Raw genomic sequence first — 55419 nt, 5'->3', positions numbered from 1 at the left:
GGATACCCGCAGGAAGGACTCCAGCTCTAGTTGGGCCAGAAGCTTCCGGATATCAGTGGCAGCCTTTTTTACCTCCGCGAATGGCACGTCTGGGCCCGGGTCTAAATCGAACACCACCCGGTCGGCGCGGTCGGGCTCCTCCGCGTGGCTTCCCCACGGATGGAACTCCAGGGCATTGAACTGGACCAGCTCCAGCAAGCTGGCCGCGTCGCGCACTACGAGGTAGTGGGCGTTGATGCCGCTGTCCTCCTTCAGCTTGACCGAGTCCACCAGCTCCAGCCCGGCGGTGTGGTGCTTTTGGAAGAAGCAAGGCTTGCCAGTGCCGGCGGGACAGCGAATGATCGACAAGGGCCGGTTGATCACCTCGGGCAGCAGGTGATCCATCACTGCCGAGTAGTAATCCCAAACGTCTTGCTTCGTATAGCCGTCGCCGGGGAAAAGGACCTTGCTCGGGGAGGACAGTTTGGGGGGCACGCGTTCGACTTGAGGCGTTGCGGCGGTCTTGCGGGCAGAAGACGCCGCCGATGCCCGTTTGCCACGGGCCGGTTTCGCCGGGGCGGCGCGATCCGAATCCGCCAAATCATTCACTTCCTTGTCGGCCCGCACGGCTTTCAAGGAGGCTTGGCGCAGCAGTTGCTGCCCCCCGATGCCGCGATAGAACACCTCCACCACGAAGCGCGGCTCGAACCACGTGGCAGAGCGAAGATCGGTGTCCTCGGTGGGCACGTAGGCCGTCGGCTTCTTGCCTCCCCCTTGGATCCTCTTGCTCACGTCCTTGATCAAGGCGTCGGAGAACCCGGTGCCCACCCGGCCCACGTAGAGCCAACCGTGTTTGGCGTCGGGCTTGGCCAGTAAAAGCGAGCCAAAGCCGCTGCGGCTGCCCTTGGGGGCCGTGTAACCGACCACGGCGAACTCGTCGCTGGCCAGCTGCTTGGTCTTGCGCCAGTCGTCGCTGCGGCCGGTGTGGTAGCCGCGATCGGCGCGCTTGGAAATGATGCCTTCAAAGTGCTGTTCGCCAGCCAGGCGGTAGGCCTCGTTGCCGTCGCCTTGGACGTGAGAGCTGAAGGCCAAATGGCCGGCTTGGCCTTCCAGCAGCTCCTGCAGGAGCGCCTTGCGCTCCAACAGGGGTGCTGCGGCCACGTCCACGCCATCGAGGTGCAGCAGGTCGAAGAGCGCGTAGGCCAGCGCGCCTTGCCGCTCCCCGGACAATGTCGCCTGGAGCAGGTTGAAGTCCTCCTTGGTGCCCGATCCGGCGATGAGCTCGCCATCCAAGGCAGCAGAGGTAAGGCCCAACGCCGCCACGGCGTCGCGTATCTCGGGGATCTTGTCGGTCCACTCCAACGCGTTGCGGGACCAGAGCCGGACGGCCCCATCGGCGACCGTTGCGAGGATCCGATACCCGTCCCACTTGATCTCATGGACCCATTGGTCGCCCTGCGGTGGGGCGTCCCCCAGCTTGGCCAACTGGGGCTCGAAGGGGCCGGAAGGCGGGGCCGCCTCTTTCGCTTTGGGCAGGGCCAAGGCCTTCTTGGCCCAGTTCTTCCGTCGCGCACGCTTTGCAGGGGGGGCTTTGAGCTTCTTCTTGTCGGCTTTACCGCCGCCGGCCCTCTTGATGTCTGCTGTTGGGGCCGCCGACACATCGGCGAGCAGATCGTCCGCTTCCAGATCGCTCGCATACGCATCGTCGTCCTTGAACAACAGCCACTGCGGCTGACGGGCCGGTTTGCCGGACCGGACCAGGTGCCACCCGCCTTTGAGCTTGGTGCCAAACAGCTCGAAGCGCAGGTGACCCTTGGCAAGTTGTGCCTCTGGGTCTCCTTGGGTGGCCCAGACGCCGTGATCAAACTGGGCCACGTGCCCACCACCGTATTGCCCTTTGGGGATCTCGCCTTCGAAGCTGGCGTAGTCGACGGGATGGTCTTCCACTTCCACCGCCATTCGTTTGACCTTGGGGTCGTAACTGGGGCCTTTGGGGACGGCCCAACTCTTCAGGGCGTCGCCGATTTGCAGCCGGAAGTCGTAGTGCCGGCGGCTGGCGTGGTGGAGTTGGACCACGAAAATGGCGCGCTGCCCTTGGGGCAGCGCTTTGCCAGGCTCCGGCTCCTTGGTCTGGTCAAAGCGGCGCTTGCGGCGGTATTCGACCAAGGACATGACGGCTCCTCGCTACTTGCCCAGGTGCTTGCGAACGGCCGCAGCGGTGGGGCCCACGGCTTTGACGGCGGCCCGGAGCTCGTCGGCGGACACGCCCAGCGCCTTGGTCCAATACTGGAGCTCGTAGTCTTCGTTGACGTTGATGCGGTCGCGGTCCGGGCTGCCGGTGTTCTTGTCGTCGCTCATGGGATTCTCCTTGGGTGATCAGGCGCTCTTTCGAGCCTTTTTGGCGGGGACCTTCTTTGCAGCTTTTTTGGCTGACGCCTTCTTAACGGCGGCCTTCTTGGCAGGCTTGCGGTCTTTGGTGGAGGGCTTGGAGGCGGTCTTCACCGGCGTTGCCTTCGCCGGGGTGCGCTTGTTGGTCTCCAAGCTCTTTTGGAGCAAGGCCATGAAATCCACCACGTTGGTCGCCGAGTCCTCGCGGTGCTCCGGTTCCTCAAACGTCGTCGTGGCACCGGCCTGCTTGACCCGCTTCTTGATGATGTCGGACAGGCGCTCGCGGAACTCGTCCTGGTAGCTGTCCGGCTCCCACTCAGAGGTCATGCTCTCAATCAGCTGCTTGGCCATTTCGAGCTCTTTGGGCGCAACCCGGTAGTCCGACGCCCCACCCTGCGGCAGTTTGTATTCGTCCGGAGCCACCAACTCCTGCGGGTAGCGAAGCAGGATCATGATCAACGCATCGCCTTCGGGCATCACCGCGCAAATGTATTCGCGCGTGCGGATGACCACCCTGGCGATGCCCACCTTGCCGGTTTCCTTCAGGGTCTCTCGGAGCAGGACATAGCCCTTTTCTGCCTTCTTGCCAGGCACCAAGATATAGGGTTTTTCGAAGAACCTCAGCCCGATGCTCTCGGCGTCGACAAAGGCCTCCACGTCGATGGACTCGTGCGTCTCGGGGGCGGCCGCGGCGATGTCTTCTTTCTCTATGACGACGTAGCTGCCCTTGTCGTATTCGAAGGCTTTGACGATGTCCTTCCAAGGCACTTCTTCGCCGGTTTCGGCGTTGACCCGCTCGTAGCGAATGGGCTTTTTGTTTCGTGCGTCCAACATGCGAAAGCTCAGATCCATGCGACGCTCGCCGGACATGAGGGACACCGGAACGTTGAGCAGCCCGAAGGACAACGAACCACTCCAGATGGGCCTGGGCATGCCAGCCGCCTCCAATCCTAGGGCCTTTCGTTGTAGGCCCGGCCGCGTCGGCCGGGCGTGAACCCGGCCGGCGCGGCGCAGCGGTTACTTTTTGGCTTCGACGCCCGGCGTGGCGTCGCGCACCATGAACTCTTCGGTCACCTCGGGCAGGTGGGCCGCCAGCCAGTCGGCCATCGCCTCTTCCTGCACGAGGATTTCTTCGCAGATCCGGGCCGTTTCTGCATCGCCCACCGTCTTCGCTGCGGCGATCAGGGCCGTGTAGGAGGCGATCTCGAAATGCTCGAAGACGTAACCGGCCATCGCGCCTTTGACGATCTCGTCGGAGGCCGTCATGCCGCCGACGGCCTGACCGAAGGCTGCCATCTTGCCCATCACGTCCTTGAGGGTCGACGGCGAGCCGCCCAAGCGCTTGATGCACCCTTCCAGCCGTTCGCGCTGGCCAATGGTTTCCTGAATGTGCTCTTCAATGCGCGCCTTCAGCACTGGGTAGTGCTCGATCCGCGAAGCCTGCCCCTTCAGCATGGTTTCGGCTTGCTGTTCCATCGCGTGTGCGTCGCGCAGCCAGTCCAACAGGTTCTCTTTGAGCTCTGCCATGGATGTCCTCCTCTCGTGTCGGGCGAAGCCTTACCGTATCGAGGCTGGGATGCGGATCAAGCGATCCCCGAGTGAAGGCTTGGCGAACGGCGGAGCATCTCAGACCGGCGGTGCGTGGGCCTGGAGATCGATGGCCCTCGTGGTGAACGGCGCGCATGCAACGCATTCGCAGGCCATTGACCGCTCCCGCCACATGCTGAACGCTCCTCAGCGCCAGGCCATCCTCATGACCCGTTCCGCGCTTTTGCTCGTCTTCTTGGCCCCCTCCCTCGCCTTCGCTCAGCAGGGGGACGGAACCGACGTCCAAGCCAACGTCCATACGTTCAAACCCGCCAAGGTAGATGCGACGCCCGAGCGCGTTCAGGCCCTGACGGTGCCCAGTGGCTTCCAAGTGCGTCCCCTGGCGCAAGGCCTTCAAAATCCCCGGATCATCGCCGTGGGACCAGATGGGCGGATTTATGTCTCACGTCGAGATCAAGGCGACGTGCTGTTGCTGGAGGATGCCAATGAAGACGGAGCCTTGGACGCCGAACCGAAGGTGGTCTTCTCACGTCCAGGAGCGCACGGGCTGGCCATCGCCAACGGGCAGCTGTATGTCGCCACGGCCAACGACGTGTATCGCGCCCCCATACACCCGGACGGGACGTTGGGTCCAGAGGAACGGATCATCAACGACCTGCCGGATGGCGGCCAGCACCCCAACCGCACGCTGGCCTTTGGCCCCGATGGGATGCTCTACATCAGCGTGGGCTCGTCCTGTAACGCGTGCAACGAGACTGATCCCGAGCATGCGGCGCTGCTGAGGTCCTCGCCGGATGGCAAGAGCCGTTCCATCTTCGCCAGTGGCCTGCGGAACACCATCGGCTTTGCTTGGGATCCCAAAACAGGGGAGCTGTGGGGGATGGATCACGGCATCGACTACTTGGGCAACGATGAGCAGCCCGAGGAGCTCAACCGCATTCAGAAAGGAAAGAAGTATGGTTGGCCCCACATCTGGGGCAAGGGCGGGGTGAATCCCCAGAGCACGCCGCCAGGGCAGATCAGCAAACAGCAATGGGCGGCGACGAGCGAACCCATGGTGCTCGGCTACACCGCCCACGCGGCCCCCATGCAGATGCTGTTCTACACCGGCCAGCAGTTCCCGGCAGCTTACCGGGGGGACGCCTTCGTGACGATGCGCGGTTCCTGGAACCGCAAGCCTGCGTCGGGCTACGAGGTGGTGCGGGTTCGTTTCAACGCCGGCAAGCCGGTCGGGTTTGAGCCCTTCTTGACCGGCTTCCTGGTCGACAACGGCCAGGCGCATATCGCAAGGCCCGTCGGTCTGGCGATGACGAAGGGCGGTGCACTTTTGGTCGGCGACGATGCCAACGGCGTCATCTACAGAGTGACTTACGGCCCAGGCCAAGCGTCCGCCTCCCCCGCGACCGCAATGCCTAGCGGGCCCTTGATGGCCCAAGTCAATCAAGGCTCGGGCGTGCCGTTGGCCAAGGATCGGATCGGCAAAGCCGCCACGTTCGAGTTCCGCTCCCCGGCGTTTTCCTCGGGCCAAGCATTGCCTCCCCGCTTCAGCGCGTATCACGACGATGCATCGCCCGCTCTTTCTTGGAGCCCGATGCCTGGTGCCAAGTCCTATGCGCTGATCATGGAGGATCCGGATGCAGCCAACGTCAAACCCTTCGTTCACTGGGTCGCTTACAACATCCCAGCCACCGAGCAATCGCTGCCCGAGGGCCTGCCGGTCGATCCGCGGCTTCTGAAACCGGGGGGGATGCTGCAGGGGGCGAACAGCCGAGGATCGGTGGGCTATTTCGGCCCCAAACCGCCTGTCGGTGATCCCCCGCACCATTACCACTTCCAGCTGTTGGCCTTGGACACCGTGCTTGATTTAAAGGCCGGGGCAACTCGGGACGAGGTGCTGAAGGCCGCGAAGGGCCACATCCTAGGCGTGAGCGAGACCGTGGGCACCTACCAGCAGGTCGAGGCCCCGCTGAAATAAAAAAGGGACCCGAAGGTCCCGACCGGTGCCCAAGGCCCGGAAACTCAATGAACCTCCAGTTCCTGGCAAAGGGACTGGAGGGCGGCGGCGATCTCTTTCAGGCGGAACGGCTTTTCAAGGAAGGGCGTGCCTTTGAAGCGTTCGGGCAGCCGGTTGGCCCCAAGGCCGGTCGTAAACAGGAACGGCACCCCCAACTCGACCAAGCGATCGGCCACGGGGTAAGACTCGACCCCGTTCAAGTTGACGTCCAGCACCGCCACATCGAAAGCGGCTTCCTCGGCGCATGCCAAGGCTGTGGGCAAGTCTTCCGCCGTCTTGGAGACGTCGTAGCCGACTTGGGCAATGGCCTGCTCCAAGACCATCATGAGGGTGGGTTCGTCCTCTACAAGAAGAACCCTTACTGCTTTGCCGTCCAATCCCATGACTTTCTCCCTACAAGCGCTCTGAGTGGATGTGCCACGATTGAACAGTGTGGCCCGAGGGCTCGCCCGATTTGTGAAAAGGGCGTAAAAGGATGACGGCCGTCGCTCTTCTACACTGCGCACTCTGTCGCCCTTCGGTGGCCCTGCCGAAAGGATGACCTATGAACCAACCAGCGAAAGCGAAAATCGATTTGAGGGACGAGAGCCGGCAGTTTGCCCTGCTGGTGAACTCCGTCACCGACTACGCCCTTTACATGCTCGACCCCAGCGGGGTGATCCAGACCTGGAACCCGGGTGGGCAACGAATCAAGGGCTACCAGGCTGCCGACGTGGTCGGCACCAACTTTTCCCGCTTCTACCTGCCCGAGGAGGCCCAAGCCGGCCTACCAGAGCGAAACCTGCGGACCGCGGCCTTAGAAGGGCGCTACGTCGCCGAGGGCTGGCGATTGCGGCAGGACGGGACCCGCTTTCGTGCCAGCGTCGTGATCGATCCCATCTGGGAAGACGGGGAACTGGTGGGGTTTGCCAAAATCACCCGCGACATCACCCAGCGCCACGAAGCGCAGGAGCAGCTGCTCCAAGCCCAGCGCGATCTCCTGCAGGCGCAGAAGATGGAGGCCATCGGGAAGTTCACGCTCGGCTTGGCCCATGATTTCAACAACCTGTTGACGATCGTGGCCAACTGTCTGGATCTCATCAGCCTGCGGGTGAAAGACGGAGGCGTGGCCAAGCTCATCGATACCGCGCAGCGGGCCGCCGAGCGCGGGGCCCTTCTGACTCGGCAGTTGCTGACCTTCGGCAAGGGACAAACCTTGGTGCCAGAGGCCGTCGACTTGGCCGCCTTGATGGCCGAATGCGAAGCGATGCTGCGCCGCTCCGCCGGCGACGCGATCGCATTGACCGTCGAAGTTTCCCGGGGCCTTCCGACCCTGTCGCTGGACAAGGCACAGCTGGAGGCCGCAATCCTTAACCTTGTGTGCAACAGCCGCGACGCCATGCCGAAGGGCGGAACGATCCTCATCACGGCCTCTGCGCGGCAAACCCGTGATCCTACGTTGCCCAACACCAGTGAAAGACCTTACATCTGCCTGAGCATCCGAGACGACGGTTCAGGGATTGAGGCGGACCAGCAGGCCAGGGTATTCGAACCGTTTTTCACCACCAAACCCATTGGAAGGGGCAGCGGGTTGGGCTTGAGCCAAGTGTTTGGCTTCACGGCCCAGTCCGGCGGGTTCACCGAGCTCCAGAGCGAGCTTGGGAAGGGAACCCGCGTTAGCCTTTGCTTCCCCGCACCAGAGCATTGAGATGCCGATCCACGTGTTGTTTGTTGAAGACGAAGACGATCTCCGCAGCGTCGTCGTAGAGGCTCTGACCTCTCAGGGCTTCCAAGTCACTCCCGCCAGCAACGGGGATGAGGCCCTCGTCCTCCTGCGCGGCGACGCCAGGTTCGCGGTGGTAGTGACCGACTTCAACATGCCAGACAGCGCCGACGGGCTGGAGGTCGCGGCGGAAGCCGCGGTTGCTCAACCCCAGGCCCGCGTCATGCTCGCGTCTGGCCTTCAACGCTCGCAGCTGCCCCCGCTGCCCGAGACGGTTCGATTTCTCCCGAAGCCTTACCGCTTCCGACAGCTTGTTACGGCGATCCACGAAGACTTGGGCTGCACGTAGGGGGCGGATTCCTTGCGCGGCCAGGCGGTCGCCACTGGTTCATCTTCCTACCAGTGCGCGTCTGCTCACTAGGAACAGCAGCCGGTCGATCGCCGTTGCGTTCAACGCTTCTCCATCCCCCCGCACCTTGAAACCGGCCCAGTCGCCCACTGCGACCTCGCTCAGCTCTTTGACTTCCACAGGCAACCAGCGCATAGGCCAATAAGGCAAGCGGCGATCCATGATCGTCCCGCTTTGCAGCTCGATCAGGTCGTGATGGCTCGAAGCACCGAGCACCCTTGAGAACACCACGTCCAACCCGTCCGGGGGGCCCTCCAAGTATTGGAGGAAGCGCGTCCCGTCGAACAAGAGCACCCCACTGACACCTGCGTCCCGGTTAAATCGAGTTGCGTCGTCGACCAGCTCCTGGAGCTTGCCGCTCCGGAGGCCAAGCAGATCGCCGCGCAACGCGTCGGATGCCTCGCTGACATACACCACGGCCCTGATGGGCATTGGGCGCTCCTTCTCAACTTGTCTGGCCATCCCCCCTTCCACGAACTTTAGTCCCGCCCACGCATTTAGGCAATCGCGTTGGGAGATAGCGCCTACCGGCGGCTGTTAACGTGATCCCGAGTTCCAATCGAGTAACCTTTGATTATGGCCCTTTACAACATCGCGGAACGTTTAAGCACGGCTAAAGAACTAATCAGCAGGGGCGATGACGCGTCATTGATCTACGCCGCGCTGGAACTACGATTCTGCCTGGAATCCGTGGCGTATCAGAACTTGGCTGCATATGGTGAAGACGTTTCCACCGAGCTTGCTCGCGAGTGGCGACCGGACCAGATCATCAAAATGCTGGCCGCCTTCGATCCGAACTCTGATCAAACGGCCAGCTTCTCCATCTCGGTAACGCCACCGCCCAAAGACCTCGATTTTGCCTCAAGTGACTTGAAGGCCGCTTTCAAGGACAAGGATTTCTTGCCGATCGGGGAGGCCAAGCGCATTCCTTGGGGCAAGTTTCGCAGTTACTACAACTCGTTGGGGAGCTTTCTCCATCTGCGCAAAGATCTGACGAACGCACGGCCGAAGATCGAAAGGCTCCGTGTTCTCATCGGTGAGCTGGAAGAGGTTGCGAGCTCGACGCTGATCGCTGCCGGCAAGGATCTCGCGACGGGCAAATGCGTCGACTGCGGCCATGTGCTGATTCTCGGCCCGGCAGAGCAAGCGGGGGACAAGCCCGTTTTCTGCCCGAATACCAAGTGCAACTCGAGCTATTTGGCCATCAAGGGGGACCCGGAGCGACGGGTGCAGAAGGTCGAAGCCCTGGGGCTGCGCTGCGAATGCGGGGCCATCGTTCCTATCTTGCCAGAGAGGCTCCTCAAGCCTGCGGTTTGCCCGGAATGTGGGTTGACCGTTTGCGCAGTCATTGCTGCAAAGGCAAGAGTGCTAGGGGTGCCGCCCACTCGCGAGGGAGATCTGAGCGGCTAGTTGCACCTTAACTTCGCCACTTCGTCCACGCCCAGCAGTGGAGACGGCAACACGGCTTTGCACACGTCCGACACCTCAACGGCCATCCCCGGCTCGGGGTGTTCCAGGTAGAGCGCTCCGTCGTAGCCCACCATTGCTTGTTCGTTCGGCGTAGATGCCAGGGTGCCCGGCGCGATGCTGGCCCCTGTCAGAGTGAAGGCCCGGGCGTTCTGCGTCAGCACGGGGAAGGTCACCCGCACACCGCCTTGGCGGGGGGCCACCGATTGCTTTTCGGTCTCCCCGATCTCCACGCCCACCGGCAGCTCCTTGTCCTTGAGGCTGACGGTGGTGGGCAGCAAGGAGGGAACGTCGGTGACCAGCACGCGGCCTTGCTTGTTGGTCTGGCCGACCGGTGCGCCGTTGACCCGCACCGGCACGCCCGCTTGGCCCGGCACATCCACCACGGCGAAGCTGGCGTAGGCGGGTCGCCGGAAGGCCACGCCGCGGTGGTCCAGGAACACGGCGCCGGAGAAGTTGGCCGCCACCTGGGTTTGCCCGTCGTAGCGGTCCAGCATGATCCGGGCGTCGCCGTAACGCGTCATGGCATCCGCCGTGGCCCGGGTGCTGCGCAGGTCGCCGTCGGTGTGCTCTGCAGCCAAGCGAAGGCTGCCCTCGGTGCGGTAGGTCGCCCGGGTGGTCAGGGCATCCTGGCCTGGGGCCTGGCGGGCCCGCACGCCCACGCTGGCCTTGCTGCCGAAGCGGTAGGTGAAGCTGGCGGCCACTTGAAGATCGTCGCCTTGGAGGTCTCGGAGCACGTTGGCGGACACCTGGCCCGCGGCGCCCAGGTTTGCGCTCACGCCCAAGGAAGCGAAGGCCAGACTGGAGCGCCCCGTGTCGATGGCGCTGTAGGTGCCGCGCACGGTGAAGCGGCGATCCGGGCGGTAGGAGATGCTGGCTTGGGTGCGCGAGGCGATGGGCAGCGCCGTCTCGCTCTGCAGTCGCCAGAACCCGTCGTTTTCCTCATGTTCCAGCCGCACGCCAAACGTGGGCCCTCGGTAATCGTAGGCAGCAGCCCAGCGCGTCCCGCCGTCGCTTGAGCGCCCCACCTCGCCGTCCAGCACGCCCCAGGTGCCTGGGGCCCAGGTGCTGCCCACGGTGACGTTGCCCTTGCCGTTCTCGTTTACCTGGCCACCGGCTCGGACGGTCCAGCGGTCGTTGACGCCCCTGGCCCAGGAAGCACTGACGCCGGCCGTGCCATAAAGATTTTCGTCTTCGCGGACCTGGCCGGCGGCGATTTCCCAGGCGGAGAGCCCGGGACGCAGCAGGGTCGGGGCGACATAGAGCCGTGCAGTGGAAACGGCGGTTTCCCGGCCGTAGGCGTCACGCACCACCACCGCCGTCTGGCTGGCTCCAAATGCCACGTTTCGACCGTCCACGGTGAAGGGGCCGGCCTTGACGTCTTGGCGTGTGATTTCAGCCTGGTTGGACAGGACCTTGACCTGCCCCGGGTCCAACGCGATCCCCCCTAAGGTCGGGACGGGCCACGTCGGCGTGAGCGGATCCAGCGCTGCCGGGTCCTTCGCGAGGCGAATGCCGCCCAGCGCCACCGGGCCGATGCGGGGCGTGGCGTAGACATCGCCGGCTTGCCAAGTCCGTTGGCGCGGCAGGTCGTCTTTCTGCCAAGCGGTCATGCCGCGGCGCATGCCAAACCCGTTGGGGGATTGGTTGAGCTGCCCGGTGGTGGAGACCACGCCCCAACGCCCTCCGGTGCGCGCGTCCAGTGCCAAGGACGTCGCTTGTTGCCCGCCTGCAATCTGGGTGGCGAGGTTGTAGTTGACCAAGACGCCCCCGATGCCGGGCGACACCTGAGAAACCGGAGTGCCGTGCTGGCTGAGCTGCTGCGCCGGCTTGCGGTCAGCCGGAATGGTGAGCTGGACGGTGGCGTTCTCGGGGGTGTAAGCCACGGTCACGCCCAAGGCTTGGTCGGTCAGGTCCTGGCCCTCCTCGCCCGGGCGAAGGGTCACGCCGAGCTTCTGCCAGGTCGTGGATTCGGCCACCCAGGCCCCACTTTGCTGCCAGAGCAACACGGGGTCCTTGGCGGGCAGCCCGTTGGCCCGGATTGGCGCGGCCAGCACCGGCTCCACCCCCTCTGGGATGGCCGCGTGCGCGCTGCCGATGGACAGGGCCAGCGCGAGGCCCAGGACCCTTCCCCGCCGCATGTGTCGCCCTCAGTTCACGGGGACGGCGACGGGGGACCCGTTGACCGTGATCGAGAGCGAGGCCGCTTTCAAGCCGGGCTTGAGCTCAACCAGCTTGCTCTGACCAGGGAGCACCCACCCCAGCGCCCCTTCGCGCCACGCCGGCATGCCTTGAGGACCGACGGCGGTCAGGCGCGCGGCGGTCGGACCGGTGTTGGTCAGCAGAAGACCGTTGGCGGTCAGGCGGGCCGTGAGCACCGGAGGACCGGCCTTGGCGTCTTCAAACCCCACCGGCAGGTTCTGGTGGATCAACAACTGCACCTGGCCCGCCGTGGACGGCTGGGGCAACTGGCGCAGCAGCACGCGGTAGTAGCCCGGCGTGCCGATGCCTTGGGTGCGCACCAACCGCACGGCCCGGCGGGACCCAGGCGGGATTTCGACAATGGACGGCGCCGCAAGCACCGCGGTGGCGGGGCCGGTCACGTCCTGCCCGCTGGGATCTTGGGACCAGTCCAGCACCGTCACCTGAAAGCGCTCGGGGATGTCCCCGTGGTTTTCCAAGGTCAACGCCCCTGCCTTTTCTCCAGCCGGGGCCACGATGCTTGTGGGAAACAACGACACGTTGCCCGCCCACGCAGGAGCGGCGCACAGCATAAACAATGGAACCACCAACAAACGCTTCAACATCATTCCTCCAAATCGATCACCTCCCTTGATCCAACCAAAACATTTAAAGTTGTCAACCCACCCTCAAAAGAAAACCCCCGGAGATATCCGGGGGTTTGATAGAAAACCTGCGTGGGTCAGTAAGTCAGGGTGACCGCAATGGTGTCGGAGAAGGTCCCGCCGGGCACCTTGTTCAAATCATAGAAGGCATAACCGATGCCAATCATCTGCTGCTCACCGGTTCCCACGCCCTCCCAAGCGTCGGCCCCACTGCCCCACACTTGACTGGCACCAGGATCTTTGAAGAGGCCGTAGGCGACGAAGTTTCCGGCCCCATCGGACACGGCGCGGTGATTGGGACGAGCAATCGCGGCGCCGTAGTTCAACCCATCGCCGGGCACGATGCTGAAGGCGGTGCCTTGGTTGCAGCGAACCATCAACGCACCATTGGAATAGCCCTGCGTGCCGGACGCCAAGCCGTTGTATTCACCGCCGCCCAGCTGGGTCACGAGCAGGCTGCACTCGTTGTTCACGGTCGCAGAAATCATCAGGTCTTCGGTGACGTCAGCGGCGGACGCCGAAGTGGCAGAAAACGCGGCCATCAAGGCCAGAGAAAAAGAAAGGGTCTTGCGCATGAAAAATCCTCCTCGGATATTGGGAAAAAGGGATACGGCCCGACTTGGGCTTACTTCACCAATACTCGATAAATCCATTTCCGCAAGAGGATCGGGCAACAAGAGTTGCAGGGGCCAACCCAAGCGCTTGCACCGAGGGCACGAGTGAGCTAAAAAGCAATCGCCGGTCGCAGAAGCGTCGGTGTTGTGCCCGCATAGCCAATAGGCTCCGGGTGCCCGAGGTCCACCCAATGGGGGCGCGGGAATCTTTTTTTGATTCCGGAGCCATCCATGACGACCAAGCGCCTCAAATCCATCCGCACATCCGCCTTCCATGCCCAGTCTGGCCGCTGCTTCTATTGCGGCCTTCCGATGTGGCTCGCGGCTCCTTCAGAGCTTGGGCTGAAGCCCAGCAAGGCCCGAGCCTTTCAATGCACCGCCGAGCACCTGGTCGCCCAGCAGGACGGGGGCCGAGACGTATCCGGGAACGTGGTGGCCGCGCATGCCCGGTGCAACCAGTGCAGGCACAAGCGAAGCGGGCCAGCTCCTTCCCCTGAAACGTTCCGGGCGCTGGTTCAGAAGCGGCTGGCAGTGGGAAGATGGTGGTCCAGACTGCCGCCAGGGATTGCACGTGCTCCTGTATGACCTCATCAAGCTATACGAACCTTCGTTTGATCCGGCTCGCACCAAGGTTCACTTGGCCCGGAACAACAAGATCGACGATCCGATCGATGTCTGGCTGGACGGCCGGTTTGACGATTGGCAATGCTGGCAGCGGCAGCGAAACTTTGACCGGGACCTGGTCTTGTCCCTCGTCCAGGTCCCCAACACTTACCGTTGGATGTTCGCCGGCCTCTTCCGATCCGTGGGAAGCAAACCCGATGTAGATGCCGACGGAACACCCCACGTTGACTACAACTTGAAACGCATCGACAGCACACTTGCGTTAGAAGGACGCCTCTTCGTGACGGGGAAATACGTCAGCCGCACCTCCTACCTCAGGGGCGAGACCCTCTCGGGGGACATGGTGGTGCACGAACTTCTGGCAGAAAAGCTGGGAGACGGAGAGTTCCCAGGGTTCGGTCAAGTGGACATCGACAAAGATACCCTGGACCGCATCGTTGCCAGCGGCAACAACTCTTGGCGTGCAGCTCTTTCCAGTGTCAAAGGCATCTACCTTTTAACGGACAGCAAGACCGGCCTGCTCTACGTCGGAAAAGCGGACGGCGACGCCGGCATCTGGGGTCGCTGGTGCCAGTATTCGAGCACCGGGCACGGCTGGAACAAGGCGTTGGTCCAAGAGTTCGGCATCAAGGCCACCGAGCGCCAGCGCGATCTCCGCTTCTCGATCCTCGAAGTCATGGACCGGCGCTCCCAAGAGAGCCAGATCGACAAGAGGGAGTCGCATTGGAAGCGAATCTTGATGTCCCGCAACGGCTACAACCGCAACTAGCAATGTTCAGCTGAGCCGCAGCGAACCGTCATCTTGTGATCGTAAGCGGCATGCCCGAGGCACGCCGTTTTGGGCACAGGACGCTCTTTCAGACAGGCAGGCGCTCGGCGATCCAATCCATCCATCCGGATTGTGCAGCCGTCGCATTGGCACTCAAGGCTCCACGCCCGGGGGCTGCCCCACGGCCGCGGCTCGCACCTCTTGAAGGCGCAGGGACAGCTTACTGGCAGAGACCTTCCCTCCGCGACTGCCGCGCGCCTCGCGGACAATCGCCAGGGCCATGACCACGGCTTGGAGGAGATCCGATTTCGTCCGCCCCTGCTCGCTCCACTCGCCCGGAAGGGCGGTCAATGCAGCGACCGCGTCCTTCCCTGACAAGTATTGGACGCACGTCAAGGCGGACCAATGAAGCCCAAACTCGGTGCGCAGTCGCGTTCCAGCCTCCTCTTGCAAGAGCGTCCCGTCCGCCATGACGAGCAACACGTGTGCAGCGGCCAACGCCTTGGCACGGGCATTCGCAGGGCCTTTGTCCACGGGATTAAGCAGCCGGCTTCGGCTTGGCCTTCTTGGCAGGTTTCCGAATCGGCTTTGCCTTCCCTGCCTTCTTGGCGACTTTCCCCACCCTCGCAGCTCCCTTAGCCGCGGCCTTCTTCACCTTGCCAGCGGCGGGCGGGAACTTGGCCCCAGGGTTGGCCTGCGCCCACGCCTTGCCTTCGGCCGACTTGGCCCATGCCGTGAAAGCCTTGGGTGCCAGCCCTCGGCCTGCCCAGGTCTCTCCCGTCGGGAGTCGATACTTGGGGGCGACTTTGCCGAGCTTTCGGCCTTTCAGCGGCCCCGCAGAAGGTTTCGGGGAACGCGCCGGCGTGACGTCGATGGCCTCGCCAATGAGCTTGGCAACCTGACGACGCTGGGCGGGACTGAGAACCTTCGCATACTTCTGAAGCACCGCGATGGCCTTGGGCACCTCACCGTCGCGTTTCTCCACCAACCGTTTTTGGGCTTCGAGTTGTTTGATTTCCGCGTTGATCGACTGAAGGGTGGTCAAGGCCAAGGGAAACACTCCGTTGAGGGCAAGCAACGGTTATAGCCCATTAGTGGGATGAGGGCCAAATCACAGACTCATACTAGGCACGACAGAAAACGTTGACTTGATGACTCCGCGAGGCGGCATCTTCAGCAAGATGCACTTCAGACAACGAGTCGCCGAAAGATGGCTTTGTTAAGTGTCCCCACACCCCACTTCAAGGGGGAGGACTTTCTGTTGCTGACGCAACCCAGGACATCCAACCGTCTCTCAGACGTTAGCAGCCCGGCTTATCACGCGGACAAGCCGGGCCTCGGCATCATTTCTTGAGCATGTCCCTCATGGCGTTCTTAAACCGAGTGCCGATCTCTTCGCCCGTTGGGGACGCATCCGGATCATCGGTGAAAATGGCAACCATGGCGGCCAGATACGCCTCTCCGAGTGCGGATGTCAGCGCAACAGCGGTCGTCCCTGAAATAGCCGCGCCTGCTGCGGTGCCTACACCTGGGATGAACTTGATCAAGTTACTCACCAAGGTGCGCCCAAGAAAGCTTGCACCTGCAACACCCACAGCCGAACTGACAAGCGAAGTGAGCATCGAGTTGGTCAGGTTGACGCCAAAGATCGACGTAATCTTTGCAATCATCCCAATCTGAACAGGAGCGATGATCATCGCGTCTGAAAAGGGAATCGGACTGACTCCAGCAGCACCAGACGCAGTGGCTGCGGCCATAATGATCTTCCGAGCCTCAGACTTTTTTGTGTTCAGATCCGCCTTTTGAGCAGAAGCGAAAGCACGCTTTGCACCTTCAGGGATCGCACCGATAGTGACCTCAACCAGGGTCGAAAGGCCCTTGGGCTGCAATACAACGTCGTCATCAAGCTCCTCTTTGATTGCGCGCACCTGGACCACATTCCTGCACTCTGGCAGAAGGCCCTCCACTTCCTTCTTGAAGCCTTGGTCGGAGCGATGCTTCGTGATCACGCCGATGACAGGAACAACTTTGGAAAGAGCAGCATGCAGTTCCACTTCCGCGGGTTCCACGCGGCGGCCGTCCTCCATCACACAAATCCAAGCAACATGGATGTGCTTCGTGGGGTCAACCTCGTTTTTACGAGCTTGGATGAAATCCGTGAGCGCACCAATGGTGCTCTTATAGTCAGCCATCTCCAAGCCACGGGTATCGAAGATCGATACCGGCATCCCTTCCTTGGTGATCTCCTTGGTCTCCTTCGTAACAGGCCGCCCCTGCCCCGTTTCAGCCAAATCCTCATGGAAAATGGCATTGACCAGCGTGCTCTTCCCGACTCCAGACCGACCAGCGATCAGGATGTTCACATGGCCCATCTGCTTGGCCGCATCTGCGACCGCGTCTGCGATTGTTGAAGCGAAGTTTCCGTCCATATTCCCCTGTATCCTTTTTCTTACCCAGTCAACCAACAATAACCCGCAGCTAAGCCACCGCGTGTAGCTCTATTTGTAAGGCCCGAGGAACCGCTCACCGTTGAAGTGCATCAGGTGCGTGGGGGCATCAGCGGCCCAAGCCTCGGTTTCCCAAGCAATATCGGCCAGATACTTGCGCATCGTGGCGCGGTCAGGGAACGCCGACACATAGACCAGGCCAGCTTTGCTGTCCTTGAAGAGTTTCTCAAGCTCTTGGTGCCGCTTTCCATCTACCGGTCCATGTGAGGTCACCGCTTCACAGAGCAGCAGCCATTCCCGCTTGCGGTCATACAACACCACGTCCGGCATCTTCCCGTGACTGTCCACCGTCACACCCAGCTGCGAGAGTGCCTTTCTATCGAAGACACCAACCTTCTGCCCGGTGTCGCCAGCGTAGATGAGTTCAGAGCCTGGGGCGAAATGCGGGGCGAACACCTCGATGATCTGCTTGATGAGCTGGCTATGCTCACCTGGGCTCAAGATCACTTCACCGCCGCCCGGGATCACGACTGGCACCTGCTTCAACTCTCTGGCTCGCGCGTATTGATCAGCAAGTGACTGCCTGCTCTCACGGAACACAGCAAGAGACGCTTCCCACTCCGCCGTGTTGTAGGTTTTGATGAGCGCCAGCATCTCGGGGGTGAGCTGATAGACCGCCTTGGGGCTGTTGACCGGTCGTTCCGGATTGTCCGGGTTGTAAAGCGCGATGCCGCCATCCACGAACTGGTGCATCGTCTGCCGCCGGAACGTTTCCCGGGTGTTGGGCGCATACAACTTGCCATACTGCTCGCGCACCCAATCCATGATCGGCGTGATGCCAATCAACGGCGCGGAAGCTCTCGCCCATTTCTTATCCGGCGTCAGATCGGCAAGCGCCAGCAGCGAGAGCGCCGAGCGCTCGTTCAACTGCGCACGGGGCATCCCCACTGCGGCCAAGATTGCCTCGGCGGCATCAATCCTTTTCTGCGTCATGCCAGCACTTGCTCCATTTCCTTGTCGATAGATTTCTGACCGAGGTCGGCGGCCTTCTTGGCCCAACGCCCCATCTTTTCCAGGGTTTCACGCGTGGGGTAAGGCATGTTCCGCAGGTCAGTTGCATTGACCTGCGTGTGCCCAGAGAACCGCCGCAGGTGGTCATCCAAGGCGGTGCTATTGAGGTAAACAAATAGGCCCCAAGCCACATCTTCTTCAAGACCCTGTTTGTTGAAGTGGAAAACATTCGAGTGGTTTTCGAATGCTAGACGCTCCTGCCCCTTGAGGTCCTGCGGCTGCACGAGGTAGGCGACCACGCGGCGCTTTTCTTCCTTTGACGAGAACCGCCGCACGACAACGTAGTAGCCGGTCGGCCATATCGAGCGTTCGGTGCGCGCGTCTCGAACCAGTGCGTTCGCTTTTTTGGCCCCCTCAATGGGCCAGGTCGTCTTGGTCCCATCGATGTGGAAGGCGTAAATCAACGGCACCGTGCCCTCTTCCGGCATTGCACGCAGATGCTCGCGCGTCCGGAAGTCCACGATGGGGCCGGTCGAGACCGATACCCCCACGTCTGCAAGCGATGCGCCCACGAGAGGGGAGGCTTCAATGAGATCAGCCTCGTCTGTCGGGACGTGGATAAAGCTTTCCTTGTCTTGAGGCTTCACGATGGCCGAAAACGGAAACTCTTGTGTGCGCAGATCAGAGAACGAATCGTCGGTTGACGATGTGATGGTCACGTTCCCCTGTTCCCCCCCGCGCTCCAGCAAAAGAATGACGTTCTCTTGCAATACTTCGTCGTCGCGAAATGCCTTCGTTCGGCTGTCGAACAGGTGAATGTGCTTGAGAGAGGCTCGATCCAGGATGAAGCGCCGGAAGGGCTTGTAATAGGGCCCGTTGGCGAAGCTGCGGGGGATAATCGCGACCAGCTGCCCGCCATTGGCCATCTGCGCCAGCGCAGCCCCAACAAACGCCGAGTAGAGGTTCACGGTCTCCAGTCCGATGCGCCTCGCTTGGACGCGTGCATTCGAACTGGCAGCAATCTTTCTGTAGGGAGGGTTCATCACGCAAAGCGTGAAAGGTGCCCTGCTCTTCTCCAAGTCATCGGCTGCGGCGGCCAAGTAATCGCCCTCTCGGACCGTCACCCTCACCCCGTCTGATTCATACCCCACCAGCGTCGCTTCGAGGTGTTCCCGCAGCCGGCCATCCAGCTCGTGGGCCTCAACCGACATCGAGCCGCTGCCGAGCTTCCCGCTCTTCCAAGAATCCAGCACCGCACAGCTGAGGGCCCCCAAACCCGCTCCAGGATCCAGCAGCACGTGCGGCCCCGCTTTGGGCTCCAGCAGACCAGCCATGAAAGCGGCCACGTCGGCGTTGGTCATGAACTGCCCCATGGCACTCTTGTGAAGTCGGGGGGTGAGGCCGGCGACTTCCCGGCGTTGCAGTTCGGCTCTTTGGAGCATGGGTGTTCACATTAGGACCATTGGGGGCCATTTTATCGCACCCGAGCGTCTCAAGGGCTGATACAAACCCCTCGGTATGCAACCACTTGGAACAGCTCCGCATCGCAGGCTTGAGCAAGGTGGGCGCCACCGAATCCCAAGGGTCTAGGCCGTTTCCAAGCCAGAACGAAGCAGTCGAAAGCCCATACGATTGGCAGGTCAAGCACCCTGTTGAAGCAGCCGTTAAGGGCACTCAGGGTGAAGGGCTGGCTTGGTGACGCCGTCGCAAGATGGAACGAGGCCCGCCTTCCTGCAGTAACCATAGACGGCCGAAGTGCTCACCCCAAGCTCCCGCGCTAACTGAGCCCGGCTGACCACCTTCAAGCGATCCCGAACTTGGTCCAGGCCCAGCCCTCGCAAGCTGCGCTGCTCCGGCCCTTTCAGGACACGCCCCAAGCGAAGGGCTCGGCGGTCCAGGCCGATGGTGGCCGGCGACAAGCCCAAGCGCTGGGCCACCTCGGCCGAGGTCAGCCCGGCTCGGACCAGCCGCTGCACCTGCTGGCGACGCTCAGCGAGCTCGCGGGCTTGGCGGTCCCGGAACGCCTGCCGTCCGGAGCCCGCCAGGCGGTGCCGCCGGACAAAGCGGTTCACGGCTTGGTGGGTGACGCCCAGGCGTTGGGCCAAGGCGCGCTGAGTCACCCCTTCGTCCAGCAAGGATTGGATTTCAGTCGGGGAGCGGCCGCCGAGAAAGCCTTTGCGTGGAATCATGATGGAGTGGCCTGACGACGTCGCCCATCGCGCGGCGCTTTGAGACCTGCTCTTTTCATGTAAACAGATATAGACGACGCGCTGACCCCCAGATGCAGAGCCACAGCGTTGGCCGTCTGGAATCGGGCGAGCAGGATCTCGACCTCTGCTCGACTCAAGCCCGAGAGGGTCATTTTCTCCGCCGGTTTACGCATGCCCGGAAGCTTCAGCGGTTTGCGGTCGGTCGATGGTGTAGTGGCCTGGCGGCATCGCCCGTCCCGTGGCGCTTTGAGGCCGGCTCTCTTCATGTAAGAGGACACATGCGCCCCACTGGTTCCGAGATGCAACGCCACTGCCTTGATGGTCTGGAATCGAGCAAGAAGGGCCTCGATCTCTGCTCGACTCAAGCCCAAGAGGGTCATTTTCTCTGCCGGCAGACGCACACGCGGCAGCTTCAGCGCTTGGCGGTCGGCCGTTATGCACGCGTATGGCACGGCCAACTGTTGCGCCATTTCAGACACCGATAGGCCGGCCTCGCTCAACCGGCGCACCTCTTTGCGCCGAGCCAGAACAACCGCCTTCTTTCCGTTTTGCGGCATGTCCAGTTCGTATTTCTTGCAAAACAGGCTAACCGCTTGCTGCGTGACGCCGATCCGAGCCGCCACACGGGTGCGGGTGCCCAGTTCGTGGAGCAGGCTCAGCACTTCCTCAACCGAGTGCCCTGCAATGCTCCTCGGTTGTCGTTGGCAGACCGGCAACCGCAGTCCAAGGGCTTGAGCATCTTTCTGCAAGGTGTAAACAGCCACCCCGAGGAACCTTGCGATGTCCTTTCGTGCCATGCCGGCCTGAATGCAGGCGCGGACCGCATAGCGGCGTTGGCTCACATAAGCCCGGTAGCGCTCCGAGGGCATGGCATCCGCAGGATCCACACGCTGAGCGTGCTCGATTTGCTCCGCTTCGCCGTGTGCGTTGCGGTGCGCGGCCAGGGCGTCGTCCACGTCCATGCTGAAAGGCGTGTTGCGTTGGGCAGCGTCGTAGATGGCTTGGATCTCCGCAGGCATGGGGAGCAGCTCGATGCCGTCAGGCCCGGGAAGAACGCCTGGGGCAAACAAGGTGGAAGGCTCGCGGTTCATCGGCCCACCCAGTAGCCCAGCCCCGCGCTAAGCAAGGTGGCCGCGTATAGAGCGGCGTCCTCAGCGCTGGAAATGTTGAGGGCCATGACCACCGCCCCGAATGCGAGCGTGAGGACGCAACCCGCGAAGATCCCCCCAAAAATCGCGAAATCCACGTAGAGCGATGCGTCGCGCTTCCCGGCGCAGAATAGGGCCAGCGATTGCTTTACGGTCGGGTAAGTCAACGCGATCATAAAAGAGAGAAACGCCGCCGAGCAGAGAAACACAGCAAGGACCAGCATGGAAAGGACCAGCATCGTCAACGCACTCATCCGCGCGACCTCCCCTTGCCCCAGAAAAAGGCCAGCAGACAGAGCACCGCGACCGTGCCGAGGACAAACAGGCCTCCCCCGGTGGCGAGCTGGTGCCAGACGCTGAAGGTGGCTTGGGCCAAGAACGCGGCGATGACCACCATCCCAACTCCAAACAGCCCGCCATGAATCACGAAGCGGCCGTGCGTGCGAGCGTCTCGCTCACCGCCTTTCACCCGTTGCCAAGCTGCCTTGGCGTCGGCAAAGCGCTTGAACGTCCAGAGCGGAATCAGGACCATGAGGCCGAGCAGCGTCAGCAACAGAATCGCGCTCACCATGGGCGGCCTCCCGCGCGACTCCTCAGCGGGCGCGCCTGGAAAGTGAGAGGTTGGCCCCACTGGCTGGGCTTGAGATTCCATGCCATTGGCAGGTGGTGTAGCTCGTGAGGTTGCGCAGGGGAGCAGTCCATGCCATCTAGGAAGAGCTGCGAGTATCGCTTGCAGTCTTCATAGGCCAAAAAGCGAGCGGCGCGCTTACGAGAAAGTGCGTTCCACTTCATCAGCGCTGCCCTCCAACGGCTACATTTTCTCTGCCCGCACCGATGGCTACGGATACGGAAGCTGCCTCAAGCTCTGTAATCACTGGCTGCTCGGTCCCTTCGGAGCGGAGAAAAACTTGATCCCCCACCTCAAAAGCCCCCTGCTCGTCGCCCTGCATGTAGAACGGCAGAATGCGGCCATCGATGCGCAGCGCACATACGCTGTCATCCACACCGTTGTTTCGCGTGTCGCGGCATGGGACGCGCTCATACGTCACTCGGAGCGTGTAGTAACGCTGCGCCTCGTCAATCACCCACAGCGTGACGCTTTCGCGTGTTGCGGGGCTCTTTTTCAAGATTGAGTTGTAAGCCGCGTGTGGGCCACGGCCCGGCGCTTCCATGGGTTCGAAGGACTGAACCCCGGTGGCGCTTTCCGTGGGGGACGCCTCCCAGGCGTGTGTGACCCTTACTGCGATGGTGTGCGGCGTGATCACGGTGGCATTCACCCCGACGGCAACGGCGACCGAATCACTACGGAGCTCGGCGGCGCTGGCGGCAAGGGGGAGCAGGCATGCTAGGGCGAGGAGAGAGAGGTTCATCCGAGCATCATCCCAAGCGCTAGAGCCGCGGCTCCAACAAACATTCCCAACACCAACCCCTTATTGAAGCGATCAGTCAGATCGGCCTGGTGCTTCACATGAAGCTTCCGAATCTCCATCAGGATGCCCTCTTGGCTCCGGATGACCTCTTGGCGCTGCTCTTCAGAAAAAACTTCTTGCGATGCGGTATCCATCAGCGCTGCCCCTCAATCGGCACAACGCGGGTCTTGCTGCCCTTCCCGGTCAGGAACACCTTGTCCCCGGCGCGGATCGGCAGGTCATCGGCCTGAACAATGGCAATGACTTTTCCGCTCTCCAGATCCCGGACATACACCTCCACGCCCCGGCGCTTGCGAAAACCGTTTTGAACGGCCGTGCCGGCGACGCCCCCAATCACCCCACCCGCCACCTTGGCGGCGCTGCGGTAATCGCCTTTAACCTCGCGAGCGGCCCCATAACCCACGGCCGCGCCGATGGCGCTGCCGGCGTTAACCTTCTTGTCCGATTGGAGGACGACCTCGCGGACCATGAGCACCTCGCCCAGGCGGGCGTTCTGAACACTCAAGGTTTCACTGGTGCCGTAACGACGGGCGGAACTGTTGTCCGCAGCGGAGGCCGTCAAGGGGAGCAGGCCGGCAAGGACCAGAGAAAGAACCAAAACGCGCATGAGGCCTCCTTTTGTTATGGGTTGCACTACCCATAACAAAAGGTTTGGTTTGCGCAAGGGGATCGGGAAAAGAAAAAGGCGGCTTTCGCCGCCTTTGTCGTTACTTACAGGGATGCGCTTGCGAAATATCCGACGCGACGGCATCCCACCCAACACCGCGAACACAAATGGCCGGCGATGAAAGCCGTGGCTGGTCGCCAGCCCGCACGATCAACCGGGTGGTTCGGCCGAGAACGTCAGCGGTCACGGCCAACGAACGGCCGTCGCTCCAAGGACGGTCGAAGGAGCCTTCGAGCTGAACCTTTCTTTCTTGAACCTTCTCCCAAGGGATGCCCCCGGCATTGAGAAGGCTGGGGAAATCGTCCAGGGTCGCCCCCTTGGGCAGGTCTACCTCGCCCAACAGAATCACCGCAGTGGGCGCAGCTTCTCTTTCAAGTGCAGCGGCGCTGGGTTGACTGGAACACCCCGCAGAGAGCAACAACGCACCGGCGATGGCCGACAAACAAAGATTACGCATACATCTTCCTTTTTTGTGTAGGTAGAAATACCCATAACAAAGAAAAGGAGATGCGCAAGGGGATATGGAAAAGAAAAAGGCGGCTTTCGCCGCCCTTTCCCTTGGCCTTAGAAGCGCGCTCGCAAGCGAGGGGCTTCCTGGGCTTGGCCGTCCTGCCCGTGGGCCTTCATGGCCGCACCGACCTGGCGCTGGGCGTCGGCCGCAAACCCGCCTTCCGGTGGCTTCCAAGCATTGGCAGCGGGAAGAAGCTCGTCCAAGAGCTTGGATCGGTTGTGGGCTCGCAGCTCGTTCTCAGCGTTGTTCAAGAACGACTTGGTCTCTCGGTTGCTCGCAAAATCGATGGGCTTCATGCCAGGCTCGTTTCGAAAGCCGTTGACATGGTTGTCAAAGCCTTGCTCGCCGACGAGCTTACACCCCTTGTCCCAGTCCGCCCCTGCGAACACCAGTTCTCGGCAGAGTTCCGTCTTTCCCTGCTTCGCCGCTTCATGGAGGACGCTGTAGCCGGCATAGTTGTTGTAGGCCCAGCCCTCGTCTCCGTCGATGTTGAACGTTCGGTTCCGACTGACCAGTTCTTCGTTGGGATCCACCTGCTCCAGCAGACGTTTGGCGTCGCCGGCCTCAACGAGGGCCACAATGTTGAGCACGCGGTCCTGCTCCTCCTTCGTCTCCTCCGCCTTTTCCGCGGCCTGCTCTTCCGCTTCGGCATCCCAATACCGATCCTCGTGGTAGTAATCCCGGGTCGCATAAGGGGTTTCCCCCCTGTCGTTCTCCACATGGTGTTGCGAAACGCCTCGCCCCACCCCATCGACCAACTCTTCCATCGCGCGCTCGTCCGCGGTATGGGCAGGAATGTTTCCCTCCATGTCTTTTGCGTCAACCTGGGCCCCGGCCAACACCAACGCCTGCACCATCTCCCCCGTTTTGACGTAATGAAGCGCGGTTCGGCCCAGCGCATCGGTGTCCCTCACACTACCGCCCTGCCCCAACGCAGCGACAAGCTCGCTGGGCGTTTCGGCCAGGAAAATCGGGTCGGTCGCCGCATCGACGCGCTCACGCGGCGAAAAATCGTCTCGGTGGTTCCGAGCGTTTTCTCGATAAAGCACCGGATCATGTTTGAGCGCTGGCTCGCCATTCGAGTTCAGCAGGGAGGGATCGGCCTTGGCATCCAGCAAGCGCAGCACAACGCTTGGGTCGCTGGCCAGGTGGAGCGGGGTGTCTCCCCCGTCCGTCCGCAGATTCACGTCGGCGCCGGCATCGATAAGCATGTGGCAATCGCCTTCAAGCCCTCGCTTCGCAGCAACATGCAGAGCGGATTGCCCTTGGCTTAGGGCATTGACATCCGCTCCGGCCTTCGCCAACAGCGCCAAACCTTCCGCAGTAGGTTTTTCGGACCAAGCGGGTTCCCTTTGGTATGTGCTCAACAGGCGATCAAAAGGCGAACGCCCTTGTTTGTCCAACGCGTGAACATCCGCCCCAGCCGAGATAAGCAGTTCCATCTGCCACGGCTCCTGACATTTATGCAAGGCGGAATCGCCGCGCGCGTCGCGATACCCTTTCACATCGGCGCCGTCTTCGATGGCCTGCCTTACCTCGTCCTCGAAGCGACCCTTCGTCTTCAGACCAGAGAAGGCCAAAGTGTTCCCCAACCGATCCGTTGCCTCATCGTTGAACGATGGGGGCACACTTTGAGGGCCCTCAACGGGCGAAAGGGTTGCCGGCTCCGCTGAAGCCACTGGCCGCTGGCTTGAATCATCCAAGCGCTCCCGGACCGGGGGTTCAGGCGGCTCAGAAGAAGCCACGCCTGGTAGTTCCGTGTCCTTTTGACGGATGAAGGGTCGAAGTAGATTTGAAAAGACGTTGCCAGCCATGGTTCCTCCGCTTGGTGAGTGATACTCATGTCTTAACAAAGAAAGGGGGATGCGCAAGGGGCTGCAAAGAGAAAAGGGGCGGCTTTCGCCACCCCTCTCAACCCAGCGTAAGAAGCTCAAGAAAAAACATGGCGCCTAGTTAGTGATTTCTCAGGTCGGTTAACTAAGCATTCTTTCCACCCCGGCGACAGCAACCACCGGAAACCACCAATACAGCAAGGATAACCACCCAATCACCTCCTAACTGCTCACCCTGCAAAAGTTATCACTTAGAAGGATAGGAATCGAAGCACGGCCAGGACTTCCCCCGACACATTTATTTCTAACTCAAAACCTCAAAAGGTCAATCCCCCACCTGCGTCAAGCAACTTGGCGCTCCTTGCGTCGCGATGGGGACCTTCGGCCGGCTTCCGCCTTTCGCCCCTGCTCCATGTCCTGCTCCTTCTTGACCTGGGGCAGCGGCTCGCGTTCAAACGCCGGGATGTCCAAAAAGGTCATGACCTTCTCCGCTTGGCTGGCTGCACGGAACAGGGTCCTGGGGTCATCGGCGAGGGCCTTCATCCAACTCTGCAAGTATGCTGCGTGCTGTTTTTCGTGTTCTTTCCCCAGCCCGATCCCGAGGCGCTCTAAAATGAACAAACTTGAGATTTCTGCACAAAGCTCTTCCTTGGCATACCCCTCCGTCCCGAATCGCCCGGTTAGATCGCGGCCGAGCCTGTGCTTGGCCCCGGTCCAATGGGCCAGTTCGTGGAGCAGCGTGGCCTGGTAGCTCACGTCATCGCTGAAAGTGTGGTGCTTCGGCAGGTGAATCGAATCCGCGGCGATGGAGTAGAAAGCCCGGTTGCCGCCATCGTGATGAAGTTTTGGTTGGTGCTTGTCCAACAACTCCCGCACACGCAAGTTGCGGATCGACTCGGGCATGACGAAGGGCGGCGGGGGCTCGGGCATGCCGTCCATTTGGCTGGCATTGAACACCGTGGCGACGAACACCGATGGCCCTTGGTATCCGTTCTTCTCTTCGCCCTCGGTCAACGGCTCGGCCCCGTCTTTGGCCTTGCCCGTCTTGCTGAAATCCCAGTAAGCGATCTGCTGGCCCTTCTCGCCGCGCCTGACTTGGGCCCCAATGCTTTCTGCCTGCCGGTAGGTCAGCCAGCGATTGTCGTTGTAGCCATGGGCCATCTGCGCCCCGAGAAGGATCAGTGTGTTCGAGCCCCTATAGGACTTGCCCGAGGTTGGATTCCACGGCCCGTTGATCGAGCCGTTCTGCGGGGCGTCGGGGTCGTTCCAGGGCCGGCGCCAGGGGATGGTGCCTTGCTGCATGAGTTGGAGCATTCGCTCGGCGGTGGTTTGGATGAGATCCGAATACTTGGACATGGGTGGTTGCCTCAGATCTTTTTCAACCTCCTGCGCCTCTCAACAGGTGGTTGTGGGTGGATGGGGTCAGAACTCGATATGAAGGGTCAGACTCTTGCGGTGATACAACGCTCGCCGCACCAGCTCGGCGATTTCGTCCTCGCTGCGCAATCCCTGGTCGCCGTCTTTGCCAAGACGGACGTGGAGACCAAACCCGCTCTGCACGAGCAAGTATTGCGGGTCCGCTTCCGGCGTCTCTGGACTCTCCAGATCGGCCGGGCCGATGGCCGATTCGGGGAACGCGTCGTCGGGGATGTGGTTGGGCAATGGCATGGGGGCTCCGTTTTGGTTTGGATACCCCTTTGCAATAGCGCAACGTCGCCGGTTGTAAAGGCCTACGCGGCTTCAGCCATCGGTGCGCCCGACAGGAGGGCGATGGCTTCCATGGCCTCTTTGCTCAGAGGGTCACCCAACGGAACCTCCTCGTCCGGGATGGCCTGGGGAGGCCCGCCCTCCAGGCGCGGCTTCAATCCCCCCACGCGCAGGTTGACCCAGCGCTCGGCCTTCGAGCCCTTCGTCGCCTTCTTTTGCTTCTGCTGGAGCCCCGGCATCCGTTCGCGCACGCGCTTCCAAAGCTCTTCTGCGCCCACCGGCTTGCGCCCCAGCTCTTCCAGCACGTAATCGCGGTAGTCGGCATAGATGTCGTTCTTGTCGGTCCACGTGCCTTCTTCTTCGATGACCATGCGCTCGGCGAAATAAGATGCCGTGGTGTCCGTCTCTTGCCGGGTCTGCTCGGCCAGCGCTTTGACGGCCTCGGGCATTTCCTCGGGCAGGCCGCCACGCTCAATGAGGCGCATGGCCCCCTCCAGCAGCCAGTCGATGATCACGGCCATTTCCGCCGGGTCCTCGGTCAGCTTCTTGTGGAAGTCCGGATCGCGGTCCTTGTCGTTCTCGGCCAGGCGCACATTGAACGGGATCATGCAAATCTTTCGCCAGAAGCCGTGTTCGTGACTCGTCACCGAGAACATGGCGTTCAGTGCCAGGAAGAGCGTGCCGCGCGGCACCGTGGTGTAGGCATCTTTGCCCTTGTTCTCCGCTGACATGGGATCGCGCGAGATAAGCGCCTTCAAGACCTGCTGGATGGGATCGGAGAGGACCTTGGGCGCCTCTGTCGCCAGATAAAGAGTCTTGGAAGCGAGAGGTGCCATGGCGAACTGCCCATCCAGCTTGTCGATGCGGACCGCAGTGTTCTTGGGGTGGATGGCTCGCAGGACGTGAAGCAAGGTGCTCTTGCCGTTGCTGCCGCTTCCCAGCAACAGGAAGGCTTTTTCCAGGCACATCGGCATGACCGACGACGCCATGGCTTCTTGAAGCAACCCTCGCACGGCCATGTCAGGCATGAAGCGATCCAGATATTTGGCCCACCGCGACTTGGGGTCCAACGGCTTGGGGGTGTAGCGGCCGGACCTCACCTGGTCGAGGTTGAGCTTCGCTGGGACCAAGGAAGTGATCCCGTGTTTGGGGTCGGCCGGCAGGTATTCGATGTAGGCCTTCTTGTTGGCGTCCTTGAGGATCTCCAGGTAACCGCCCTTCAGCGGCACGATGGCCCGATGCTGGCTTTCAGGCAACTTCATGCCTGGCAAGCGGATCATTTCGAGAATGGCCGTCTTGACGCAGCTGGTCGCGCTGCTCTGCTTGGCGTCCTCCGGGGCGTGCTTGCGCATCCAGTCCAACGCGTGGGCTTCTACTTCCCGGGTGGCTTGCAGGGCCCAGATGCCTTCGGACTCATCCCACTGATACAGCGAAAAATCGATCTCGCCGTTGTCCATCTTGCCGCCAATGCGGAAACAGTTGGCGCGGCGCATATCGTCGGCATAAGCCAGCTCAAACGAGAGGTCTTCCCCAATAACGCCCAGGTCATCCGTGGCGTCGTTGGGATTGGCATCGGCCCCAAAGGCCTTGCCCTTTTTCTTAGGAGCCTGATCAACGGCGTCGCCATTGGCCTCCCCGCCCTTGACAGGGCCAGTCTTCGACTTACTCTTCATGTTGTAATCCCTAGTAGTAAACGCCCCGGTTCGCACCCGGGGTTTTTTATGCCGCTTGACTGGGGCGATGCACCCACTCTTGAAGCGCCTGACGCATGGCCTCGGAAGGGGTTTGCCCACGGGCCACCGCCGTCTCCTCCACCAACGCCTTAAAACTTTTGCTGACCCGGGCCTTCAACAACTCATCCCGTGCGGTCTTTTCGCGTTTCGTCTTCACTGCCTGCTCCGTTTCTTGATTTGTGGTCCTGTTGTGGCCACAAATCCATCTAAGCAGGCTTTACGGAACTGGCAAGGGCTCGCGCCAACGGATGTTCGTTTCTGCTTTCGATGCTCCAGAAACACTTGAAAGTGTGAAATACCTCAAGCATCAGCCTGGGAGGTAGCAAGTGCTTGTTACCCACTTGTTACCCTTCAAACCCTTATGTTTACTGGGGGTAACAGGTGGTAACAAGGTAACAAGTGGTTTAAGAGATCCACGCAAGAAAAATCCACTCACCGCTCACAACATCCATGCATACACCCATCGGGAGCTCGCGATCCACCCGTTACCCTGTTACCCCTTGTTACCTCCTTATGGGACAAGGCTTTCACGGGTAACAAGGGGGTAACAGGTGCTTGTTACCTGTTAGGAAAAACAAGAGCAAAAGCGGCTTGAAGCAAGAGCCGGCGGCTGCTCGCCGCCGAGTCTTGAAGAGGGAAAGGCGGGCCTCCGGCCTCTACTCGTAGAGGTGGAAGCGGGACCAAAACCCGGGGCGCCTGGGACCGATCAGTTCGTTCCCCACCGTGACTTTGACCGCCCCAAGCGGCAAGAAATGAAACGTTTGATTCGCGTGGATCTGCAAAGCCGTCATCGCTGCGCACAACGGATCGATGTCCCCCGCCAGCACCAGGATTTTTTCGCTTGGAAGGTGTTTCTGTTGACTCCTGATCGCGGCAAGGGCAAGCGAACCCGCGCCGCAACAGCTGTCGTAGACCTTGGCTCCGCTCCCACCAGGCCGATGCCTGGTGGCAAGGGTTTGAACCAGATCGAGAAGATCGCCGGGAGTGAAAGACTGACCCAGCCCTTCCCCACCCTTCCTGGCCAGCAGCTCGGCATGGACCCGTCCCAGGACATCGTCAAACGGCCTGCTTGCGAAGACCGCTTTGATGTAAGCGTTGATGGCTGCTACCACTTCAGGCGCTTCTTCGACATTTTTTTTCAAGGGTCCAAAAGCAAGGACTTTGGTGTCGAGGTGACCCTTGGTGTCTGCGTGGATATGTGCCATTGACATCAGTGCGTGCTGAACGAACGTTTCGAATGCAACCCGCGGATTCCACGGCTTGCCAGGAGTGGAAGGGATGGCGCGGATGGCCTTCACAAGGTTGGCGACCTCATTCATCGTTGGCCGCCCCCATGTCAGCGCCCGTCACCCGGTTGGCCTTCTCGAGCCGGATCTCCTCATCCATGGCGATGAACCGATCTCGCGTGAGAGACCAAAACACCACCCGCGTTTCCAGGTATTGAGTGATGATGTCTTTGCACTCGACCACCACGCGCCCGATGGGCATCCGCCAGATCAACTGGTTTGACAGCAACTGAAGTGCGGTCATCGCAGCACACAACGGATCGCGGTCGTTCGCTTTCACGGTAAGCCCCCGAAGGGCCTTCGAATCCTTCCCGGCCAGTTCGTGAAGCTTCACAAGCAACAGCGTGCCGGCTCCGCAGGTGGGGTCACCCATGGGCCACTCGTCTTTTTGAGGCGCTTGAGCAAAGGCGTTCATCGCCCTCGCCAAGCCCCAAGGGGTGAAATGTTGAGCGTCGTTCTTTTTCCCTGACCACACCAACTCATTAAACAATCGGCCCAGGATGCATTCGAACGGCTCGAAGGTTTCCACTGCGCCGCCGTAGGCCTGGCCCGCTTCGTGGCACCAATCCTCGCTTCCTTGCACGTCAGTCCCAAGCAGCGTCAAGTCACACCAGGCGACCAAGGGCCCAAATCCCCGGGTGAACAACTCCTCGGCCTGATTGATCACGCAAACCTTCAGCGCAAACGCGGTGAACTTGCGCATCTTTTCCCTGGGCGATTCCCCGGGGATGGCTTGGATAGCCTTCAACAACCGCTGGTAAGCATTGTTGCGGGGATCGGTCGGCTTTGCCTTCTTCGAAGTGCCCTTACTCATCGTTGGCCGCCCCCACGTCAGCGCCCACCCCAGAACTCACCCGGGCAAAGTCCAGCTCCAGGAAACATCCGCGGATCTGCCCCTCCCTGACCGCCCGCTTCAAGCGACGGGCGCCCTCCTCGCCGTAGGCAATCCACGCAGGGCCAGCAGGGGGCGCGTCACCTACGTCTCCGTTGGCCCGGTGGAACTTCAAGCGGCCCTCCTGGAAGACCACCGCGCTGACATCGGGGTGGTTCAGCACGAAACTTTGGAACCAGCGGGTCTCGGTTCGCGCAAACACCAGGGCGATGCCGCCCCCCGGGTGGTTGGCCATCTTCTCCATCCAGGCCTCTTGCCCCCGGCCGAACGGCGGGTTCATGAAAACGAAGGCATCCGCCGGCCATTCCGACGCCAGGCCGTCATCGCTGGGCTTGAGCATCCGAGCCGCGGTGGGCCACGGCATCCCGTTCTCGGGCGTTGCCGGATCCAGGTCGAAGGGCCCCAGGCCCGTGAAGCCTTCCCTCGGGCTGCCCCAAATATGCTCCGGAGGGGTGAGCCAAGTGGTGGTTGTCTCGAACTGCGGCAAGCGGTCGAAACCAACTGTGGCTGCGGCGAGCTTTTTAGTCCGGGGGATGGAGGTGGTTTTGCGCTCCTTCGGCATGAAGAGGTTGTTCGGGTCAGACGAAGCGGAGAGGATGTTCAATGTGCACACCTTATGGTTGATAGGGAGTTGTTGTTAGTTCGAGGGATTCAGACCTGCGTAGCGGGTCCGAGGTACAGCAAGGGCATCTACGGCAGCTGCACGTCCAGGTGCATGGCAATGTCTTCCAGCGCGTCTTCGTCGGCTTCACCGCCCTCGACCAATGCCCCCACGACAAGGCTGACGTCCACGTCCAGATCAATTCCCCAAATGCTCCACGTCGGCGCATTGAGCTCCTCGGTGCTGAGCCCGTGAAACTGACTCAATGCGTCTTCCCATGACTCGGCTTCGAAGGTGTAGCGGCGGCTGGCGAGCCCCGTCGCCGTCAGCAAGAGGCGTTGCGGCAACGCGGGCGCGACGGGATCGGCGACACCATCGTGGTCGTCCTCCTCGTCCGATCCGAACTCCATCTCACCGGCTCGGTTGAACACGTAGTCCGGGATCGCCTCGTACACCGCGTCCCCCACGCCTCCGCATACCTCGTGTTCGATTCTTTCCAGAGAGTAGGCCGATGACTCAATCAGCCACTGTGCGGCGATTTCAGGATCAAGCGATTCAAGATGGTTGATCGCATCGGACACACACGTGACATCCATGGCGACGCTGTAGTCGACCCACACCGGGCCGGTGACGCTGATGGTGTATCGCTGTTTCATTGGCTGTTCCTTGATGATTTGGCAAAGCTCCGCCCTCACGGCCAAAGGGCCGCGTTGAACGTTTGCTTTATGGGGTTGGGTTACTGCGCGCCAGCAGAGAGGCAAGCGATGCCCGCACTGCCTTAGGCAAGCCCGGAAAGGCGATCGCTGCCCGGGTTGGGGTTACGACTCGGACTGCAAGCCGGGCAGCGGCGCCGTGCGCAGGAGGGGCTGGAAGCTGCCGAGCCACGAGGGAGGCTGCAAATCGCCGGGTGCATGCTGATCGTATGTATCCAGAACAAAGCCGGGCTTGGATGAATGGCCTTTCGTAGCGGCGCGGCACCCCACGGACTCGACCACAAACTGCGTGTCGAAATGGGTCACGACTGCTCGGTAAGAACCGTAAACTTGAATGCAGGACGTGACTTCCTCCGACGTCAGCAAGTCCGGGAGCGTCATTTCAAAGAGTTCCCTTTCAATGCTATCCATCCCCTCAATGAGGGAAGCCGCACTGGTCGTCAAATAGATCTGCGGAACGATCGCTCCATGAGATCGAGAGGAACGATTCGACTTCCGATTACGGCGGGATTTGCTGCTGGGCTTCTTGCTCACGATGGACTCCGAAGGTTGATGGATGCGGAAGGTTGGGTAGCGGTACGAGAGGACAGAGATCACCACCACGAGTCGTAGAAGACATTCCAACCCTGATCGATGAGGCGGCACGCTCCATCGATGAAGATCAGGTCGAAGTGCTGTTCTTCGGGAAGAGACTCGCCAAAGAAGTGCCCCTCCGTTTTCGGAAGCTGTCCGGAAAGCACGGCCTGCCGGAGGTCCTCCAGGTCCTGCCTAGACAGAAACAGGGGCTTCTTGTTGAACTTCATCGGGTCTTTGCAGCCGCTCCGGCTGGCATACAGCGCCTGCATGTAGCCATGCAGATCCGGGTGCTTGCGCCATTCCATGATCGGCACGGCGGTGTTGTCCACCACGTCTTTACGGGTTTTTCCTGCAAACATATCGAGTCCCACGGGAGCATCTCCTTGGTTTTTGGGTAAAGCTTCGCCGTCGCGGCAGATCTGCCGCGCGGAAGAAGTGATCGAAGTAGTGAGCCGCTTGGCCTGACCTACGCCCTTACTCGGAAGCGGTCACGCCCGGACTACAGGTTTCCTTAGGCACCGACCCAAAGTGCGTGCTGAGAGCAGTGCCACTGGGCGGGCCTGGTAGGCGGGGGAAGTGTTCAAGGGCGTCTCCGTTTCTTGTGCGCCCATCCTACCCACTCGCTGGCGACCTCCCATGAAGGGCTAAATCACTGAAAGTGATCGTTTTTCAAGGGCTTGCAAGCAATCATTTTCACGACAAAGTGCGCGAGGACCCGGCATTCGGGCATCCCATTTCGCGGTAAGCCTTTGCCTCAGCCGAGGCTTGCCTCACGCGCCCTGTTCAGCGCTTGGCGGACATCGCTCAGGATCGAGTCGACAGCGTCCATCAGCACGTCGTGCAGACGCCGCTCGACCCAGGGCATCTGGAGCGCCTCCAGGGTCGTGTGAGGCTTTGCGAGGTGGGCAGGGTAGGCCGCGGCAGAGCCAAGCACCCGCCCTCGATCATCCACCGCCCAAGGCAGCACGCGTTCAAGCGCCTTAATGCCAAGCCGCTTGAGTGCCTTTGTCAGGGATTCAATCTCGGCATCGGCCTCAGCGCGCCTGATCTTGGCTACAGCCAATGCTGCCGACAGCGCACTTGCCTCATCCTCTTCGATACGTTGGCGGCCGGCCGATATCCATCGCCCGTTCACCTCCGCCTCGCTGCAATCCAGGACGGATCTCCAGTTGTAACGGGTGCCACCTTTGTTGCTCTTCGCCCTCGTGAAATCAGGAAAGAGCCCCTTCCCCGCCCGGCGTCGACTGTTCAATGAGTCTAGGCTGATGCCCATCGTGTAAGCGGCGACGGCGCCGCTCACATCAGGCTCCAAGCCTTTTCTTGCTCGCGATAGCTCGTCCTGATGTTGCTCGCTCAATGTAACGAGCGGTGACGTCGGATCTTTTCGAGGCCGGCCACGACGCTTGCCCCCCATAATCCCTGGGTCTCGACCTTTAGCTGTTGGCTGGCGTTCTCTCACTGGGCGGCCTCAGAAGCGGAATCGACCGCCACCGACATCTTTTGCGGGTCGGGCAGGCTCAGGCAGAGAGTCGTCCAATGCGTCTTGGCGGGCAGAAGAACGCGCCACCCGCAAGACCTTTTCCACCTCGTCCAACGCAGCGCTCATGGCGGCGTCGTAGGGTTCTCTTGCGTCGACGCTGACCCAAGCCTCCAGCAGAGCCTCGGACAGCGATGCATCCCACACGTTGCCTTCGTCCAGGGCCCGGTCCAGCAGATCTTCCGAGACCGAGAGAACGTGACCGGCGATACAGCCGTCGCTCATTACCCACCCATGGCTGATCGACACGCAGTCTCGCAACGACAGGAAGGACACGCCCTTGCCGACCGCCTTCTTGAGCTTCTCCAACTCCGTCCGGCCCGTCTTTACCGCGAGCTCCCGCTCGAGCTCGCGGATCTGCTGGCGCAGAGCGTCTTCCTCTGCCACCAGCCGGCGCTCCTTGGCTGAGCGACCCAATCGAGCGCGCTGCCACTCGACGAGATCCTCGTACAGATAGCGGACGTGCTGATTGGCCCCGCCGTGAAGGCTGCCCGCGCCTTTTTGAAAGGGCGGCCCCAGCGGGGGCGACCGGCGGCGCCACTCGCCCAGCGTGTCGAAATGCACCCCGAGAAACTGGGCTGCGGCCTTGGTTGAAACGGTGGGCGTCAGGCCGGCTGCAGCGCGCGACAGCTCTTGGTCCAGCGCGCGTTGAAGCTTGGCGCGGTAGTCCTCGTCACTGCGAACCGTTTCAATCGTCTGCATGGCTCAGCGCCAACTTCCTGTTCCTTGGAGCGAACAGTTTAACCGGCTCCTCGCCGGCCTCGTCGAGGCGGGGCTTGTCCAGCCCCTTGAGCCGGTTCCAGACCCGGGGACTGCGGGCCACCATCATCTCCTCAACCTCACCAAATGCCTCGCGAAGGCGTGCCCACTCCTGCTGCGTGTAGCGTTCGGAGACCGGAGACATGCCATCGCCACCGGCCGTGCGGACGTGGTGGTGGAGCATCTGCGAGACAATGCGGCTCTCGCCAAACTTCAGGGCCGCATAACGCCCAAGGGTCCGCCGCAAATCATGCGTGGTCAGGCCCTGGTCGACGTCATCCCGAATGTCCCCCGTATCTCCCTGCTGCCCAACCAAGCCCGCGTCGCGACGCACATTGGCGAGGATCGATTTGCTATCGAGGTAATGGCCCGACTTGCTGCGGCTAGAGCGGGCGGGGAACACGAAGCGTGTCCGGTCCACCTTGCGCAACGCTTCCTGGACGCCTGCCTCCAGTGCAGCAAGGACCGTTCGTGCCGCCCCCTTGGCCTTGGCTGACTTCAGCAACGACTCTGCTGCAGCCAGTTCGCGCAGGGCACCGTCGTCGTCCAGCCGGGTTTCAAAGCGCAGTCGCAGCACCCTCTCCGCGAAGTAGCTGATCGGCAGGAAGCGCTCTTCGCCCGATTTGGTGTCGAACATGAAGACCTGCGGGCCCTCCCGCTTCGTATAGCGGTTGATCTCCCCGGGCTGGCCCAGCCAGACCCATGACACTTCTTCTTGGATCAACTCGCTGTGGGAACAGCGATCCATCCAGCGCAGTTGCGCGGCTTCGCTTCGACGCGTGCCCCAAAGCAAGGTCAGCAGCAGATAATCGGACGCGCCGGCGTTGTGGCCACCCTGCTCATCCCGGCGCCCCACAATCGACTGCAACACCTTTGGGAGCGTGTTGTCGGTCAGCGGATTGCGGACCGCCGCCTTCTCATAATGCTTGCGGAGGTTCCGGGCGCCTCTCAGCAAGTGCCTATCAAAGATGGCCTGCAGGGGGTTGTGCCTCAGCCTAGACTCTCGCCCTTCCCGTCCCGCCAGGACGCTCTCACGTTTCAGCACCATGGCCACCGCGCGATGGGCATCCGTGAAGCTGTGTTCGGTGGCGGCCAGGCCACTGGCCCGGACGCGCTGGACATACTTTCCCGTGATCCCCAGGCTTTCCAGTGTCCGCGTATCCAGCTCCGCCCAGTCCTCGTAGCCCGCCAAAGCTTCTCGCATCGGGGTCGGAATGCGGTTGGATCGGACCATCGCGCTCTTGCGCAACGCGTCGAACGCGGCTTCCACGTCGTCGTCGGTCACATCGGCCACGGCCCGCTGAGCGAACCCCACTTCCGGACGTGACAATCGAGCAAGGCTGTCCTCCAACGCCGTCAGGCTGGACTGCTTCACCAGTCGCTTGGTCACCCGGTCCTTCATGTCGGCGATGTAGACGTCGAAACAGTCGGCCACGGTGAGCCGAGCCAGTCGACCGTCCTCTTGCTGCTGCTGGCTAGCCCGCGCTGCCCGAGTCTTCGGGTTCTCGCCTGACGCCTTGAGCTCCTGAATCAGCTCCCGGGCCACGGAGTAGGCCTCTTCCAGCCCCATGTCCGTGACGTTGCCCAACGCAAAGCGGCGGACCCCCTGCGTTCCGCGCCGAACCACTTCATAGGTCGTCCGGGTCTTGCCCACGTAGAAGCCAAACCCTACCGGCGCCCCTTGGTTTCCATCCAGCACGCGATAGGCCTTATCGCCCTGCTCCGCCGGCCGCTCCACCAGCTTGGCGCGCTTGCCCAAGCCTCCCGACGCAGGGATGCGCCGAACTGAAAGCTCCATCACCTGTTGGTGGGTCAGACTAAACTTGGTGGCCTGGCGCCGGGTGGCGCGGTCCGTCGCAACATTTTTTGGCATGATCGTCCGTGTCCCGATTGGCGTCGCAACACGATCTTTGCCCAAGCAACCGGCCGTCGCAACACCATCGCAACAAAAAACCCCGTTACTTGCCGTTTCTGACGGCAACCCGCCTTCACTCACCGAGACGGACTCCATTGCAAGCCACTGATTCAAAAACAAAACGGAACGAATCCAAGGGGAGTCAAGAGCACACCCCCCTGATGAAGCAGTTCTTCGCCGCCAAGTCCGACTACCCGGACCTGCTGCTGTTCTTCCGCATGGGCGATTTCTACGAGCTGTTCTATGACGATGCGCGCAAAGCAGCGCGCCTGCTCGACATCACCCTGACCCAGCGCGGCAGCTCCGGCGGCGCGCCGATCCCGATGGCGGGCGTGCCGGTGCATGCCTACGAGGGCTATCTGGCGCGGCTGGTAGCGCTGGGCGAGTCGGTGGCGATCTGTGAGCAGATCGGCGACCCGGCGTTGGCCAAGGGCCTGGTCGAGCGCAAGGTGGTGCGCATCGTCACCCCTGGCACGGTCACCGATGAGGCGTTGCTGGACGAACGCCGCGACACCCTGCTGATGACGCTCTCGCGAACCAAGCAGGGCTACGGCCTGGCCTGGGCCGACCTGGCCGGTGGCCGCTTCCTGGTCAACGAAGTCGAGACCGACGACGCGCTGGAAGCCGAACTGGCACGGCTGGAACCGGCCGAGCTTCTGGTGCCCGACGAAGAGAACTGGCCGGAGTTCCTGCGCCAGCGCACCGGCGTACGCCACCGCGCGCCGTGGCTGTTCGATGCAGACAGCGGCCGCCGCCAGCTGCTGAATTTCTTCAAGCTGCATGACCTGAGCGGCTTCGGCATCGACGACAAACCGCGTGCCACTGCCGCGGCCGGTGCTCTGCTCGGCTATGTCGAGGAAACCCAGAAGCAGCGCCTGCCGCACCTGACCTCGATCGCGATGGAAACCGCCGGTGAGGCGATCGCGATGAACGCCGCCACCCGCCGTCATCTGGAACTGGACACGCGTGTGGATGGCGATACCCGCAACACGCTGTTGGGCGTGCTCGACAGCACGGTGACGCCGATGGGCGGCCGCCTGCTGCGGCGCTGGCTGCATCGCCCGCTGCGCCTGCGCGAGGTGCTGGTGCAGCGCCACCATGCGGTGGAAACACTGATCGACCGCGGCAGCGACGCCGACATCCGCGAGCAGTTCCGTCGTCTGGGCGATCTCGAACGCATTCTTACCCGCGTTGCGCTGCGCTCGGCACGTCCACGCGATTTCTCCACCCTGCGCGACGGCCTGGGCCTGCTGCCGGCGGTACGCGAGGTGCTGGCGCCGCTGGATTCGCCGCGCCTGCAGGCGCTGCATGCCGCACTCGGTGAGCACGACGACTGCGCACAGCTGCTGGCCAGTGCCATCGCCGAGATGCCGCCGCTGAAACTGAGCGATGGCGGCGTGCTGGCCGACGGCTTCGACGAGGAACTGGACGAGCTGCGCCGCCTGTCCACCCACGCCGACCAGTTCCTGGTCGACCTGGAACAGCGCGAGCGCGAGAGCAGTGGCATCCCCACCCTGAAGGTGGGCTACAACCGCGTGCACGGCTACTACATCGAAATCAGCAAGGGCCAGTCCGAGCGCGCACCGGTGCACTACACCCGCCGCCAGACACTGACCAATGCCGAGCGCTACATCACCGAAGAACTGAAGGCATTCGAGGACAAGGTGCTGTCGGCGCGCGACCGCTCGCTGTCGCGTGAGAAGTACCTGTACGAGCAGCTGCTGGATACGCTCGGCGGCCAGCTGGAACCCTTGAAGCAATGCGCCGCTGCACTGAGCGAACTGGATGTGCTGGCCGCCTTCGCCGAACGCGCGCAGGCGCTGGACTGGGCGCGTCCGGAGCTACAGGCCGAACCGTGCCTGAAGATTGAACGTGGCCGCCACCCGGTGGTCGAGGCGGTGCGCGAGCAACCGTTCGAACCGAACGACCTGGACCTGCATCCGGACCGCCGCATGCTGGTCATCACCGGCCCGAACATGGGCGGTAAATCGACCTACATGCGGCAGAACGCGCTGATCGTGCTGCTGGCCCACATCGGCAGCTTCGTGCCGGCCAGCCGTGCGCTGATCGGCCCGATCGACCGCATCCTGACCCGCATCGGCGCAGGCGACGACCTCGCCCGCGGGCAGTCGACCTTCATGGTCGAGATGGCCGAGACCAGCTACATCCTGCACCACGCCACCGCGCACTCGCTGGTGCTGATGGACGAGATCGGCCGCGGCACCTCCACCTACGATGGCCTGGCCCTGGCCGATGCGGTGGCCCGCCACCTCGCCTACCAGAACCGCTGCTACACGTTGTTCGCCACCCACTACTTCGAGCTGACCGCGCTGGCCGACGAGCAGCACGAGGGCGGCCGCAGCGGTATCGCCAACGTGCACCTCGATGCCGTCGAGCACGGCGAAGCCCTGGTATTCATGCATGCGGTGAAGGACGGCCCGGCCAACCGCAGCTTCGGCCTGCAGGTGGCGGCGCTGGCCGGGCTGCCGCGCACGACCGTGGCGCAGGCCCGTCGCCGCCTGGCGGAGCTGGAGCAGCGTGGTGGCGAAAGCCATGCCGCCGAACTGGCGCCGCAGGCGCTGGATGCACCGCAGCAGTTCGGCCTGTTCGCCGCACCGGCCAGCAAGTCGCAGGAAGCGCTGGCCGCGATCGATCCGGACGAGCTGACCCCGAAGCAGGCGCTGGAAGCGCTCTACCGGTTGAAGGCGCTGCTGTAAGTGGGCCTGGCCAGGGGGCGTCACGCCCCCTGGATGCCGCCGCGAAGAATCCTGCATACTCGGCCACGCAGGTCGCCACAGGGGAGCTGGGGCGCCGTTCTGCACAATCACTGAAACTGCGATCCCAGCAGCGTGGAATGGGGCCAGGCAGCATGCAGCCGCACCGAAGCCATGGGATTCGATCACGAGGGAACGATCATGCGGCGTGCGGTTCTAGCGTTGTTGCTGGTAGGGGGTGTGGCCAATGCACAGGAATACGTAAGCAGCGAACGCACCTATGACGAACGCCTGCGGGGTGCGCGGGTCGCGGCGCTCAGCGACGATCTGTTCGGTGACTCGCTCAGCAAGAAGGATGGCTCACTGCAGTTCTCGCAGACCGACGTCGTCGTGCCGACCAGCAGCGGAATGCGCGTCGCGTTCACCCGCACCACGCCGAGGCAGAAGCAGGGACTCGACCGAGGCGCCGCTCCGCTGGGGGCATCCTGGGAAATCGATGCTCCCTACATGATGGGTTCCTACGATCAACGCAGGGGCTGGAATGCGGTCGGTGGTGGCCGCTGCAGCGGCAACAACGTATCGCCCACGGAGTCGGTTGGCCCGTCACCCGACTTCAACACCCGGGTCATTCCGAAGCACACCTATTGGAGCGGCATTTTCATCAACCTGCCGGCGGTGGGCTATGAACCGCTGTTGATGAAGGAAGCAGGGGCCAGCCTGCCCCAGGATGGCGCAGCCTACATCGGCACCTCGGCCAGCCAGTGGCGGGTCAGCTGCCTGCCCGCCATCAAGAATGGCACCGGCGAAGGCTTCGTTGTGCGGACCACCGATGGCACCCGCTACTTCTTCGACTGGATGGCGGTGCGTGACCAGCACGACGTGCTGGCCAACGAGTATTACCGCGACGGCAATGGCAACGGCACCTCCCAACCGTACCTGCTGGTTCCAGTGGTCGATGTCTTCCTCTATGCGACGCGGGTCGAGGACCGCCACGGCAATTGGGTCAGCTACAGCTACGACGCTGCCAACCCGACGCGCCTGCTGGCGATCAGTTCCAATGACGGCGCCCGGATCGACATCGACTACGACGCGCAGGGCAAGATCGGTGCCGTCCGCGCCGGAGACCGCACCTGGCGCTACAACTACGTCGACAGCTACTGGGGACGCACGCTCAATGAAGTCGTCCTTCCTGACCAGTCGCGCTGGACCTTCTCCACCGACCGCCATGCCGGTGCCATGCCGTGGACGATGGTGCCCCCCGTCATGAATCCGGGCTTCTACATGAACGCCTGTGCGCAGGACCCAGGGACATTCCGCTCGGAAGTTGCTGGTGACCCGGCCTACAACGACGTGATCACGATGCGCCATCCGAGCGGCGCGCAAGGGGTGTTTTCACTTCGCCAGTTGATCCACGGATCAGACAACACGCCGGGCAGCTGCGGCATCATCGGCACCAGTACCTCCAGCTTCGGGTTTGGCTCGTTCGGCACTCCCAGCGCCTACATGGCCAAGTCGCTGGTGTCCAAGACGCTGTCCGGGCCCGGCATCCAGACCGCCTCCTGGACGTACACGTACTCACCGCACTGGTCATTCACCGGTGGCTGCACCTCCAACTGTGTTTCAACAACCTGGGAAAACCGGCCTGACGGCGTACAGGCCGAGTATGTCTTCGGCAACGACTACACCACCAACATCGGCGACCTGCAGATCGAGCGCCTCCGCCGCGCCGGCGTAGTGGTGCAGGAGACCCGCTACGTGAAGGCAGGCGCGTCGGCCGCCTACCCCGCACGCTATGGAACCCAGCTGGCGCCACGCGGGAATCCGCTGACCACCCAGATCCGCCCGATGCAGGACACCCAGCTGCGCCGGGACGGGATGCTCCATCGTCGTTATGTGGATGCTTTCGACGGCCTGGCACGCCCCGTGCGCGTCATCGAATCGAGCGCCGCGGGCCCATGACCCGAGCGGGTCGCGGCGTGACCCGCAGGACGCCTGGCTTTAGGCTCCAGCAATGGACTTCCCACTCTCGATAGACAGAAACTATAGAAATGAATGATTCATTCGATTATTCATTTCATCTGGCCCTAGCTACAGTCGAGTGAAGATGTTTCCCACGTCTTCACCGCCACCAGGAGCCAGCCGATGAGCCAGTCCGACAACAACAACGCCAAGTGCCCGTACCATACCGCCCCGTCGCCGGAGCAGGGCGCAGAGCAGCAGCGCGAGCTGAGCACCACGCCCAAGCAGAAGCACGGCGATGACCCGGTCACGCCGATGACCACGGCCTTCGGCGCACCGGTGGTGGACAACCAGAACAGCAAGACCGCCGGCCCGCGGGGCCCGCTGCTGATGGAAGACGTGTGGCTGCTGGAGAAGCTGGCCAACCTCAACCGCGAGATCATTCCCGAGCGCCGCATGCACGCCAAGGGCTCAGGCGCGTTCGGTACTTTCACCGTCACCCACGACATCAGCAAGTACACCCGCGCCAGACTGTTCGAGAAGGTCGGCAAGCAGACCGAGATGTTCGCCCGCTTCACCACCGTGGCCGGCGAGCGTGGCGCCGCCGACGCCGAGCGTGACATCCGCGGCTTCGCGCTGAAGTTCTACACCGAAGAAGGCAACTGGGACCTGGTCGGCAACAACACCCCGGTGTTCTTCCTGCGCGACCCGCGCAAGTTCGCCGACCTCAACAAGGCCGTGAAGCGCGACCCGCACACCAACCTGCGCAGCGCGCGCAACAACTGGGACTTCTGGACGCTGCTGCCCGAAGCCCTGCTGCAGGTGACCGTGGTGATGAGCGACCGCGGCATTCCGCGCAGCTTCCGACACATGCACGGTTTCGGCTCGCACACCTACAGCTTCACCAACGCCGACAGCGAGCGCTTCTGGGTCAAGTTCCACTTCGTCAGCCAGCAGGGCATCGAATCGCTGACCGACGCGCAGGCGCAGATCCTGGTCGGCCATGACCGCGAAAGCCACGGCCGCGACCTGTTCGCCGCGATCGAGAAGGGCGACTTCCCGAAGTGGAAGCTGTTCATCCAGGTCATGCCGGAACTGGACGCGGAAACCTACCGCGTGCACCCGTTCGACCTGACCAAAGTGTGGCCGAAGAGCGACTACCCGCTGATCGAAGTGGGCCAGTTCGAACTGAACCGCAACCCGGTCAACTGGTACCAGGACGTGGAGCAGTCGGCATTCGCACCGAGCAACCTGGTGCCGGGCATCGGTCCGTCGCCGGACAAGATGCTGCAGGCGCGCCTGTTCGCCTACTCCGATGCGCAGCGCTACCGCCTGGGCGTCAACCACCACCAGATCCCGGTGAACGCCGCGCGCTGCCCGGTGCACAGCAACCACCGCGACGGTGCGATGCGCGTGGACGGCAACTATGGTGGCCTGCCGCACTACGAGCCGAACAGCTACGGCCAGTGGCAGGAGCAGCCGGAGTACCGCGAGCCGCCGATGAAGATCCGCGGCGACGCCGACTTCTGGAACTTCCGCGAGGACGACGCCGACTACTTCAGCCAGCCCGGTGCGCTGTTCCGCAGCTACAGCCAGGCGCAGAAGGACCGCCTGTTCGCCAACACGGCCCGCGCTCTGGGCGATGCGCCGGACTTCATCAAGCAGCGCCACATCGACAACTGCAGCAAGGCCGACCCGGCCTACGGTGCCGGCGTCGCGGCAGCCCTGAAGGCGCTGGCCAGCCAGCCGTCCGACCCGTTCAAGCCGGCCCAGCCGGAAACCGACTTCCCGGCCGCTACCCCGGGCGCGGAAGACATCGAGCTCTGATCGCCCTCCCCCGCGTACACGGCACGCCGCCTCCCTGTGAGGCGGCGTCGCCGTTTTAACAGCCGGCGCCGTACCGTGTGCAGCGCCAACCCCAACCGAGGATTCCCCTGATGAGCCTGACCGATGAACTTCTCGCCAAACTGCAGGGCGCCCCGCTGCAGCAGGTCTCCCAGCAGCTCGGCATCAGCGACACCCAGGCCTCCGGCGCAATCGGCGCTGCGCTGCCGGTGCTGATGGGCGCGTTGGGCAACAACGCCGCGCAGCCGCAGGGGGCGCAGGCCCTGCTTGGCGCGCTGCAGAACAACCACAGCGGCCTGGACCTGGGCAGCGTGCTCGGCTCAGTGCTGGGCGGCGGTGGCGGCGGTGCCGCCAGCGATGGCGCCGGCATCCTCGGCCACATCTTCGGCGGCAGCCAGCAGAAGGTGGAAACCGGCCTGGCCCAGGCCACCCAGCTCGACAGCGGCCGCACCAGCCAGCTGCTGCAGATCCTCGCGCCGATCGTGATGGCCTTCCTCGCCCAGCGGCTGGGCGGCGGCCAGGCCGATGCCGGCTCGCTCAGCCAGGCGCTCGGCCAGGAAAAGCAGCAGGTGCAGCAGCAGGGCGGCATTGCCGGCGGCCTGCTCGGCAGCGTGCTGGACCAGGACGGCGACGGCCAGTTCGGCATGAGCGACCTGCTGAAGCTGGGCGGCAACCTGCTCGGCGGCAAGCGCTGACCGACGCTGTGGCCGGGGATGGCCCGGCCATGATCGGCCTTGTTACCGATGACGCCGGGCCCTGCCCGGCGTCTCAGCGGTTTCCAGCCTTCAGCCGCTGCAGGATCGGCGCGAACAACGGCGCCTGCATCGAGCGCGGCGGCGCCACCGGCGTTCCCTGCTCCTGTGCCTGCCAGTACGACCACGGCAGCGCCTTGTCGCCCAGTTCGTAGTCCATGCCATCCCAGCCATCCTCGCGGAAGGCGTAGAAGGCCCAGTGCACCTTGTCCTGTTCCAGCACCTGCAGCACGTCCTGCAGGTAGCGGCTGCAGTCGGGCCAGCGGCGCATGCAGCCGAATTCACCGACCACCATGCGGTTGGCCCCCACCCCGTGCGTCTTCGCCCACTCCATCGGCTGCTGCAGGTAGCTGCGTACGCGGTACTTGTCCCAGCGTTCGCTGCCCGCGCCGAATGGCACCTCTGCCGGGTAGCGGTACGGCGTGGCCCGCTTCTGGTTGGGCGCGCTGGTAGCGGCGTACGGCTCGTACATGTGCACGCTGTACAGCAGCTTCGCGTCGTCCAGCGGTGCCGGCCAGTAATCAAACGCGTCCGCCGCCGCGTACCAACCGGCATCGAGCATCAGCGGCATGTCTGCATCCACCGCACGCACGCTGGCAATGAGCCCTCGGTAGAGCACGCGCAGATCGCGCGGGCCGCCCTGCACACCGGCATACCACTTCCGCATCGCCTCAGGCGGGGCGTGTTCGGCCAGCGCGGTGCCATATTCTGGTGCAGGTTCGTTGATCAGGTTGTAGGCGGCCAGCGCGGGATGCCCTTTCAGTGCGGTGGCCAGATCACGCCAGAAGCGCTGCGCGGGCAGGTGGTTGTCCATCGACTGCCACAGGCGCTGATCGACCTTGTCGCCGTTCTTCTGCTTCCAGCGCAGCAGGGGCAGCGACAACGGCACCAGCACCACCTTCAGGCCCGAGGCATTGGCGTCATCCAGCGCATGCCGCAGGGTGGCCACGTCGGCCTGCACCAAGCCTTGGTAATGGTCGGCATCGCCGATGAAGTCGCGGCCGCCGGCGCTTTTCCACTTGTCCGGGCTGAGCCGTACCCAGGTCGCGCCGGTGTCACGCAGCGCCTGGAAGTAGGCGCGGTCCGGCGGATTCTCGTTGAAGCTGTTGCCGCCGCGCTGCGGCGAATCCCAGAAGGTGATGTCAGCGGCGAACGCCGGCGCGGCGGTAGCGAGGGCCAGGCACAGCAGGCTGTGGCGCAGGAACATGAGGGTCTTCCATGAGAAGGAAGATCCAACGTGCGGGGCACACACCGAACGCAGGCTGAGTGCCGACCGGTTCGCCGGGCATCGCCCGGCGCTACCCGCTCGCTCGGGTGGGTGCGAACCGTTGGTTCGCACGCTCTCCGCTGGACCAGACCCGGCGGGCAACCCTCAAAGCGCGTCGATATCGCCCAATGCCCGGATCAGCCGCCGCGCGCGCTTGTCCGGCTTGTGCTCCGGCGGCTGGAAGCCATCGCGGGCGGCGATGCGCAGTGCGCGTTGTTCGGCGCGGCGCGCCTTCGAGGCCTCACTCTCCGCATACAGCTGTTGCGCCAACGGTGCCGGCCCGCGCTGATCGCTCAGGCCCAGCACCTGGATCTCGAAATGCTCTTCGCCACGATCCACCTGCAACTGCTCGCCCACGCGCACCGCGCGCGAGGATTTCGGGCGTTGGCCGGCCACGCTGACCTTTCCGGTTTCGATGGCCTGCTTGGCCAGGCTGCGGGTCTTGAAGAAACGGGCCGCCCACAGCCAGATATCCAGGCGGACACTGGGCGACAGCGGGGAAAGCTCATGCATCGGTGCGCACTACTCCGGTGGCTTGTTCAGGGGACGCGGGTTGTCGGGGTCGGTACGGCAACCGCTGCCCCCGATCAGGGTGGGCACGCCAGCGGACAGATCCTGGCGCTGGCTGCCGACCAGGCACTCGGGACGGTCGGTCGGCCGCACCTGGGTATCGCCCAGCCGGTCACCTGTCGAACATGCGGCCAGTGCGGCGCCGATCAAGGCCAGCGCCAAAGCCCGCGTCACCTGCAGTGGTTGATGCATTGCCACATCCCGCAAACCGGCTTGGTGCTAGTGTGCGCCTCCCGGGATTCGATCACCACTCCATGGCCAAAGCGCCGCTTGACCTGACCACCGGCCCGATCGGCCGCAATCTGCTGCTGTTTTCCCTGCCGATCCTGGCCGGCAACATCGCGCAGTCGCTGAACGGCTCGGTGAATGCGGTGTGGGTGGGCCGCTTCCTCGGCGAGGCGGCGCTGACCGCCACCGCGAACGCCAACAACATCATGTTCTTCCTGATCGGCTCGGTGTTCGGCTTCGGCATGGCCTCGACCATCCTGATCGGCCAGGCCATCGGCGCGCGCGACATCGCCCAGGCGCGGCGCGTGGTCGGTACCAGCGCCACCTTCTTCATCGGCCTGTCGGTGATCATCGCGATCGCCGGCTGGTTCATGGCGCATCCGCTGCTGGCGGCGATGGGCACGCCGGCCGCCTCGCTGCCGCTGGCCGAGGCCTACCTGCAGATCATCTTCCTGGCGATGCCGACGCTGTACGCGTTCGCCTTCCTCACCGCCGCGCTGCGCGGTGCCGGCGATTCACGCACGCCGTTCCGCTTCCTGCTGGTGTCGGTGGCGCTGGACATCGTTCTGAACCCGGTGCTGATCTTTGGGATGGGGCCATTCCCCGCGCTGGGCATCGCCGGCTCGGCGTGGGCCACGCTGGTCGCGCAGACGCTGTCGCTGGCCGGCCTGCTGCTGTACATGCGCCACAAGCGCCACACGCTGTGGCTGGGGCGTGCCGACATGCGCCTGTTCAAGCTCGACCTGACCATCCTCAAGGCCCTGGTGCTCAAGGGCGTGCCGATGGGCCTGCAGATGGTGCTGATTTCGCTGTCGGTGATCCTGCTGATGACCATGGTCAACCAGTACGGCACCGCTACCGGCGCGGGTTATGGCGCCTCGCTGCAGCTGTGGAACTACCTGCAGATGCCGGCGATGGCGATCGGTGCGGCCTGCTCGTCGATGGCCGCGCAGAACGTGGGCGCGCAGCGCTGGGACCGCGTGCGTGGCACCGCACGCCAGGGCGTGCTGTTCAACTTCCTGCTGACCGGCGCGTTGATCCTGCCGCTGGTGGTGTTCGATCGCCAGCTGCTGGCCCTGTTCCTGCCGCCGGCCAGCCAGGCGCTGGACATCGCCCGCCACCTCAACCACGTGGTGATCGGCTCGTTCCTGTTCTTCGGCGTCAGCTTCGTGATCTCCGGCGTGGTGCGTTCGACCGGCGCGGTGATTCCGCCGCTGCTGATCCTGGCCGGCTCGCTGTGGGGCGTGCGCGTGCCGTTCGCCGAACTGCTTCAGCCGTACTGGGGCGCCGATGCGATCTGGTGGAGTTTCCCGGTCAGCTCGTTCGTGTCGATGCTGCTGTCGCTGGCGTATTACCGCTGGGGTGGCTGGCGCAAGGCGAAGATGATCGGCAAGCCCTCGCACGCCGAGGAACTGGCCACGCCCTCGGAAATCCCGGCCTGCCCACCGTCACCGGTGGCCGACCCGGACGTCGCATTGGAATCCACGCCGCCACGGTAGTGCCGGCCGCTGGCCGGCAACTTCATGGATCGATCAATGCACGGTAGTGCCGGCCGCTGGCCGGCAACCTCATGGATCGGTCAAACCACGGTAGTGCCGGCCGCTGGCCGGCAGCTTCATGCCGCTCCGGAAGCATCGTGCAACAGCCGGCCAGCGGCCGGCTCTACCGCTTCTTCTTTTTCGCCGCGTTGAACGTCGCCGCCTCGCGCAGCAGCGCCTTGAACGCGGCGGCATTGGGCATCGCGCCTTCATGGATGTCGATCGCGCGCCGCGCGTTGCCGTCCAGGCTGGCATTGAACAGCCCCTTCGGATCCGCCAATGCCGCACCGTTGGCGAAGGTCAGTTTCACTGCCTTCTTGTAGGTCTCGCCGGTGCACAGGATGCCGTTGTGTTCCCACACCGGCGTGCCCCGCCACTTCCAGGTCTCCTGTACCTCCGGCAGCGCTTCATGGATCAGCGCGCGCACGCGTGCCAGCGTTTCGCCACGCCAGTCACCCAGTTCGGCGATGCGTGCATCGATCAGTTCGGCAACCGTCTTTCCGGCATCGGCAGGATTGGGTGCATGCGTGGCCATCGAGAGTTCTCGTCAGGAAGGGATTCACAACACCGCACTTGTATACGCTCGGCGGGCGCGGCGCGCCATCGGCTCAGTCCGCCTGCCCGGCCCGGAACTGCTTCCAGTCCGGCAGCTTGCGGTGGCGGCGCAGTGACTGCATCAGCGCCGCCATCACTACGCCGAACACAGCGCCGGCCAACAGGCCGGCGGCCAGCAACAATGCCAGCGGGCGCTCGCTGCCCTGCCACAACATCAGCCACATCAGGCCGGTCCAGAACAGCCCGAACAGCAGGCCCTGCACCAACGCATTGATGCCGAAGCTGGCCAGGATCGGCGGCGGCACGGCAATGCCGCTGCGCCACAGCAGGCGATGCAGCAACGGCGCGGACTGTACGCGCGCCAGTCCCTTGCCGTCGAGAAAACGCAGCGCGGCCTGGATCACGGCGGGATAGCGTGGGTTGATATCGTTCATCACCTGATCGTGGCCGATGCGATGCCGCAAACGCAAACGCAAACGGCCGCCCGAAGGCGGCCGTCGCGGCAACAACCGAAGTTGTTTATCAGGCCTTTTCGGCCAGACGGGCAGCCTTGGCGGCAGCAGCGGCAGCCAGGTCTTCCTTGATGCGGGCAGCCTTGCCTTCCAGGCCACGCAGGTAGTACAGCTTGCCGGCGCGGACCTTACCACGACGCTTCACTTCGACCGAGTCGATGATGGCGCTGTGGGTCTGGAAGACGCGCTCGACGCCGTAGCCGTGCGAGATCTTGCGGACGGTGAACGAGGAGTTCAGGCCGGCATTCTTGGTGGCGATGACAACGCCTTCGTAGGCCTGCACGCGCTCGCGGCTGCCTTCCTTCACCTTCACGTTGACGACAACGGTGTCGCCCTGGCTGAACTTCGGCAGTTCGCGGGTGATCTGGGCGGATTCGAATTCCGCGACGATGGACTTGTTCAGCTTGCTCATGGGTTACACCGATTCTTGTTCGGGTGGGCGTGTCGATTCGACAACGTAGGCTGATGCAGTCACTGGACTGTGCTGCACGTTTGTTGTGGGTACTGCGCGCGCCGGCCGGGGCTGGCGGTAATTGGCCATGATAGCCGATAAAGCCAGCCCTGCGCTAGGGGCCGGCCTTGTGCTTCTGGGCCTGGCGGGCCTGGTCCAGCAGTTTGCGGTCGGCCTTGCCCAGCGCCTGTTCATCCAGCAGATCCGGGCGCCGCTGGGCGGTGCGGACCAGCGACTGCTGGCGGCGCCAGGCGGCGATGGCCGCGTGGTTGCCCGAACGCAGCACGTCCGGCACGTCTCCCAGCGGATGCTGGGCCGGCTGGCTGTAATGCGGGCAGTCGAGCAGGCCGAGGTCACCCTCGAAGCTGTCCTGCGCCGCCGATTCGGCGTCGTTCAGGGCGCCGTCCTGCAGGCGGGCCACGGCGTCGATGATCACCGCCGCGCCCAGCTCGCCCCCGGACAGCACGTAATCGCCGAGGGAAATCTCCTCGTCGACATTGGCTTCCAGGAAACGCTCGTCGATGCCTTCGTAGCGGCCGCAGAGCAGGACCATGCGCGGCAATGCCGCCAGTTCCCGCACCTTGGCCTGGGTCAGCGGTGCGCCCTGCGGGCTCAGGTAGATTACCCGTGCCGGGGTTGGATCGGCGTCGCGGATCGCCTGCAGGCAGGCCTGCAACGGCTCGATCAGCATCACCATGCCCGGGCCACCGCCGAACGGACGGTCGTCCACCCGGCGGTAGTTGCCTTCGGCGTAATCACGGGGATTCCAGCCATGCAGGCTGAACAGCCCCTTCTCCTGCGCACGCCCGACCACGCCCAACCCAGCGGACTGGGCGAGGAACTCGGGGAACAGGGTGATGACGTCGAAACGCATGCTCACACTCAGAACTCGGGATCCCAATCGACCACGACCAGGTTGGCCTCGAAGTCGACCGATTTGACGAAGTCCGGCTGCACGAACGGAATCATCCGCTCGCGGTCACCACGGACCACCACCACGTCGTTGGCGCCGGTGCTGAACAGGTGCGAGACCTGGCCCAGGGCGACGCCCTCGGTGGTCTTCACGTCCAAGCCTTCCAGGTCCACCCAGTAGTACTCGTCCGGCTTCGGCGGCGGCAGCGCACTGCGGGCCACGTAGACCTCGGTGCCATGCATCGCCTCGACCGTGTCGCGATCTTCGACGCCCGGGAAGCGGGCCACCAGATGCTTGCCGCTGTCGCGGCCACGAGCGCCCTCAAACGTCGATTCCTGCCCGTTGGGGCTGCGCAGGATCCACGGCTGGTAACGGAAAATGGCGGAACGCGGCTCGGTCCAGGACTCGAGCTTTATTTCGCCGCGCACACCAAAAGCGCCGACAATCCTGCCCAGCAGGATGCGGCGCCCGTTATCTTTCATCTGCGTTCGATCAGATGGGCCGCACCAGGGTGCGGCCCTTCAGGCTCAGGCCGCAGCGGCCTGGGACTTGCTCGCTTCCTTGATCAGGTTGCGAACCTTTTCGGTCGGCTGGGCGCCGTTCTTGACCCAATGGTCAACGCGGGCCAGGTCCAGCTCGATGCGCTTCTCGCCACCCTGTGCAACCGGGTTGTAGAAGCCAACGCGCTCGATGTTGCGGCCGTCGCGCGCGCTGCGCACGTCGGTCACGATGATGTGGTAGAACGGACGCTTCTTGGCGCCGCCGCGGGTCAGTCGAATCTTGACCATGGTGGTTTTTTCCTATTGCCCAGTCGCCAGGATGGCGCGGTAAGCGGGCGATTATAGCGGCAGAACCCGGCCGAGCCAACCCCAGCGCTTCACCCGGGTCAGATCCCTTCTGCGGCGTAAAAAGGATCTGACCCCAATTCCTGCCAAGCCACGCCGGCCAGCACCGCCCTGCCCTGTTCAGCCAGCGCCTGCGAACCCGGCAGGAGATGCCCGTCGATCGCATCCAGTGCCCATAGGCCGCTGGCATTGCAGGCGAAGGCCGCCTTCACACTGGCCAGTGCCGCCCGCGGGACGGGGCGGGTAACCTGCGGGCCGGGCCAGTGCTGCTTCAGCAGACTCTCGGCGGTGCCGCGCAGGGCAGGCGCGCGCGGCCAGAGCAGCTGGTGGCCGTCATGGACGGCCAGGTTCCAGGTCGTGCCCTCGCTGACGTGGTCATCGCTGCCAACCAGCAGGGCATCGTCAAAGCCCTCCGCCATCGCCGCACGCCGCTCGGAAAACAAGCCGAAGGTGCCCACATGCTTGATCTGCGGCAGCTCGCGCTGCCAGACCACGCTGCGCACGCGCTTGGGCGCGGTCAGCGTCACCGGCGCGGATACCGCCACCAGCACGTCCACCGGCACGGTTGCCAGCGGGCTGCGGAAATCGAAGTGGCGCGAGTACACCGTCACCCGCAGCGAGGCATCGGCGCGCGCCGCCTGATGCAGGGCCTGCGCCATCCAGCTCTGCACCTGCGCCGTATCCAGTTCGCTGCCAAACAGTTCGCGCGTGGCCTGCAACAGCCGCGCCAGATGCAGGTCGAGCCCCTGCACGGCACCGCCGCGCACCTGCAGCGAGGTGAAGTGGCCGTAGTTGACCAGTGCCGGCAACAGATCCTCGACCTGCGCCGGCTGGCCGTTGCAGGTCACCGTCATCGCAGCAGCGCCTGCGCCTGTTGCCACATGCCACGCAGCACGTCGGCGGCCGGCTGTGCCGGCGCCATCCATGCCGACTGCCCTGCCCAGGCCTGCATCGCCGCCAAGCGGTTTTCCTGCACCGCCTGCTTGCGCATCGGTGCGGTCAGCCCGCGCTGGACCGGGTACGGGCGCGGTGCAGGTGCGCCGTCCGCGGCGGCGGCGCGCACATAAGGGGTAGCCAGGCCACGACCGAGGCGGCCACTGAAGGCGCGGGTCGGCCAGGCGTCTTCGGGTTCACTGGCAGCCAGCCCGTCGGCCCACGCCGAGGCGATCGCCGCTTCCGGCGTACGCAGGAAGGCGGTGCCGATCTGCACGGCGCTTGCGCCGAGGGTAAGCGCGGCGGCGATGCCACGGCCATCGGCGATGCCACCGGCAGCGATGACCGGAATCCGCAGGTGATCGGCCAGGCGCGGCAGCAGCGCGAACAGCCCGACCAGTTGACGCTCGGCCATTGCCGGATCAAACGACCCGCGATGCCCCCCCGCTTCCACACCCTGCGCTACCACCGCCTCAGCGCCGGCGTCCTGTGCCGCGCGCGCTTCGGACAACGTGGTCGCACAGGCGATCCAGGCGATGCCCGCATCCTTCAGCTGCTGCACGTGGCGTGGCTGCAGCACACCCATGATGGTCGAGGCCACTGCCGGGCGCGCCGCCAGCAAGGCGGCAAACTGTTCTTCGAAGTCGGCAGGCGTGGCGTCTGCAGCGCTGGCCGGCACGTCCGGCCCCCACTGTGCAAGGAACGTGCGGCTGGCAGCCTCGGCGGCAACATCACGAGTTGGCGCCGGGTCCGGCACCCACAGGTTCACCTGTGCCGGGCCAGTGGAAGCGGCGCGGAAGTCGTCCATCCAGCGGCCGATATCGGCCGATGACGACAGCACCGCGCCCATCGCGCCCATGCTGCCGGCATTGGCCAGCGCGGCCGACAACGGCACCGGGCAGGCGCCGGCCATCGGTGCCAGCAGGATCGGGGCGGAAACGTCAAAGCGCCGGCAGAACGCCTCGACGCGGGAAGTTACAGCGGAACTCTGCATGACGGCCCATCGTTTCGGACAGGCCCCCATGGTGCGCGCAGGACGGGGGTAGAGTCGAGCTTGCTCGACTGCTCCACGCCCTACGTAGAGTCGAGCTTGCTCGACTGTTGCCGGCGCCTCAGTCGAGCAAGCTCGACTCTACCCATGCAGGGCCCCAGCAGCGCATCGACATACCAATGCAGGGCCCCGGCAATGCGTCGGCACACCAACGCAATCACCCGACACCCCATCCATCAACGGAACGGCATGCCGCGGCCGCCCATGGCCCCCATCATGCCCTTCATGCTGCGCATCATGCCCTTCATGCCGCCGCCGGCCATCTTGCTCATCATCTTTTCCATCTGCATGTACTGCTTCATCAGCTTGTTGACGTCGGCCGGGGTCACGCCGGAGCCCTTGGCGATGCGCGCGCGGCGTGAGCCATTGAGCAGGTTCGGGTTGCGCCGCTCCTTCTTGGTCATCGAGCTGATGATGGCGATCATGCGCGGCACTTCCTTGCCCTGGCTGACCTGCTGCTTCAGATGGTCGGGGATGTTGCCCAGGCCCGGCAGCTTGTCCATCAGGCCGCCGATGCCGCCCATGTTCTGCATCTGCTCCAGCTGGTCGCGCATGTCGTTCAGGTCGAACTTCTTGCCCTTGGCGACCTTCTCGGCCAGCTTGGCGGCCTTTTCCTTGTCGACCTGCTGCTCGACCTGCTCGACCAGCGACAGCACGTCGCCCATGTCCAGGATGCGGCTGGCGATGCGGTCCGGGTGGAACACGTCCAGGCCTTCCGGCTTCTCGCTGACACCGACGAACTTGATCGGCTTGCCGGTGATGTAGCGCACGCTCAGCGCGGCACCGCCACGGGCGTCACCGTCGGTCTTGGTCAGCACCACGCCGGTCAGCGGCAGCGCGTCACCGAAGGCCTTGGCGGTGTTGGCCGCGTCCTGGCCGGTCATGGCATCGACCACAAACAGGGTTTCGGCCGGGTTCACGGCAGCGTGCAGGGCCTTGATCTCGGCCATCATCGCTTCGTCGATGGCCAGGCGGCCGGCGGTATCGACCAGCAGCACGTCGACGAACGACTTGCGCGCATCATCGATGGCGGCGCGGACGATGGCTTCCGGCTTCTGGTCGGCGCTGGACGGGAAGAACAGCACCCCGACCTGCTCGGCCAGGGTCTTCAGCTGCTCGATCGCGGCCGGACGGTAGACGTCGGCCGACACCACCATCACCTTCTTCTTGCGCTTTTCCTTCAGGTGCTTGGCCAGCTTGCCCACGGTGGTGGTCTTGCCGGCGCCCTGCAGGCCGGCCATCAGGATGATGGCCGGGGCCGGAACGTTGAGGTTCAGGTCGCTGGCTTCAGCGCCCATCACCGCGGTCAGCTCGTCGCGCACGACCTTGATCAGGGCCTGGCCCGGGGTCAGCGACTTCAGCACTTCCTGGCCGACCGCGCGCACCTTGATGCGCTCGATCAGGGCCTGCACCACCGGCAGCGCGACGTCGGCTTCGAGCAGCGCGATGCGGACCTCACGGGTCGCCTCGCGGATGTTCTCCTCGGTCAGGCGGCCGCGGCCACGCAGGCGCTCGATGGTGCCGGAAAGGCGCTGGGTCAGGGACTCGAACATGCGGTACGACCTGTCTGAAAACGGGGGACAATAAGGCAGACAGTATAACGGGTCCGCCCTGCCTGCCGGACTGCGACGCCGCGGCCGTCGCCACCACCGCAGGGGTATGCGAAACTGCAACGATGACAATCGTTCTCATCGCCGTCCTGCTCTACCTGGCTGCCAGTGCCCTGCTGGTGCGCGCGCTCGGCCGCGATGAAACCACCGGCTCCCCCATCTGGCTGTGGCCGGCCCTGCCGGCGATGCTGCTGCATGGCGGCTACCACGTGATGGTGGCGATGCGCACCAATGGCGGGCCGGACATGCACTTCTTCGCCGCGCTGTCGCTGGTCGGGCTGGGCATGGCCTGGCTGACCTCGCTGGTCGGCGCGCGCGGTCGGATGTCGGCACTGGGCGTG

56 protein-coding genes and 1 pseudogene (2 of these 57 cut by a window edge) are annotated in these 55419 nt (G+C 63.3%); 12 read left to right on the top strand and 45 right to left on the bottom strand.

Features of this window, described 5'->3' with window-relative positions; all coding sequences use genetic code 11:
* From ligD to ACMZPQ_RS04225, 4 genes are all read right to left on the bottom strand, one after another.
* Positions 1 to 2151, bottom strand: the 5' portion of a protein-coding gene (ligD, locus tag ACMZPQ_RS04240) for a DNA ligase D (protein WP_197570721.1). 396 nt of this gene lie to the left of the window's left edge; only the first 2151 of its 2547 coding nucleotides appear in the window; it begins with the start codon at positions 2149 to 2151; its stop codon lies off the left edge, out of view.
* A 12-nt stretch (positions 2152 to 2163) separates the two neighbouring features.
* Positions 2164 to 2337, bottom strand: a complete 174-nt coding sequence (locus tag ACMZPQ_RS04235; RefSeq protein ID WP_174842282.1) for a DUF3606 domain-containing protein — start codon at positions 2335 to 2337, stop codon at positions 2164 to 2166.
* Between the two features lie 18 nt (positions 2338 to 2355).
* Positions 2356 to 3300, bottom strand: a complete 945-nt coding sequence (gene ku / locus ACMZPQ_RS04230; protein ID WP_180882309.1) for a non-homologous end joining protein Ku — start codon at positions 3298 to 3300, stop codon at positions 2356 to 2358.
* A gap of 84 nt (positions 3301 to 3384) precedes the next feature.
* Positions 3385 to 3894, bottom strand: coding sequence for a ferritin-like domain-containing protein (locus ACMZPQ_RS04225; RefSeq protein ID WP_024957537.1), 510 nt, complete (start codon positions 3892 to 3894; stop codon positions 3385 to 3387).
* A 130-nt stretch (positions 3895 to 4024) separates the two neighbouring features.
* Here ACMZPQ_RS04225 and ACMZPQ_RS04220 point away from each other — a divergent pair, with 130 nt between their 5' ends.
* Positions 4025 to 5890 carry a YbhB/YbcL family Raf kinase inhibitor-like protein gene (locus tag ACMZPQ_RS04220; protein WP_197570720.1) on the top strand — a complete coding sequence of 622 codons (1866 nt, stop codon included), beginning with the start codon at positions 4025 to 4027 and terminating at the stop codon, positions 5888 to 5890.
* 44 nt (positions 5891 to 5934) lie between these two features.
* Here the strand turns inward: ACMZPQ_RS04220 and ACMZPQ_RS04215 are convergent, their stop codons facing one another.
* The gene (locus ACMZPQ_RS04215; protein WP_180864876.1) at positions 5935 to 6312 is read right to left on the bottom strand and encodes a response regulator; all 378 of its coding nucleotides are present in this window, start codon (positions 6310 to 6312) and stop codon (positions 5935 to 5937) included.
* Between the two features lie 161 nt (positions 6313 to 6473).
* Between ACMZPQ_RS04215 and ACMZPQ_RS04210 the strand changes: the two genes are divergently transcribed.
* Entirely contained in the window at positions 6474 to 7616 is a 1143-nt protein-coding gene (locus ACMZPQ_RS04210) for a two-component system sensor histidine kinase NtrB (RefSeq protein WP_099596004.1), read from the top strand.
* 1 nt (position 7617) lies between these two features.
* A complete protein-coding gene (locus ACMZPQ_RS04205; protein ID WP_024957534.1) occupies positions 7618 to 7980 on the top strand; it encodes a response regulator in 363 nt (120 codons plus the stop codon).
* 39 nt (positions 7981 to 8019) lie between these two features.
* Here ACMZPQ_RS04205 and ACMZPQ_RS04200 read toward each other — a convergent pair whose 3' ends face one another.
* Positions 8020 to 8472 (bottom strand): BLUF domain-containing protein, encoded by a 453-nt coding sequence (locus tag ACMZPQ_RS04200; protein WP_049422543.1) that lies wholly within the window; start codon positions 8470 to 8472, stop codon positions 8020 to 8022.
* Between the two features lie 144 nt (positions 8473 to 8616).
* On the opposite strand from ACMZPQ_RS04200, the gene ACMZPQ_RS04195 reads away from it, so the two are divergent.
* Positions 8617 to 9450, top strand: coding sequence for a hypothetical protein (locus ACMZPQ_RS04195; RefSeq protein ID WP_197570719.1), 834 nt, complete (start codon positions 8617 to 8619; stop codon positions 9448 to 9450).
* On the opposite strand, the gene ACMZPQ_RS04190 is transcribed toward ACMZPQ_RS04195, so the two are convergent.
* The 3 genes from ACMZPQ_RS04190 to ACMZPQ_RS04180 form a co-directional block, all read right to left on the bottom strand.
* Positions 9447 to 11648 carry a fimbria/pilus outer membrane usher protein gene (locus tag ACMZPQ_RS04190; protein WP_197570718.1) on the bottom strand — a complete coding sequence of 734 codons (2202 nt, stop codon included), beginning with the start codon at positions 11646 to 11648 and terminating at the stop codon, positions 9447 to 9449. The two genes, ACMZPQ_RS04195 and ACMZPQ_RS04190, sit on opposite strands and share 4 nt — an antisense overlap.
* Before the next feature lie 9 nt (positions 11649 to 11657).
* Positions 11658 to 12314 carry a fimbrial biogenesis chaperone gene (locus ACMZPQ_RS04185; protein ID WP_197570717.1) on the bottom strand — a complete coding sequence of 219 codons (657 nt, stop codon included), beginning with the start codon at positions 12312 to 12314 and terminating at the stop codon, positions 11658 to 11660.
* 116 nt (positions 12315 to 12430) lie between these two features.
* Positions 12431 to 12928 (bottom strand): Csu type fimbrial protein, encoded by a 498-nt coding sequence (locus ACMZPQ_RS04180; protein ID WP_008266871.1) that lies wholly within the window; start codon positions 12926 to 12928, stop codon positions 12431 to 12433.
* A gap of 270 nt (positions 12929 to 13198) precedes the next feature.
* Here ACMZPQ_RS04180 and ACMZPQ_RS04175 point away from each other — a divergent pair.
* Positions 13199 to 13393 (top strand): annotated as a pseudogene (locus ACMZPQ_RS04175) (HNH endonuclease); the annotation flags it as partial.
* A gap of 16 nt (positions 13394 to 13409) precedes the next feature.
* On the top strand, positions 13410 to 14360 hold the full coding sequence (locus ACMZPQ_RS04170) for a GIY-YIG nuclease family protein (RefSeq protein WP_197570716.1): 951 nt from the start codon (positions 13410 to 13412) through the stop codon (positions 14358 to 14360).
* 538 nt (positions 14361 to 14898) lie between these two features.
* On the opposite strand, the gene ACMZPQ_RS04165 is transcribed toward ACMZPQ_RS04170, so the two are convergent.
* The 24 genes from ACMZPQ_RS04165 to ACMZPQ_RS04050 form a co-directional block, all read right to left on the bottom strand.
* Positions 14899 to 15411, bottom strand: coding sequence for an H-NS family nucleoid-associated regulatory protein (locus ACMZPQ_RS04165; protein WP_197570715.1), 513 nt, complete (start codon positions 15409 to 15411; stop codon positions 14899 to 14901).
* 292 nt (positions 15412 to 15703) lie between these two features.
* Positions 15704 to 16789, bottom strand: coding sequence for a YcjF family protein (locus ACMZPQ_RS04160; protein WP_100468031.1), 1086 nt, complete (start codon positions 16787 to 16789; stop codon positions 15704 to 15706).
* A gap of 69 nt (positions 16790 to 16858) precedes the next feature.
* Positions 16859 to 17800: a BsuBI/PstI family type II restriction endonuclease gene (locus ACMZPQ_RS04155; RefSeq protein ID WP_100468030.1), complete on the bottom strand. Its 942-nt coding sequence runs from the start codon at positions 17798 to 17800 to the stop codon at positions 16859 to 16861.
* Complete coding sequence (locus tag ACMZPQ_RS04150) at positions 17797 to 19179, bottom strand: Eco57I restriction-modification methylase domain-containing protein (RefSeq protein WP_238380092.1); 1383 nt, start codon at positions 19177 to 19179, stop codon at positions 17797 to 17799. Before ACMZPQ_RS04150 ends, ACMZPQ_RS04155 begins: the two co-directional genes overlap by 4 nt.
* 824 nt (positions 19180 to 20003) lie before the next feature.
* On the bottom strand, positions 20004 to 21047 hold the full coding sequence (locus ACMZPQ_RS04145; RefSeq protein WP_157806597.1) for a hypothetical protein: 1044 nt from the start codon (positions 21045 to 21047) through the stop codon (positions 20004 to 20006).
* Between the two features lie 68 nt (positions 21048 to 21115).
* Positions 21116 to 21430, bottom strand: a complete 315-nt coding sequence (locus ACMZPQ_RS04140; protein WP_024957519.1) for a hypothetical protein — start codon at positions 21428 to 21430, stop codon at positions 21116 to 21118.
* Complete coding sequence (locus ACMZPQ_RS04135; protein ID WP_049441806.1) at positions 21427 to 21747, bottom strand: hypothetical protein; 321 nt, start codon at positions 21745 to 21747, stop codon at positions 21427 to 21429. The genes ACMZPQ_RS04140 and ACMZPQ_RS04135 overlap by 4 nt, the downstream gene beginning before the upstream one ends.
* A 220-nt stretch (positions 21748 to 21967) precedes the next feature.
* Positions 21968 to 22546: a hypothetical protein gene (locus tag ACMZPQ_RS04130; RefSeq protein ID WP_049441808.1), complete on the bottom strand. Its 579-nt coding sequence runs from the start codon at positions 22544 to 22546 to the stop codon at positions 21968 to 21970.
* Positions 22543 to 22740, bottom strand: a complete 198-nt coding sequence (locus ACMZPQ_RS04125; protein WP_049441810.1) for a hypothetical protein — start codon at positions 22738 to 22740, stop codon at positions 22543 to 22545. The genes ACMZPQ_RS04130 and ACMZPQ_RS04125 overlap by 4 nt, the downstream gene beginning before the upstream one ends.
* Positions 22740 to 23213, bottom strand: a complete 474-nt coding sequence (locus tag ACMZPQ_RS04120) for an outer membrane lipoprotein (RefSeq protein WP_049441812.1) — start codon at positions 23211 to 23213, stop codon at positions 22740 to 22742. The genes ACMZPQ_RS04125 and ACMZPQ_RS04120 overlap by 1 nt, the downstream gene beginning before the upstream one ends.
* A 624-nt stretch (positions 23214 to 23837) precedes the next feature.
* Positions 23838 to 25598, bottom strand: coding sequence for an ankyrin repeat domain-containing protein (locus ACMZPQ_RS04115; RefSeq protein ID WP_197580583.1), 1761 nt, complete (start codon positions 25596 to 25598; stop codon positions 23838 to 23840).
* Between the two features lie 360 nt (positions 25599 to 25958).
* Positions 25959 to 26972, bottom strand: coding sequence for an ArdC family protein (locus ACMZPQ_RS04110; RefSeq protein ID WP_100442698.1), 1014 nt, complete (start codon positions 26970 to 26972; stop codon positions 25959 to 25961).
* A gap of 66 nt (positions 26973 to 27038) precedes the next feature.
* Complete coding sequence (locus ACMZPQ_RS04105; protein ID WP_100468025.1) at positions 27039 to 27284, bottom strand: hypothetical protein; 246 nt, start codon at positions 27282 to 27284, stop codon at positions 27039 to 27041.
* Positions 27285 to 27346: 62 nt separating this feature from the next.
* Entirely contained in the window at positions 27347 to 28996 is a 1650-nt protein-coding gene (locus ACMZPQ_RS04100) for a DNA primase family protein (protein WP_100468024.1), read from the bottom strand.
* A 46-nt stretch (positions 28997 to 29042) separates the two neighbouring features.
* On the bottom strand, positions 29043 to 29213 hold the full coding sequence (locus tag ACMZPQ_RS04095) for a ribbon-helix-helix protein, CopG family (protein WP_140222693.1): 171 nt from the start codon (positions 29211 to 29213) through the stop codon (positions 29043 to 29045).
* 499 nt (positions 29214 to 29712) lie between these two features.
* On the bottom strand, positions 29713 to 30375 hold the full coding sequence (locus ACMZPQ_RS04090) for an N-6 DNA methylase (RefSeq protein ID WP_049451765.1): 663 nt from the start codon (positions 30373 to 30375) through the stop codon (positions 29713 to 29715).
* On the bottom strand, positions 30368 to 31156 hold the full coding sequence (locus ACMZPQ_RS04085; RefSeq protein ID WP_146256385.1) for a DNA methyltransferase family protein: 789 nt from the start codon (positions 31154 to 31156) through the stop codon (positions 30368 to 30370). The genes ACMZPQ_RS04090 and ACMZPQ_RS04085 overlap by 8 nt, the downstream gene beginning before the upstream one ends.
* Positions 31149 to 31838, bottom strand: coding sequence for a DNA N-6-adenine-methyltransferase (locus tag ACMZPQ_RS04080; RefSeq protein ID WP_229298517.1), 690 nt, complete (start codon positions 31836 to 31838; stop codon positions 31149 to 31151). Before ACMZPQ_RS04080 ends, ACMZPQ_RS04085 begins: the two co-directional genes overlap by 8 nt.
* A gap of 86 nt (positions 31839 to 31924) precedes the next feature.
* Entirely contained in the window at positions 31925 to 32491 is a 567-nt protein-coding gene (locus tag ACMZPQ_RS04075) for a hypothetical protein (protein ID WP_008267292.1), read from the bottom strand.
* A 162-nt stretch (positions 32492 to 32653) separates the two neighbouring features.
* Positions 32654 to 33082 carry a hypothetical protein gene (locus ACMZPQ_RS04070; protein WP_146256386.1) on the bottom strand — a complete coding sequence of 143 codons (429 nt, stop codon included), beginning with the start codon at positions 33080 to 33082 and terminating at the stop codon, positions 32654 to 32656.
* A gap of 59 nt (positions 33083 to 33141) precedes the next feature.
* The gene (locus tag ACMZPQ_RS04065) at positions 33142 to 33495 is read right to left on the bottom strand and encodes a hypothetical protein (protein WP_040008476.1); all 354 of its coding nucleotides are present in this window, start codon (positions 33493 to 33495) and stop codon (positions 33142 to 33144) included.
* A 383-nt stretch (positions 33496 to 33878) separates the two neighbouring features.
* Complete coding sequence (locus tag ACMZPQ_RS04060; RefSeq protein WP_049446852.1) at positions 33879 to 34424, bottom strand: hypothetical protein; 546 nt, start codon at positions 34422 to 34424, stop codon at positions 33879 to 33881.
* 168 nt (positions 34425 to 34592) lie between these two features.
* Positions 34593 to 35363: a nucleotide-binding protein gene (locus ACMZPQ_RS04055; protein WP_008266608.1), complete on the bottom strand. Its 771-nt coding sequence runs from the start codon at positions 35361 to 35363 to the stop codon at positions 34593 to 34595.
* Positions 35350 to 37293 carry a site-specific integrase gene (locus tag ACMZPQ_RS04050; protein ID WP_040008484.1) on the bottom strand — a complete coding sequence of 648 codons (1944 nt, stop codon included), beginning with the start codon at positions 37291 to 37293 and terminating at the stop codon, positions 35350 to 35352. Before ACMZPQ_RS04050 ends, ACMZPQ_RS04055 begins: the two co-directional genes overlap by 14 nt.
* Positions 37294 to 37430: 137 nt before the next feature.
* Here ACMZPQ_RS04050 and mutS point away from each other — a divergent pair, with 137 nt between their 5' ends.
* The 4 genes from mutS to ACMZPQ_RS04030 all read left to right on the top strand — a co-directional run bounded on the left by mutS (position 37431) and on the right by ACMZPQ_RS04030 (position 44548).
* A complete protein-coding gene (gene mutS, locus ACMZPQ_RS04045) occupies positions 37431 to 40052 on the top strand; it encodes a DNA mismatch repair protein MutS (RefSeq protein ID WP_414486070.1) in 2622 nt (873 codons plus the stop codon).
* A gap of 198 nt (positions 40053 to 40250) precedes the next feature.
* On the top strand, positions 40251 to 42008 hold the full coding sequence (locus tag ACMZPQ_RS04040) for a wall associated protein (RefSeq protein ID WP_197580581.1): 1758 nt from the start codon (positions 40251 to 40253) through the stop codon (positions 42006 to 42008).
* Positions 42009 to 42191: 183 nt separating this feature from the next.
* Entirely contained in the window at positions 42192 to 43835 is a 1644-nt protein-coding gene (locus ACMZPQ_RS04035; RefSeq protein ID WP_495495823.1) for a catalase, read from the top strand.
* 110 nt (positions 43836 to 43945) lie between these two features.
* Entirely contained in the window at positions 43946 to 44548 is a 603-nt protein-coding gene (locus tag ACMZPQ_RS04030) for a DUF937 domain-containing protein (protein ID WP_197580580.1), read from the top strand.
* 73 nt (positions 44549 to 44621) lie between these two features.
* Here ACMZPQ_RS04030 and ACMZPQ_RS04025 read toward each other — a convergent pair whose 3' ends face one another.
* From ACMZPQ_RS04025 to ACMZPQ_RS04015, 3 genes are all read right to left on the bottom strand, one after another.
* On the bottom strand, positions 44622 to 45812 hold the full coding sequence (locus tag ACMZPQ_RS04025; protein ID WP_414486071.1) for a glycoside hydrolase family 5 protein: 1191 nt from the start codon (positions 45810 to 45812) through the stop codon (positions 44622 to 44624).
* Positions 45813 to 45977: 165 nt separating this feature from the next.
* A complete protein-coding gene (locus tag ACMZPQ_RS04020) occupies positions 45978 to 46385 on the bottom strand; it encodes an RNA-binding S4 domain-containing protein (RefSeq protein WP_197580579.1) in 408 nt (135 codons plus the stop codon).
* A gap of 9 nt (positions 46386 to 46394) precedes the next feature.
* Entirely contained in the window at positions 46395 to 46634 is a 240-nt protein-coding gene (locus tag ACMZPQ_RS04015) for a hypothetical protein (RefSeq protein WP_197580578.1), read from the bottom strand.
* Between the two features lie 62 nt (positions 46635 to 46696).
* On the opposite strand from ACMZPQ_RS04015, the gene ACMZPQ_RS04010 reads away from it, so the two are divergent.
* Positions 46697 to 48169, top strand: a complete 1473-nt coding sequence (locus tag ACMZPQ_RS04010) for an MATE family efflux transporter (protein ID WP_197580577.1) — start codon at positions 46697 to 46699, stop codon at positions 48167 to 48169.
* Between the two features lie 163 nt (positions 48170 to 48332).
* Here ACMZPQ_RS04010 and ACMZPQ_RS04005 read toward each other — a convergent pair whose 3' ends face one another.
* From ACMZPQ_RS04005 to ffh, 9 genes are all read right to left on the bottom strand, one after another.
* Positions 48333 to 48743: a DUF1801 domain-containing protein gene (locus ACMZPQ_RS04005; RefSeq protein WP_197584036.1), complete on the bottom strand. Its 411-nt coding sequence runs from the start codon at positions 48741 to 48743 to the stop codon at positions 48333 to 48335.
* 73 nt (positions 48744 to 48816) lie between these two features.
* The gene (locus tag ACMZPQ_RS04000) at positions 48817 to 49197 is read right to left on the bottom strand and encodes a DUF6404 family protein (RefSeq protein ID WP_197584038.1); all 381 of its coding nucleotides are present in this window, start codon (positions 49195 to 49197) and stop codon (positions 48817 to 48819) included.
* Between the two features lie 88 nt (positions 49198 to 49285).
* Positions 49286 to 49687 carry a 50S ribosomal protein L19 gene (rplS, locus tag ACMZPQ_RS03995; protein WP_005408597.1) on the bottom strand — a complete coding sequence of 134 codons (402 nt, stop codon included), beginning with the start codon at positions 49685 to 49687 and terminating at the stop codon, positions 49286 to 49288.
* 154 nt (positions 49688 to 49841) lie between these two features.
* Positions 49842 to 50600: a tRNA (guanosine(37)-N1)-methyltransferase TrmD gene (trmD, locus tag ACMZPQ_RS03990; RefSeq protein WP_197584040.1), complete on the bottom strand. Its 759-nt coding sequence runs from the start codon at positions 50598 to 50600 to the stop codon at positions 49842 to 49844.
* Between the two features lie 8 nt (positions 50601 to 50608).
* Positions 50609 to 51121 (bottom strand): ribosome maturation factor RimM, encoded by a 513-nt coding sequence (rimM, locus tag ACMZPQ_RS03985; RefSeq protein WP_197584042.1) that lies wholly within the window; start codon positions 51119 to 51121, stop codon positions 50609 to 50611.
* 45 nt (positions 51122 to 51166) lie between these two features.
* Positions 51167 to 51427, bottom strand: coding sequence for a 30S ribosomal protein S16 (gene rpsP / locus ACMZPQ_RS03980; RefSeq protein WP_025873821.1), 261 nt, complete (start codon positions 51425 to 51427; stop codon positions 51167 to 51169).
* Between the two features lie 98 nt (positions 51428 to 51525).
* A complete protein-coding gene (locus ACMZPQ_RS03975) occupies positions 51526 to 52338 on the bottom strand; it encodes an aminotransferase class IV (protein ID WP_197584044.1) in 813 nt (270 codons plus the stop codon).
* On the bottom strand, positions 52335 to 53411 hold the full coding sequence (locus ACMZPQ_RS03970; protein ID WP_197584046.1) for an NAD(P)H-dependent flavin oxidoreductase: 1077 nt from the start codon (positions 53409 to 53411) through the stop codon (positions 52335 to 52337). Before ACMZPQ_RS03970 ends, ACMZPQ_RS03975 begins: the two co-directional genes overlap by 4 nt.
* 233 nt (positions 53412 to 53644) lie before the next feature.
* The gene (gene ffh / locus ACMZPQ_RS03965) at positions 53645 to 55021 is read right to left on the bottom strand and encodes a signal recognition particle protein (protein WP_197584048.1); all 1377 of its coding nucleotides are present in this window, start codon (positions 55019 to 55021) and stop codon (positions 53645 to 53647) included.
* A 122-nt stretch (positions 55022 to 55143) separates the two neighbouring features.
* Here ffh and ACMZPQ_RS03960 point away from each other — a divergent pair, with 122 nt between their 5' ends.
* A protein-coding gene (locus ACMZPQ_RS03960) for a cytochrome c biogenesis protein CcsA (protein ID WP_197584055.1) crosses the window boundary here: on the top strand, positions 55144 to 55419 show its start. 519 nt of this gene lie beyond the right edge of the window; 276 of the gene's 795 nt are visible here — the first part of the coding sequence; it begins with the start codon at positions 55144 to 55146; the stop codon falls past the right edge of the window.

Source organism: Stenotrophomonas maltophilia (assembly GCF_047497515.2).
GTDB lineage: Bacteria > Pseudomonadota > Gammaproteobacteria > Xanthomonadales > Xanthomonadaceae > Stenotrophomonas.
This window is presented reverse-complemented; position numbering and strand designations above follow the sequence as displayed.

Coding starts and splice junctions, on each gene's coding strand:
- ACMZPQ_RS03970 (WP_197584046.1), bottom strand. CDS start 53,411: ATGCAGAGTTCCGCTGTAACTTCCCGCGTCGAGGCGTTCTGCCGGCGC.
- ACMZPQ_RS04100 (WP_100468024.1), bottom strand. CDS start 28,996: ATGAAGAGTAAGTCGAAGACTGGCCCTGTCAAGGGCGGGGAGGCCAAT.
- ACMZPQ_RS04000 (WP_197584038.1), bottom strand. CDS start 49,197: ATGAACGATATCAACCCACGCTATCCCGCCGTGATCCAGGCCGCGCTG.
- trmD (WP_197584040.1), bottom strand. CDS start 50,600: ATGCGTTTCGACGTCATCACCCTGTTCCCCGAGTTCCTCGCCCAGTCC.
- ACMZPQ_RS04185 (WP_197570717.1), bottom strand. CDS start 12,314: ATGTTGAAGCGTTTGTTGGTGGTTCCATTGTTTATGCTGTGCGCCGCT.
- ACMZPQ_RS04210 (WP_099596004.1), top strand. CDS start 6,474: ATGAACCAACCAGCGAAAGCGAAAATCGATTTGAGGGACGAGAGCCGG.
- ACMZPQ_RS04160 (WP_100468031.1), bottom strand. CDS start 16,789: ATGGACGGAAACTTCGCTTCAACAATCGCAGACGCGGTCGCAGATGCG.
- ACMZPQ_RS04180 (WP_008266871.1), bottom strand. CDS start 12,928: ATGCGCAAGACCCTTTCTTTTTCTCTGGCCTTGATGGCCGCGTTTTCT.
- ACMZPQ_RS04135 (WP_049441806.1), bottom strand. CDS start 21,747: ATGGTGAGCGCGATTCTGTTGCTGACGCTGCTCGGCCTCATGGTCCTG.
- ACMZPQ_RS04170 (WP_197570716.1), top strand. CDS start 13,410: ATGCCCGGTGCAACCAGTGCAGGCACAAGCGAAGCGGGCCAGCTCCTT.
- ACMZPQ_RS04200 (WP_049422543.1), bottom strand. CDS start 8,472: ATGCCCATCAGGGCCGTGGTGTATGTCAGCGAGGCATCCGACGCGTTG.
- ACMZPQ_RS04190 (WP_197570718.1), bottom strand. CDS start 11,648: ATGCGGCGGGGAAGGGTCCTGGGCCTCGCGCTGGCCCTGTCCATCGGC.
- ACMZPQ_RS03975 (WP_197584044.1), bottom strand. CDS start 52,338: ATGACGGTGACCTGCAACGGCCAGCCGGCGCAGGTCGAGGATCTGTTG.
- ACMZPQ_RS04220 (WP_197570720.1), top strand. CDS start 4,025: ATGGCCCTCGTGGTGAACGGCGCGCATGCAACGCATTCGCAGGCCATT.
- ACMZPQ_RS04120 (WP_049441812.1), bottom strand. CDS start 23,213: ATGCGCGTTTTGGTTCTTTCTCTGGTCCTTGCCGGCCTGCTCCCCTTG.
- ACMZPQ_RS04025 (WP_414486071.1), bottom strand. CDS start 45,812: ATGTTCCTGCGCCACAGCCTGCTGTGCCTGGCCCTCGCTACCGCCGCG.
- ACMZPQ_RS04020 (WP_197580579.1), bottom strand. CDS start 46,385: ATGCATGAGCTTTCCCCGCTGTCGCCCAGTGTCCGCCTGGATATCTGG.
- ffh (WP_197584048.1), bottom strand. CDS start 55,021: ATGTTCGAGTCCCTGACCCAGCGCCTTTCCGGCACCATCGAGCGCCTG.
- ACMZPQ_RS04035 (WP_495495823.1), top strand. CDS start 42,192: ATGAGCCAGTCCGACAACAACAACGCCAAGTGCCCGTACCATACCGCC.
- ACMZPQ_RS04205 (WP_024957534.1), top strand. CDS start 7,618: ATGCCGATCCACGTGTTGTTTGTTGAAGACGAAGACGATCTCCGCAGC.
- ACMZPQ_RS04075 (WP_008267292.1), bottom strand. CDS start 32,491: ATGAAACAGCGATACACCATCAGCGTCACCGGCCCGGTGTGGGTCGAC.
- ACMZPQ_RS04085 (WP_146256385.1), bottom strand. CDS start 31,156: ATGAGTAAGGGCACTTCGAAGAAGGCAAAGCCGACCGATCCCCGCAAC.
- ACMZPQ_RS04215 (WP_180864876.1), bottom strand. CDS start 6,312: ATGGGATTGGACGGCAAAGCAGTAAGGGTTCTTCTTGTAGAGGACGAA.
- ACMZPQ_RS04195 (WP_197570719.1), top strand. CDS start 8,617: ATGGCCCTTTACAACATCGCGGAACGTTTAAGCACGGCTAAAGAACTA.
- ku (WP_180882309.1), bottom strand. CDS start 3,300: ATGCCCAGGCCCATCTGGAGTGGTTCGTTGTCCTTCGGGCTGCTCAAC.
- ACMZPQ_RS04055 (WP_008266608.1), bottom strand. CDS start 35,363: ATGCAGACGATTGAAACGGTTCGCAGTGACGAGGACTACCGCGCCAAG.
- ACMZPQ_RS04030 (WP_197580580.1), top strand. CDS start 43,946: ATGAGCCTGACCGATGAACTTCTCGCCAAACTGCAGGGCGCCCCGCTG.
- rimM (WP_197584042.1), bottom strand. CDS start 51,121: ATGAAAGATAACGGGCGCCGCATCCTGCTGGGCAGGATTGTCGGCGCT.
- ACMZPQ_RS04005 (WP_197584036.1), bottom strand. CDS start 48,743: ATGGCCACGCATGCACCCAATCCTGCCGATGCCGGAAAGACGGTTGCC.
- rplS (WP_005408597.1), bottom strand. CDS start 49,687: ATGAGCAAGCTGAACAAGTCCATCGTCGCGGAATTCGAATCCGCCCAG.
- rpsP (WP_025873821.1), bottom strand. CDS start 51,427: ATGGTCAAGATTCGACTGACCCGCGGCGGCGCCAAGAAGCGTCCGTTC.
- ACMZPQ_RS04015 (WP_197580578.1), bottom strand. CDS start 46,634: ATGCATCAACCACTGCAGGTGACGCGGGCTTTGGCGCTGGCCTTGATC.
- ACMZPQ_RS04090 (WP_049451765.1), bottom strand. CDS start 30,375: ATGAATGAGGTCGCCAACCTTGTGAAGGCCATCCGCGCCATCCCTTCC.
- ACMZPQ_RS04130 (WP_049441808.1), bottom strand. CDS start 22,546: ATGAACCTCTCTCTCCTCGCCCTAGCATGCCTGCTCCCCCTTGCCGCC.
- ACMZPQ_RS04125 (WP_049441810.1), bottom strand. CDS start 22,740: ATGGATACCGCATCGCAAGAAGTTTTTTCTGAAGAGCAGCGCCAAGAG.
- ACMZPQ_RS04115 (WP_197580583.1), bottom strand. CDS start 25,598: ATGGCTGGCAACGTCTTTTCAAATCTACTTCGACCCTTCATCCGTCAA.
- ACMZPQ_RS04150 (WP_238380092.1), bottom strand. CDS start 19,179: ATGACCAACGCCGACGTGGCCGCTTTCATGGCTGGTCTGCTGGAGCCC.
- ACMZPQ_RS04155 (WP_100468030.1), bottom strand. CDS start 17,800: ATGACGCAGAAAAGGATTGATGCCGCCGAGGCAATCTTGGCCGCAGTG.
- ACMZPQ_RS04225 (WP_024957537.1), bottom strand. CDS start 3,894: ATGGCAGAGCTCAAAGAGAACCTGTTGGACTGGCTGCGCGACGCACAC.
- ACMZPQ_RS04145 (WP_157806597.1), bottom strand. CDS start 21,047: ATGCCTGCGGAGATCCAAGCCATCTACGACGCTGCCCAACGCAACACG.
- ACMZPQ_RS04105 (WP_100468025.1), bottom strand. CDS start 27,284: ATGCCATTGCCCAACCACATCCCCGACGACGCGTTCCCCGAATCGGCC.
- ACMZPQ_RS04235 (WP_174842282.1), bottom strand. CDS start 2,337: ATGAGCGACGACAAGAACACCGGCAGCCCGGACCGCGACCGCATCAAC.
- ACMZPQ_RS04110 (WP_100442698.1), bottom strand. CDS start 26,972: ATGTCCAAGTATTCGGATCTCATCCAAACCACCGCCGAGCGAATGCTC.
- ACMZPQ_RS04040 (WP_197580581.1), top strand. CDS start 40,251: ATGCGGCGTGCGGTTCTAGCGTTGTTGCTGGTAGGGGGTGTGGCCAAT.
- ACMZPQ_RS04010 (WP_197580577.1), top strand. CDS start 46,697: ATGGCCAAAGCGCCGCTTGACCTGACCACCGGCCCGATCGGCCGCAAT.
- ACMZPQ_RS04140 (WP_024957519.1), bottom strand. CDS start 21,430: ATGAGTGCGTTGACGATGCTGGTCCTTTCCATGCTGGTCCTTGCTGTG.
- ACMZPQ_RS04050 (WP_040008484.1), bottom strand. CDS start 37,293: ATGCCAAAAAATGTTGCGACGGACCGCGCCACCCGGCGCCAGGCCACC.